The sequence below is a fragment of the Georgenia sp. G2120 genome, from assembly GCF_055326485.1.
The window spans coordinates 84861-136834 of the sequence record NZ_JBUZNL010000011.1; the positions used below are offsets into that span (position 1 = coordinate 84861).

General features: G+C 73.3%; 49 protein-coding genes and 2 tRNA genes (1 of these 51 only partly in view). 28 read left to right on the forward strand and 23 right to left on the reverse strand.

What is annotated here, in order from left to right:
- Both ACZLMO_RS12575 and ACZLMO_RS12580 read right to left on the reverse strand, forming a co-directional pair.
- Positions 1–422: the 5' portion of a response regulator gene (locus ACZLMO_RS12575; protein WP_463653942.1), read on the reverse strand. 289 nt of this gene lie to the left of the window's left edge; only the first 422 of its 711 coding nucleotides appear in the window; the start codon lies at positions 420–422; the stop codon falls past the left edge of the window.
- 29 nt (positions 423–451) lie between these two features.
- The gene (locus ACZLMO_RS12580) at positions 452–2062 is read right to left on the reverse strand and encodes an ATP-binding protein (RefSeq protein WP_463653943.1); all 1611 of its coding nucleotides are present in this window, start codon (positions 2060–2062) and stop codon (positions 452–454) included.
- A 164-nt stretch (positions 2063–2226) separates the two neighbouring features.
- Here ACZLMO_RS12580 and ACZLMO_RS12585 point away from each other — a divergent pair, with 164 nt between their 5' ends.
- The 7 genes from ACZLMO_RS12585 (at position 2227) to ACZLMO_RS12615 (ending at position 9320) form a co-directional block, all read left to right on the forward strand.
- Entirely contained in the window at positions 2227–3276 is a 1050-nt protein-coding gene (locus tag ACZLMO_RS12585; protein WP_425714244.1) for a Bug family tripartite tricarboxylate transporter substrate binding protein, read from the forward strand.
- Position 3277: 1 nt separating this feature from the next.
- Positions 3278–3898 carry a tripartite tricarboxylate transporter TctB family protein gene (locus ACZLMO_RS12590; protein WP_463653944.1) on the forward strand — a complete coding sequence of 207 codons (621 nt, stop codon included), beginning with the start codon at positions 3278–3280 and terminating at the stop codon, positions 3896–3898.
- Positions 3891–5552, forward strand: coding sequence for a tripartite tricarboxylate transporter permease (locus ACZLMO_RS12595; protein WP_463653945.1), 1662 nt, complete (start codon positions 3891–3893; stop codon positions 5550–5552). The genes ACZLMO_RS12590 and ACZLMO_RS12595 overlap by 8 nt, the downstream gene beginning before the upstream one ends.
- Positions 5549–5944 (forward strand): universal stress protein, encoded by a 396-nt coding sequence (locus ACZLMO_RS12600; protein WP_425714247.1) that lies wholly within the window; start codon positions 5549–5551, stop codon positions 5942–5944. The genes ACZLMO_RS12595 and ACZLMO_RS12600 overlap by 4 nt, the downstream gene beginning before the upstream one ends.
- A 102-nt stretch (positions 5945–6046) precedes the next feature.
- On the forward strand, positions 6047–7339 hold the full coding sequence (locus ACZLMO_RS12605) for a DUF418 domain-containing protein (protein ID WP_463653946.1): 1293 nt from the start codon (positions 6047–6049) through the stop codon (positions 7337–7339).
- Between the two features lie 5 nt (positions 7340–7344).
- On the forward strand, positions 7345–8700 hold the full coding sequence (locus ACZLMO_RS12610) for a sensor histidine kinase (protein ID WP_463653947.1): 1356 nt from the start codon (positions 7345–7347) through the stop codon (positions 8698–8700).
- A complete protein-coding gene (locus tag ACZLMO_RS12615) occupies positions 8697–9320 on the forward strand; it encodes a response regulator (RefSeq protein ID WP_463653948.1) in 624 nt (207 codons plus the stop codon). The genes ACZLMO_RS12610 and ACZLMO_RS12615 overlap by 4 nt, the downstream gene beginning before the upstream one ends.
- A gap of 13 nt (positions 9321–9333) precedes the next feature.
- Here ACZLMO_RS12615 and ACZLMO_RS12620 read toward each other — a convergent pair whose 3' ends face one another.
- The 6 genes from ACZLMO_RS12620 to ACZLMO_RS12645 all read right to left on the reverse strand — a co-directional run bounded on the left by ACZLMO_RS12620 (position 9334) and on the right by ACZLMO_RS12645 (position 15234).
- Positions 9334–10011, reverse strand: a complete 678-nt coding sequence (locus tag ACZLMO_RS12620) for an SIMPL domain-containing protein (protein ID WP_463653949.1) — start codon at positions 10009–10011, stop codon at positions 9334–9336.
- Positions 10012–10141: 130 nt separating this feature from the next.
- Positions 10142–11947 (reverse strand): glycerophosphodiester phosphodiesterase family protein, encoded by a 1806-nt coding sequence (locus tag ACZLMO_RS12625; RefSeq protein WP_463653950.1) that lies wholly within the window; start codon positions 11945–11947, stop codon positions 10142–10144.
- 114 nt (positions 11948–12061) lie between these two features.
- Positions 12062–12895 carry an NAD(P)H-binding protein gene (locus tag ACZLMO_RS12630; RefSeq protein WP_463653951.1) on the reverse strand — a complete coding sequence of 278 codons (834 nt, stop codon included), beginning with the start codon at positions 12893–12895 and terminating at the stop codon, positions 12062–12064.
- An 88-nt stretch (positions 12896–12983) separates the two neighbouring features.
- Complete coding sequence (locus ACZLMO_RS12635) at positions 12984–13412, reverse strand: methyltransferase domain-containing protein (RefSeq protein ID WP_463653952.1); 429 nt, start codon at positions 13410–13412, stop codon at positions 12984–12986.
- A gap of 71 nt (positions 13413–13483) precedes the next feature.
- Entirely contained in the window at positions 13484–14116 is a 633-nt protein-coding gene (locus tag ACZLMO_RS12640) for an MBL fold metallo-hydrolase (protein WP_463653953.1), read from the reverse strand.
- On the reverse strand, positions 14113–15234 hold the full coding sequence (locus ACZLMO_RS12645) for an S-(hydroxymethyl)mycothiol dehydrogenase (protein WP_425714257.1): 1122 nt from the start codon (positions 15232–15234) through the stop codon (positions 14113–14115). The genes ACZLMO_RS12640 and ACZLMO_RS12645 overlap by 4 nt, the downstream gene beginning before the upstream one ends.
- Before the next feature lie 137 nt (positions 15235–15371).
- Here ACZLMO_RS12645 and ACZLMO_RS12650 point away from each other — a divergent pair, with 137 nt between their 5' ends.
- Positions 15372–16001: a hypothetical protein gene (locus tag ACZLMO_RS12650; protein ID WP_425714258.1), complete on the forward strand. Its 630-nt coding sequence runs from the start codon at positions 15372–15374 to the stop codon at positions 15999–16001.
- A gap of 16 nt (positions 16002–16017) precedes the next feature.
- Here the strand turns inward: ACZLMO_RS12650 and ACZLMO_RS12655 are convergent, their stop codons facing one another.
- From ACZLMO_RS12655 to pgm, 8 genes are all read right to left on the reverse strand, one after another.
- Positions 16018–16314 (reverse strand): addiction module antidote protein, encoded by a 297-nt coding sequence (locus tag ACZLMO_RS12655; protein WP_425714259.1) that lies wholly within the window; start codon positions 16312–16314, stop codon positions 16018–16020.
- Positions 16304–16621: a type II toxin-antitoxin system RelE/ParE family toxin gene (locus ACZLMO_RS12660; protein ID WP_425714260.1), complete on the reverse strand. Its 318-nt coding sequence runs from the start codon at positions 16619–16621 to the stop codon at positions 16304–16306. The genes ACZLMO_RS12655 and ACZLMO_RS12660 overlap by 11 nt, the downstream gene beginning before the upstream one ends.
- An 83-nt stretch (positions 16622–16704) precedes the next feature.
- Positions 16705–17916: an L-2-hydroxyglutarate oxidase gene (gene lhgO / locus ACZLMO_RS12665; RefSeq protein WP_425714261.1), complete on the reverse strand. Its 1212-nt coding sequence runs from the start codon at positions 17914–17916 to the stop codon at positions 16705–16707.
- Between the two features lie 5 nt (positions 17917–17921).
- A complete protein-coding gene (locus ACZLMO_RS12670) occupies positions 17922–18407 on the reverse strand; it encodes a DUF1801 domain-containing protein (RefSeq protein WP_425714262.1) in 486 nt (161 codons plus the stop codon).
- Positions 18404–19579 (reverse strand): App1 family protein, encoded by a 1176-nt coding sequence (locus tag ACZLMO_RS12675; RefSeq protein WP_425714263.1) that lies wholly within the window; start codon positions 19577–19579, stop codon positions 18404–18406. Before ACZLMO_RS12675 ends, ACZLMO_RS12670 begins: the two co-directional genes overlap by 4 nt.
- A gap of 41 nt (positions 19580–19620) precedes the next feature.
- Positions 19621–19833 (reverse strand): TOBE domain-containing protein, encoded by a 213-nt coding sequence (locus ACZLMO_RS12680; protein ID WP_425714264.1) that lies wholly within the window; start codon positions 19831–19833, stop codon positions 19621–19623.
- Positions 19834–19931: 98 nt separating this feature from the next.
- A complete protein-coding gene (locus tag ACZLMO_RS12685; protein ID WP_425714265.1) occupies positions 19932–20174 on the reverse strand; it encodes a DUF6458 family protein in 243 nt (80 codons plus the stop codon).
- Between the two features lie 91 nt (positions 20175–20265).
- Positions 20266–21948 (reverse strand): phosphoglucomutase (alpha-D-glucose-1,6-bisphosphate-dependent), encoded by a 1683-nt coding sequence (pgm, locus tag ACZLMO_RS12690; RefSeq protein WP_463653954.1) that lies wholly within the window; start codon positions 21946–21948, stop codon positions 20266–20268.
- A gap of 489 nt (positions 21949–22437) precedes the next feature.
- Here pgm and ACZLMO_RS12695 point away from each other — a divergent pair, with 489 nt between their 5' ends.
- The 6 genes from ACZLMO_RS12695 to ACZLMO_RS12720 all read left to right on the forward strand — a co-directional run bounded on the left by ACZLMO_RS12695 (position 22438) and on the right by ACZLMO_RS12720 (position 27459).
- Positions 22438–23124: a hypothetical protein gene (locus ACZLMO_RS12695; RefSeq protein ID WP_463653955.1), complete on the forward strand. Its 687-nt coding sequence runs from the start codon at positions 22438–22440 to the stop codon at positions 23122–23124.
- A 97-nt stretch (positions 23125–23221) separates the two neighbouring features.
- Positions 23222–24025 carry a hypothetical protein gene (locus ACZLMO_RS12700; protein WP_463653956.1) on the forward strand — a complete coding sequence of 268 codons (804 nt, stop codon included), beginning with the start codon at positions 23222–23224 and terminating at the stop codon, positions 24023–24025.
- 86 nt (positions 24026–24111) lie between these two features.
- Complete coding sequence (locus ACZLMO_RS12705; protein WP_425714271.1) at positions 24112–24459, forward strand: rhodanese-like domain-containing protein; 348 nt, start codon at positions 24112–24114, stop codon at positions 24457–24459.
- Positions 24460–24524: 65 nt separating this feature from the next.
- Positions 24525–25400, forward strand: coding sequence for a DUF5926 family protein (locus tag ACZLMO_RS12710; protein WP_463653957.1), 876 nt, complete (start codon positions 24525–24527; stop codon positions 25398–25400).
- Between the two features lie 149 nt (positions 25401–25549).
- Positions 25550–26488, forward strand: coding sequence for a glycosyltransferase (locus tag ACZLMO_RS12715; protein WP_463653958.1), 939 nt, complete (start codon positions 25550–25552; stop codon positions 26486–26488).
- An 83-nt stretch (positions 26489–26571) separates the two neighbouring features.
- Positions 26572–27459, forward strand: coding sequence for a sulfite exporter TauE/SafE family protein (locus ACZLMO_RS12720; protein WP_463653959.1), 888 nt, complete (start codon positions 26572–26574; stop codon positions 27457–27459).
- On the opposite strand, the gene ACZLMO_RS12725 is transcribed toward ACZLMO_RS12720, so the two are convergent.
- Positions 27419–29839, reverse strand: coding sequence for a hypothetical protein (locus tag ACZLMO_RS12725; protein WP_463653960.1), 2421 nt, complete (start codon positions 29837–29839; stop codon positions 27419–27421). The genes ACZLMO_RS12720 and ACZLMO_RS12725 overlap by 41 nt on opposite strands.
- A gap of 125 nt (positions 29840–29964) precedes the next feature.
- Here ACZLMO_RS12725 and pheA point away from each other — a divergent pair, with 125 nt between their 5' ends.
- Complete coding sequence (gene pheA / locus ACZLMO_RS12730) at positions 29965–30897, forward strand: prephenate dehydratase (protein WP_425714276.1); 933 nt, start codon at positions 29965–29967, stop codon at positions 30895–30897.
- A 119-nt stretch (positions 30898–31016) separates the two neighbouring features.
- Here pheA and ACZLMO_RS12735 read toward each other — a convergent pair whose 3' ends face one another.
- Positions 31017–31862: a ParA family protein gene (locus tag ACZLMO_RS12735; protein ID WP_463653961.1), complete on the reverse strand. Its 846-nt coding sequence runs from the start codon at positions 31860–31862 to the stop codon at positions 31017–31019.
- Positions 31863–32010: 148 nt separating this feature from the next.
- On the opposite strand from ACZLMO_RS12735, the gene ACZLMO_RS12740 reads away from it, so the two are divergent.
- A complete protein-coding gene (locus tag ACZLMO_RS12740) occupies positions 32011–32418 on the forward strand; it encodes a TOBE domain-containing protein (protein ID WP_463653962.1) in 408 nt (135 codons plus the stop codon).
- 59 nt (positions 32419–32477) lie between these two features.
- On the opposite strand, the gene ACZLMO_RS12745 is transcribed toward ACZLMO_RS12740, so the two are convergent.
- Positions 32478–33752: a diacylglycerol/lipid kinase family protein gene (locus ACZLMO_RS12745; protein ID WP_463653963.1), complete on the reverse strand. Its 1275-nt coding sequence runs from the start codon at positions 33750–33752 to the stop codon at positions 32478–32480.
- 90 nt (positions 33753–33842) lie between these two features.
- The gene (locus tag ACZLMO_RS12750; RefSeq protein WP_425714280.1) at positions 33843–34157 is read right to left on the reverse strand and encodes a YbjQ family protein; all 315 of its coding nucleotides are present in this window, start codon (positions 34155–34157) and stop codon (positions 33843–33845) included.
- Between the two features lie 137 nt (positions 34158–34294).
- On the opposite strand from ACZLMO_RS12750, the gene serS reads away from it, so the two are divergent.
- The 6 genes from serS (at position 34295) to ACZLMO_RS12780 (ending at position 42437) form a co-directional block, all read left to right on the forward strand.
- Complete coding sequence (serS, locus tag ACZLMO_RS12755) at positions 34295–35569, forward strand: serine--tRNA ligase (protein ID WP_463653964.1); 1275 nt, start codon at positions 34295–34297, stop codon at positions 35567–35569.
- Complete coding sequence (locus ACZLMO_RS12760) at positions 35566–36912, forward strand: HAD hydrolase family protein (RefSeq protein ID WP_463653965.1); 1347 nt, start codon at positions 35566–35568, stop codon at positions 36910–36912. Before serS ends, ACZLMO_RS12760 begins: the two co-directional genes overlap by 4 nt.
- 215 nt (positions 36913–37127) lie before the next feature.
- Positions 37128–38540, forward strand: coding sequence for an ABC transporter substrate-binding protein (locus ACZLMO_RS12765; RefSeq protein WP_463653966.1), 1413 nt, complete (start codon positions 37128–37130; stop codon positions 38538–38540).
- 4 nt (positions 38541–38544) lie between these two features.
- Entirely contained in the window at positions 38545–39906 is a 1362-nt protein-coding gene (locus tag ACZLMO_RS12770) for an ABC transporter permease subunit (RefSeq protein WP_463653967.1), read from the forward strand.
- A complete protein-coding gene (locus ACZLMO_RS12775) occupies positions 39903–40877 on the forward strand; it encodes a carbohydrate ABC transporter permease (protein ID WP_463653968.1) in 975 nt (324 codons plus the stop codon). The genes ACZLMO_RS12770 and ACZLMO_RS12775 overlap by 4 nt, the downstream gene beginning before the upstream one ends.
- Before the next feature lie 78 nt (positions 40878–40955).
- Positions 40956–42437: an ABC transporter substrate-binding protein gene (locus ACZLMO_RS12780; protein WP_463653969.1), complete on the forward strand. Its 1482-nt coding sequence runs from the start codon at positions 40956–40958 to the stop codon at positions 42435–42437.
- Between the two features lie 72 nt (positions 42438–42509).
- Here ACZLMO_RS12780 and ACZLMO_RS12785 read toward each other — a convergent pair whose 3' ends face one another.
- Complete coding sequence (locus ACZLMO_RS12785; RefSeq protein WP_425714287.1) at positions 42510–43478, reverse strand: NAD(P)H-quinone oxidoreductase; 969 nt, start codon at positions 43476–43478, stop codon at positions 42510–42512.
- Positions 43479–43701: 223 nt separating this feature from the next.
- Here ACZLMO_RS12785 and ACZLMO_RS12790 point away from each other — a divergent pair.
- Both ACZLMO_RS12790 and ACZLMO_RS12795 read left to right on the forward strand, forming a co-directional pair.
- Positions 43702–43784: transfer RNA gene (locus tag ACZLMO_RS12790), tRNA-Ser, on the forward strand.
- A 135-nt stretch (positions 43785–43919) separates the two neighbouring features.
- Positions 43920–44008 (forward strand) — tRNA-Ser (locus tag ACZLMO_RS12795).
- 70 nt (positions 44009–44078) lie between these two features.
- Here the strand turns inward: ACZLMO_RS12795 and ACZLMO_RS12800 are convergent.
- Positions 44079–44774: a hypothetical protein gene (locus ACZLMO_RS12800; protein WP_463653970.1), complete on the reverse strand. Its 696-nt coding sequence runs from the start codon at positions 44772–44774 to the stop codon at positions 44079–44081.
- A 197-nt stretch (positions 44775–44971) separates the two neighbouring features.
- On the opposite strand from ACZLMO_RS12800, the gene ACZLMO_RS12805 reads away from it, so the two are divergent.
- Positions 44972–45691, forward strand: a complete 720-nt coding sequence (locus tag ACZLMO_RS12805) for a hypothetical protein (RefSeq protein WP_463653971.1) — start codon at positions 44972–44974, stop codon at positions 45689–45691.
- 72 nt (positions 45692–45763) lie between these two features.
- Here ACZLMO_RS12805 and ACZLMO_RS12810 read toward each other — a convergent pair whose 3' ends face one another.
- Positions 45764–47896, reverse strand: a complete 2133-nt coding sequence (locus ACZLMO_RS12810; RefSeq protein ID WP_463653972.1) for a DUF4352 domain-containing protein — start codon at positions 47894–47896, stop codon at positions 45764–45766.
- A gap of 362 nt (positions 47897–48258) precedes the next feature.
- Between ACZLMO_RS12810 and ACZLMO_RS12815 the strand changes: the two genes are divergently transcribed.
- The 3 genes from ACZLMO_RS12815 to ACZLMO_RS12825 all read left to right on the forward strand — a co-directional run bounded on the left by ACZLMO_RS12815 (position 48259) and on the right by ACZLMO_RS12825 (position 51919).
- A complete protein-coding gene (locus ACZLMO_RS12815; protein ID WP_463653973.1) occupies positions 48259–49158 on the forward strand; it encodes a sulfurtransferase in 900 nt (299 codons plus the stop codon).
- A 229-nt stretch (positions 49159–49387) separates the two neighbouring features.
- Positions 49388–50476 carry a hypothetical protein gene (locus tag ACZLMO_RS12820; protein ID WP_463653974.1) on the forward strand — a complete coding sequence of 363 codons (1089 nt, stop codon included), beginning with the start codon at positions 49388–49390 and terminating at the stop codon, positions 50474–50476.
- A gap of 303 nt (positions 50477–50779) precedes the next feature.
- Positions 50780–51919, forward strand: coding sequence for a hypothetical protein (locus ACZLMO_RS12825; protein ID WP_463653975.1), 1140 nt, complete (start codon positions 50780–50782; stop codon positions 51917–51919).
- Positions 51920–51974 lie beyond the last annotated feature (55 nt).

The following is a 51974-nucleotide window of genomic DNA, read 5'->3' on the forward strand; positions in this document are numbered from 1 at the left end:
CTCATCGGTTCGGTGGCTGCGTCCTGCACGAGGCGCCGGTGCCGGAGGTAGTCCTCGAGCCGCGCCTGGAGGTCCGCCCGCGTGAACGGCTTGACCAGGTAGTGCAGCACCCCGCCGGCCATCGCCGTACGCACCGTCTCGACCTCCCGGGCGGCGGAGATGACGACGACGTCGACCTCCCCGTCCTGCCGCAGCTGTCGCAGCACCTCGAGGCCCGAGATGTCCGGCAGGTAGATGTCGAGCAGCACGAGGTCCGGCCCCAGCTCGCGGGCCCGCGCCACGGCATCGGCCCCCGTGTGGACCACGTCGACCACCGTGAAGTGCTCCGTCGACTCCACGAAGCTGCGGTGGAGGGAGGCCACGTTGAAGTCGTCGTCGACCACGAGCACCCGCAGCGGCGTGCCGGTCTCCGTAGTACCCACCAGCGGTCCTCGCACCGTCGCCGCGCCCATCACCGCACCACCTCCACCCGTATGCCGGCCGGCTCCGAGCCACCGACCGCCGCGGCGAACCTCGGCGCCGGCAGCGTGACGACGAACCGCGCCCCGCCGTGCGCCGAGTCGCCCACCTCGATGCCGCCGCCGCGCCGGTCGACCACGTGCCGCACGAGTGCGAGCCCGATGCCGCGCGAGCTCGCCCCGCCCTTCGTCGTCACGCCGGGCTCGAAGACCCGCTCGCGCTCGCCCTCGTCGATGCCGGGCCCGTCGTCCTCCACGGTCAGCACGGCGACCCCGTCCTCCCGCCGCGCACCGACCATGACGAGTCCCCCGCTCCCGGCGGCGTGCACGGCGTTGTCGATGAGGTTGCCGAGGATCGTCACCACGTCGGTGGTGCCGTCCGGCTCCACCCGGACCCCGTCGTCGATCTGCACGCGGACGCCGCGCTCGTGCGCGATCGCGGTCTTGGCCAGCAGCAACGCCCCCACGGCGGGGTCGGTGACGCCCGGGAGCGCGCTGTACATCCCCACGGCGCCGGACCGGCCCGTCCGGGAGATGAACTCCATCGCCTCCTCGGTCCGGCCGAGCTCGATGAGCCCGGAGACCACGTGCATGTGGTTGGCGAACTCGTGGGCCTGCGCCCGCAGCGCCTGCGTGAGGTCCCGCGCGCCGTCGAGGTCCCGCACGAGCGCGTAGATCTCGGTCCGGTCCCGCAGCAGCAGCACCGAGCCCACCTCGCGGTCACCGACCTCCGCGCGGTCGACGCGGACGAACAGGATCTGCTCGCCGACGAGCACGAGGGTCTCCCGCTCCACGTCGGGCCCCGCGAGGATGTCGGTGATCGCCGGGTCGAGGACGGCGGCGGCCTCGGATCCGATGCAGTCCTCCGGCAGGTCGAGCATCTTCCGGGCCTGGTCGTTGGCCAGCGCGATGCGGTTGTGCTCGTCGACGGCGACCATCCCCTCGCCGAGCCCGTGCAGCATCGCGTCCCGCACCTCGCGCAGGGAGGCGATCTCCTCGGGCTCCATCCGGTAGATCCGCCGCCACACGAGCCGGGAGATGTAGACCGCCCCGAGGGTGCCGACGAGCCCCGCTCCGAGGAGCCAGACGAACAGCTGCGGCAGGTCGTCCATCAGCTCGGCGCGCAGCGTGGCCTCGAGCGTGCCCACGGAGACCGAGCCGATGATGACGCCGTCGTCGAAGATCGGGACCTTGACCCGCCAGGACTCGCCCATCGTGCCAGTCTGGGTGCCTACGTATACCCGGCCGGACAGCGGCTCGCTCGGGTCCGTGGAGACCATCTGCCCGATGTTCTCCTCGTTGGGGTGGGAGTACCGGATGCCCTGGTCGTCGGTGACGACCACGTAGGTGACGTCCGAGGCCTCCCGGATGAGCTCGGCGATCGGCTGGATGATCGCGGACGGGTCCGGGGTGTCGTAGGCGTCGATGACGGACGGCAGCGTGGCCACCGACTGGGCGACGCCGACCATCCGGTCCTCGTGCGAGTCGCGGATCTGGGCCTCCTGCATGCGCAGCGCGACGAGCCCCACGGTGCCGATCGTGAGCACCACGATCGCCGCCTGGAGCAGGAGGAGCTGTCGCCGCAGCGACATCGGCCGGCGCATGGTCTCAGCCTGCCACGCCGCCGGCGGCCCGCCCCCGAGAACGCCCGCGACCAGAACGACCGAAACGACCGGAACGGCCCTTACGACCACTACGGCCGCAGCCTTCTCCGGCCAGGGACCTTCGTCCTAACTTCGCCGCACCCGCATCGCTCAAGGAGGAGCTCATGTCCCTGCGCCGCACCGCCGCAGCCCAGCGCCGCAACACCCGCAGCACCACCCGCCGGACCACCACCGCCCTCGCCGTCGGGGCGGCCGCCGCACTCGCGCTCGCCGCCTGCTCCGACGCCGAGGGGGAGGACTCGGGCGACGGCGAGGTCGAGATCGACAGCGTCGAGATCATCGTCCCCGCCGACCCCGGCGGCGGCTGGGACCAGACCGGCCGCACCATGCAGTCTGAGATGCAGGACAACGACATCGTGGGCGACGCCCAGGTGGTCAACGTCGGCGGCGCGGGCGGCACCGTGGGCCTCGCCCAGCTCGCCACCGCCACGAACGAGAACACGCTCATGGTCATGGGCTACGTCATGGTCGGCGCGATCGAGACGAACCAGTCCGAGACCACCCTCGAGGACGTCACCCCGATCGCCCGGCTCACCGAGGAGCCCCTCGTCGTCGTGGTCCCCGCGGAGTCCGAGTACGAGACCATCCAGGACCTCACCGACGACATCATCGCCAACGGCCAGGACGTCTCCGTCACCGGCGGCTCGGCCGGCGGCGTCGACCACATCCTCGCCGCCCAGCTGCTCACCGAGGCCGGGATGGACCCCGCCGACGTGGCGGGCGCCCTCAACTACATCCCCTACTCCGGCGGCGGCGAGTCCCTCGCGGCGCTGCTCGGCAACAACGTCGACGCCGGCATCTCCGGCGTGGCCGAGTACGCCGAGCAGGTCAACGCCGGCACGCTGCGGGCGCTCGCCGTCTCGAGCGAGGAGCCCTCGCCCGCGCTGCCGGACACGCCCACGCTCATCGACCAGGACGTCGACCTCGTGCTCACCAACTGGCGCGGCGTGGTGGCCCCCGGCAACATCGACGACGCCCAGGCCGAGGCCCTCACCCAGCTCGTCACCGAGATGCACGACGCCGACTCGTGGGCGGATGCGCTCGAGGCCAACAACTGGGACGACGCCTTCCTGGCCGGCGACGAGTTCGCCACCTTCCTCGAGGAGGACATCGAGTCGGTCCGCCAGACGCTGACGGACATCGGGCTGGTCTGACGTGCCGGCCCCCAGCTCCGGCGCCGGCGCGAGCCCGCCGACCGCCACCACCAACCCCACCAACCCCACCACCGACCCCGCCACCACCGCGACCGCCGCCGGCACCACGCCGGCGGCGGCCCGGCGGCCGAGGCCTGTTGGCGAGATCGTCTTCGCCGTCGCCGTCGTGGCCCTCGGCGCCTACGTCCTGCTCGATGCCGGGAACATCAACGTCCCCCTGACCGCCGGGGCGATGGGCCCGCGGACGATGCCCTACCTCGTGGGCGGGCTGCTCGTCCTCAGCGGCCTCGGCGTCCTCGCCACGCTCGCGCGCGGCGGCCGCGGCGAGGCGGAGGAGAGCGAGGACACCGACTCGACCGCGGGCACCGACTGGTTGACGGTCGGCATCCTCGTGGCGGTCGTCGTCGCCCACATCCTGCTCATCGAGCCGATCGGCTGGCCCTTCGCGGCCACCGTGCTCTTCGCCGGCACCGCCGTCACGCTCGGCGCCCGGCCGGTCTGGCGCACCGTGCTTGTCGGCCTCGTCATGGCCCTCGTCATCCAGGTCGCGATGGCCGGCGGGCTGGGCATCTCACTGCCCGCAGGCCCGCTCCTCGAGGGGGTGGAGATCTTCCGTGGATAACCTCTCGCTGCTCATCGAGGGCTTCGGCGCCGCGCTGCAGCCGATGTTCCTCCTGTACGCCCTGCTCGGCGTGTTCATCGGCACCGCCGTCGGCGTCCTGCCCGGCATCGGCCCCGCCATGACGGTGGCCCTGCTGCTCCCGCTCACCTACACGCTCGAGCCCACCGCCGCGTTCATCATGTTCGCCGGCATCTACTACGGCGGCATGTACGGCGGCTCGACCACGTCGATCCTCCTCAACACACCGGGGGAGTCGGCGTCGATCGTCACCGCGCTCGAGGGCCACAAGATGGCCCGTGCGGGCCGGGGCGCCGCGGCGCTCGCGACCGCCGCGATCGGCTCGTTCGTCGCCGGCACGCTCGCCACCGTCGGGCTCACGTTCGTCGCCCCGATCGCCGCGCGGTTCGCCGTCAAGCTCTCCTCGGCGGACTACGTGGCGCTCATGGTCCTCGCCTTCCTCACCGTCGGCGCCCTGCTCGGGTCCTCGGTCACGCGCGGCATGGTCGCCCTCGGGCTCGGCCTGTTCATCGGGCTGGTCGGCGTCGACGCGATCTCCGCCCAGCAGCGCTTCACGCTCGGCATCCCCGAGCTCACGGACGGCATCGACGTCGTGCTCGTCGCCGTCGGGCTCTTCGCCGTCGGCGAGGCCTTCCACGTGGCGTCCCGGCTGCGGAAGGGACCCGTCGAGGTCATCCCCGTGACCGGAGGGTGGCGCAGCTGGATGACGAAGGACGACTGGCGCAGGTCCTGGAAGCCGTGGCTGCGCGGCACCGCCGTCGGCTTCCCCATCGGGACGATCCCCGCCGGCGGCGCCGACGTCGCGACCTTCCTCTCCTACGCGACCGAGCGGCGCCTCGCCAAGGGCGAGCGGAAGAGGAGCTTCGGCACGGGCGCCATCGAGGGTGTCGCCGGGCCGGAGGCGGCCAACAACGCGGCCGCGGCCGGCGTCCTCGTCCCGCTGCTCACCCTCGGGCTCCCGACGACGGCGACCGCCGCGATCATCCTCGCCGCCTTCCAGCGCTATCAGATCCAGCCGGGCCCGCTGCTGTTCGAGAACCAGTCGGCGCTCGTGTGGACGCTCATCGCGGCGCTGTACATCGGCAACGTCATGCTGCTCGTGCTCAACCTGCCGCTGGTGGGCATGTGGGTGAAGATCCTGCAGATCCCCAGGCCCTACCTGTACGCCGGGATCATCACGTTCGCCGGGCTCGGGGCCTTCGCCGTGAACTTCACGCCCGCCGACGTCGTCATGCTCCTCGTCATCGGCCTGCTCGGCTTCTTCATGCGCCGGTACGGCTACCCGGTGGCGCCGATGGTCGTCGGGCTCATCCTCGGCCCGATGTTCGAGGCGCACCTGCGTCGCGCGCTGTCGATCTCCCAGGGCGACCCGGTCGCGCTCGTCCAGTCCGGGTTCGCGCTGTTCGTGTACGTGGCGCTGCTGGTGATCTTCGCGCTGTCGTTCTGGCTCAAGCGACGCCAGCAGCGCCTCGACGCCGACGTGCTCGCCGAGTCCGGCGAGGGGGACGGGGAGGTCGGCGGGGGAGACGACACGACGGAGCCCGACGGCGAACGGCCCGACGACGACACCCCCGTCGTCGACTCCGCGCCGGCCGCCAGCGCGGGACCGGACCGCACCGACAGGGAGACGTCATGACGATCGTGCTCGGCTACATCCCGACGCCGGCGGGCACCGCCGCGCTCGAGGCGGCCCTCGAGGAGGCGCGGCTGCGGGGCGAGCGGCTCGTCGTCCTCAACACCACGAGGGCCGACCGGCTTGTCGACCCGCGATACGCCCAGGCGGGGGAGATGGCGGAGCTCGACGCCGCGCTCGCGGCCTCGGGCGTGGAGCACGAGGTGCGGCACGGCGAGTCAGACGGGCTGGCCGGCGACGACCTCGTCGCCCTGGCCACGGAGCTGGACGCGACGATGATCGTCATCGGCCTGCGCCCGCGCTCCCCGGTCGGCAAGCTCGTGCTCGGCTCCGCGGCGCACGCGATCCTCCACGACGCCCCGTGCCCGGTGCTGGCGGTGAAGGCGGCGGGCTGAGCCCTCCTCGGTGCGTCGGTCGGCGGGTGACTCGGCCCTCCGGCCGACCGATCCGCCGATCGGCTGATTCGCCCGTCCTCGTGCGTTTCTAGCGTCGAGGGCATGACCTCCCGACCAGCCACCACCGAGACCCCGTCCACGGACCCGCCGGCACCGGACCGGCCGCCCGCCTCCGGAACGCCCTCCTCCGGAGCGCCCTCCTCCAATCCGCCGCACCGCCCCCGCGCGCTGGCCCCCGACCTCGCCCGCGGGCTCATGCTCGCGCTCATCGCCGTCGCGAACGTGGCGATCTACCTCCACGACCGCCCCTACGGGCTGCGTCAGCACATCGTCGAGGACGGGGCGATCGACCGCGCCGTCACCTTCCTCGTCACCCTCACCGTCGACGCCCGCGCGTACCCGCTCTTCGCCGCCCTGTTCGGCTACGGGCTCGTCCGCATCGCCGACGGGCAGCGCCGTCGCGGCGCCTTCCCGCGCGACGCCCGCCGCATCACCCGCCGACGCTCCGTCTGGCTCATCGCCCTCGGCGGCGCGCACGCCCTGCTCGGCTTCTCCGGCGACATCCTCGGCTGGTACGGCCTCATCGGCCTCGTCCTCGCCTCCGCCCTCGGCGCCCGCGACCGCACCCTCCTGTGGGTCTCGGCCGCCTGGCTCGTCGTGGCGTCCGCCGTCCAGGGGCTGACGTACGCCGACCCCACGATCACGAACCAGCGCGGCCACCTGTGGTCCTTCGCCATCTCCGACCCGCTCGAGGCCCTCGCCTGGCGGCCGCTCGAGTGGGCGGCGGGCCCGGTCGGTCTGCTCGCCGTCGTCGCCCCGGTCCTCGTGGGAATGTGGGCCACCCGGCGCCGGATCCTCGAGCGCCCCACCGAGCACGCGCCGCTCCTGCGCCGCACCGCCGCGATCGGGATCCCCGTCGGGCTGATCGGCGGGGTCGGCACCGCGCTCGCCACGGCCCACGTGTGGGAGCCGTCGGGCGTCGTCGTCGCCCTGCTCTCCTGGCTGCACATCCTCACGGGCGTCCTCACCGGCCTCGGGTACGCCGCGGCCATCGCGCTCATCTCCGCCCGGCTCACGGCACCCCGCACGACGACGAACCCCCTGTCCGCACCCGTGACGCGCATCGTCGAGGCCCTGCGCGCCACCGGCGAGCGGTCGCTCAGCTGCTACCTCGCGCAGTCGGTCGTGTTCGTCGCCCTGCTGCCGGCCTGGACCCTCGGGCTCGGCGCCACGCTCGGCACGGCGGAGGCCACCGCACTCGCCCTGCTCACGTGGCTGCTCACCGTGTTCGGGGCGGACGCGCTCGCCCGCCGTGGCCGACGCGGGCCCGCCGAGTCGCTCCTGCGCCGGCTCACATATGGCCGAGCCCGTCGCGGCGACCGCCCTCTACGGTGAGACGCATGGCGGGCGGCCCAGCGGTGAGCCGGACCGAGCGGGTCTGGCTGCTGCTGCCGTACGCCCTCCTGCTCGTCTCCGCGCTGCTCACCGTCTTGCTCGGTGGGGTCGACCGCGACGAGCTCCCGGTCCTGCTCGGCGGGAGTCTCGTCGTCGTCGCCTGGCACTCGTGGTGGGCACTGCGCCACCGGGAGTGGCTCGAGACCCGCGTCGTCGCGGCGGTCGTCTACCTCGTCGGCCTCGTGGCGGTGTGCGCGCTGCTGCTGACCGTCTCGTTCAACTTCCTCCCGCTGTACGTCGTCTGCTTCCCGCTCGCGTTCGAGGTGCTCCCGGGCCGGTGGGCGTACGGCGGCGTCGCCCTCGTGGCGGGCGTCATCATCGCCGGCCCGGGCTGGTTCACGTGGTCCGTGGAGAACGTGGTCGTCACACTCTCCGCGGGGGCCGTGGCCGCGATCGCGGGCTGGTCGATCCGTCGCCTCGAGGAGGAGTCGGCCCGGCGCCGCGCCGCCGTCGAGGCGCTCGCCGCCGCGAACGCCGACCTCGCCCGGGCCGCCGAGGCGAACCGGGTGCTCCAGGACCGGCTCGTCTCGGAGGCCCGCACCTCGGGCGTCTCCGCCGAGCGGGCCCGCCTGGCCGGCGAGATCCACGACACCCTCGCTGCCGACCTCGCCGGCGTCGTCGCCCAGCTCGAGGCGCTCGACGCCGAGCTCGCCCCCGACCACCCCGCCCGCGACCGCGTGCGCACGAGCGTCTCCCTCGCCCGCGACGGCCTCGCCGAGGCGCGCCGCTCCGTCCATGCCATGCGCCCCGCGCCGCTGGCTGAGCACTCGCTGCCGGCCGCGATCGCCGAGACCGCGGCGCGCGTGCGGGGGACCCACGGGTTGCCGGTCGCCGTCACCGTCACGGGCGAGGAGCGCGAGGTCGACGCCGCCGCCGAGGACGTCCTCGTGCGCGCGGCCCGGGAGGCGCTGACCAACGTGGTGCGGCACGCCAGCGCTCGGGGTGCTCGCGTCACGCTGTCCTACCTCGACGACGCGGTCGCCCTCGACGTCGCCGACGACGGGGACGGGTTCGCTCCCGGCGCCGGCGGTGCTCCCGATGCATCCGCCGGTCCTGGAGATGGTGGTGCGTCCGGCATCTCGCATGCCCGGGGTGACGACGACCGGCACACTCAGACCGGCCACGGGCTCGCCATCATGCGCGAGCGTGCGGGAGAGGTCGGGGGGTTCGTCGTCGTCGACTCGACGCCGGGGGAGGGGGCCGTCGTCACCGTCACCGTGCCGACCCGAGCCGCGGCGCTTCCCATCGAGCCGCCACCGACCGAGCTACCTGCCACCGAGCCGACGGGCACCGCGACATGACCGCAGCGATCCGGCTCCTCCTCGTCGACGACCACCCCGTCGTCCGCGACGGCCTCAGCGCGCAGCTCGACGCCGAGGCGGACCTCGCCGTGGTCGGGGTCGCCGCGAGCGCGGAGGAGGCGCTCGCGGTGCTGGGGCGCGAGGCGGTCGACGTCGTCGTCACCGACCTGCGCATGCCCGGCCGCGGGGGCGTCGAGCTCGTGCGCGAGGTCCGCGCCCACCACCCGTCGGTCGAGATCCTCGTCCTCACCACCTACGACACCGACGACGACGTCGCCCCCGCGCTCGCCGCCGGCGCGACGGGCTACCTGCTCAAGGACGCGCCCCGGGCCACCGTCGTCGCCGCGGTGCACGACGTCGCCCGGGGCCGGACCGTGCTCGCCCCGTCCGTGGCCGGGCGCGCCGCGCGTGGGACGGAGGCGCCGGAGCCCGTCCTCAGCGACCGGGAGATCGAGGTGCTGGCGCTCGTCGCCGCCGGCCGGACGAACCGGGACATCGGGCGGGCGCTGTTCATCGGCGAGTCGACCGCGAAGACCCACGTCCAGCACATCCTCGCCAAGCTCGAGGTGCGCGACCGGGCGGCCGCCGTCGCCGCGGGCTACCGGCGCGGCCTGCTGTGACGGCGGCTCGTCGTCAGGCGCCGGACGCGACGAACCGCGCGTCGACGCTGGCCGTGATCTCGATGTCCTCAGGAAGCAGCGTGAGGTCCTGCTCGCCCGTGCCGGCGAGCGCGGCACCGCGGGCGTACGGGGCGGCGGCAGGCTTCTCCGCGCGGCGGTCGTGGCCCAGCATCCCGGAGTCCGCCACCTCGAGCGGCCGCACGTCCCCGAGCCCGAGCGCAGCGGCGTAGGCGACCGCCTTGTCGCGGGCGTTGACCACTGCGCCCGTCCGCGCCTCGCGCACGAGCTCCGCCTTGCGTACCTCGGTCAGTGACCACGCCACCTTGTCGACGACGAACCCCAGCACCGACGACATCTCCCGCAACCACGTGCTCAGCCGGGCGAAGTCTCTGAACTTCACCTCGAGGTCCGTCCGCGCGTGGTGGACCTGAGGCAGCTGCTTGCCGTCCTTGTTCCACGGGCGCGTGGTCCACGTCCGCACGTCCTGCGCCGACCACCACGTGACGGGCCCACGCTCAGGATCGTGCAGATCGGTGATGCTCGCGTGCGCGCGGCCGGCGGAGCGGACCACGGCGTCGTACACCGCCTTCGGATCGGCCCCTTCGAGCGCGATCCGCGCGTGGACGGTGCCCCGTTCGGCGGGGTGGAACCGGCGGTGGGACCCGCGGACGGTGATCTCGACGTCGCTCACCGCGCCCACGCTAGCGGGCCGTTCCTCCCGCCCCGGTCCGCCGGGGGCCGGTCACGTCGCCGGTCAGCCAGGGCCGGTCACGGCGATGGGTCTCCCGCAGCCCGTCACGCCCTCGGCCCACCGGTCACGCTCACGTCGCCCGGTCGACGGCGACGAGACCGCTCGCCAGCTCGAGATACAGCGCGACCGGCCCCCCGGCCAGGCGTTCACGGGTCTCGGCAGCCAGGCCCACGTCGTCCGTGATGACGGCATCCGCCCCGCCGGCGAGGCGCTCGCGGAGCGGACCGAGGTCGTTGACGGTCCACACGTAGAGCTCGCGCCCCTGTGCCCGCGCCTGCTCGAGCATCCGGTCGTCGAGCGACCAGTTCTCGATGACGACCGCGTCGGTGCTGGTGGCGGGCAGCTCGCCGACCTGGAAGCCGACCACGTAGGCCGTCCGGCGGTCCGGGTCGATCCGCGTGATCTCCTCGATGAGCTCGCGGTCGAGGGACTGGATCATGTGCGTGTGGTCGGGGTCGAGCCGGTCCATCTCCTCGGCCAGCCGCTGGGCGTGGCCCTCGCGCTCCTGTCCGTGGGGCTTGACCTCCACGAGCAGCCGGACCCCCCTGGCATCGGCAGCGCGGACGTACTCGGCCAGGGTCGGGACCTGCGCGGTGCGACCGTCCTGGCTGAGCGTGAGGTCGGTGACCTCCTCCTCGGTGAGCTCGTAGACGGCGCGATCGTCCCCCGTCATGCGCTCCAGCCCGACGTCGTGCATGACGACGAGCCCGCAGTCGCGGGTCTCCTGGATGTCCGTCTCGACCACGTCGGCCCCGGCGTCGGCGGCGGCGTGGAGACCCTCGATGCTGTTCTCGATCTCCCGGTCGGGGTACCCGCGGTGCCCGATGATCTCCGGCGAGGCCTCCGCGGCGACGTTCGCCGCCCCCGCGGACGCAACCACGCGAGGCGTCGCGATCAGCAGCGCGGCGACGACGAGCACGGCCGATGCCGCGCGGGTGCGACGACCGGCCGGAGCAGGAGCGGTGACCTCGACGGGCTGCCCGCCCGCCAGACGGAGGTAGGAGACGAGGAAGAAGGCGACGACGGCGGAGGCGCCGCCCGCGACGACGAACCGCGCCAGGTCCAGCAGCCCGACGACGACGCCACTCATGGTGACGGTCCGACCCGCCGCGACCGGCACGAGCCCGATCGCGCCGAGCACCACCATGACCAACGAGGCGGCCAGGAGCGTCGCCAGCAGGACGGCCCCGAAGCCGAGCAGCGGGCGCCAGGTCGTCATCCGCACGCTGCGACGCATGGCACCCAGGATCGAGACGTCGCCGCCGGCGAGGAGGGCGGGGAACAGCAGCAGCCGCAGCACCCCGTAGACGATCGCGCCCATCACCGCCGTGTAGAGGACGGTGCCGGAGGTGGTCTTCAGCAGCTCGCCGCTGATGAACCGCGGAAGTGCGACATGCTCGGTGAGGACCGAGGAGAACCCCACCTGCGAGATCGGCAGCAGCACCGTCAGGTACGGGACGAGCAGGAGCCCCTGCCATCCGATGGCCCTGCTCGCGATCGACCGCGCACGGCGCAGCACGTTGCCGAAGGTCACCGGTTCGCCCGTGAGTGCCAGGTGGGCGATCACCGCGAACAGCGTGATCTCGGCGAGGACGAAGAGCGTCGCCACCACCGCGATCGCCACGAGCACGAGCAGGGCGAGCGGCGAGGTGAGCACCGTGTCCAGCGTGTAGAGGTTGGCGCCGTCGATCCCGAGCTGCCGCAGCGTCCATCGCATGAGCGAGACGAGCAGCGGCATCGTCCACAGGAGCGCGCCCTGCACACACAGCATCGCCACGAGCACCGCGGCCCACCGGGCGCGGATCAGCCGCGCGGTGGTGCGCAGCGCGCCCGCGATCGTCGCGCGGGTCGTCGGCATCGAGGTCTCAGGTGCCATCGGTGCCATGGAGAGGGAAGTTCGAGCGGGCGGACATCGCAGTCCGGGCAGCCGACCGTACTCCTCGTCGCGGACCGGGTCCACGGAGATGAACGGACAGGCCCCGCGCCCGCGCTATCGAGCCGGCCCCGACCAGACCCCGCGCCGCGCGGCCTCCTCGGCGTACACCTCGAACGGTCGCGCCGGCCGCCCGAGCACCCGCTCGACCGTCCCGGTCGGCGTCGTGTCCCCCGCGGCCCGCAGGGGAGCGAACTGCGCGACGATGCCCTCGACCACCGGCTCCGGCAGGCCCGCCACCGCCATCGCCTCGCGGTACTCGGCCGGCTCCCCGACGTACGTCACGTTCCGACCGGTCGCGCGCCCGATCGCCGCCGCGGCCTCGCCGAACGAGAGCGCCTCCGGCCCGGTCAGCTCGAGCACCTCGCCGAGGTGGACGTCGGTGACCAGCGCGCGGACCGCGACCGCCGCGATGTCCTCCGCGTCGACGAAGCCCTGCCGGCCGGCACCGACCGGGAGCGCCACCCGGCCCGCGAGCACGTCGTCCCGGAGGAACGTCTCGAAGTTCTGGTCGAACCAGTCCGGACGCAGGATCGTCCATTCCAGGCCCGAGCCCCGCACCGCGGCCTCCGCGCGCTGCAGCCGCTCGACGGACATCACGTCGATGCCGCGGTCGGAGTGCAGGACCGCCCGCCGCACGCCGGCTACCGATGCGCGCTCGAGGAACCCGCCGGGGAGCTCGCCGTCGTCGGGCAGGAGGAGATAGAGCCGGTGCACCCCGTCCAGCGCCGCGTCCCACGTCTCCGGGTCGCCCCAGTCGAACGGCGGGTCGGTCCCGCGCGCCACCTGTCGCACCACCACGCCCGCGGCACGCAGCTGCTCGACGACCTGTGAACCGACCGTGCCGGTGCCGCCGAGGACGAGGATCGGGTGGTCGCTGGTCGAAGCCATGCCGCATGCTCCCGCGCACCACCGACACGGGACGACCGCGACCGCCGATGATCGTCGCCGGGCGGGAGTGGCGCCGCCCGGCCGTGCCTCACAGCCGGACCTCGGTCAGCGGCGAGCCGGTATCGACGTACAGGGAGCCGCCCGGCACCACCGCCTTGCGCAGACACCGGATCGCCGCCTCGTAGAGATGCGGGTGCCGCCCGTCGAGCGCGCCGACCCGGCAGGCGAACGCGAGGTCGAACGGCGCGACGCCGTCGGGAAGTGCGACGTTCTCGACCGGCGCGCACAGCGTGGAGAGCGCGCCCGACGCCACGAGCTCGGCGCACGCCTCCTCGGTCCTGCGCACGCCGGTCGCCGACCGGTCGACGACGAGCACGTGCCCGTCCGGCCCGACGCGCGCGGCGACCTCCCGGGCCGCGGCCCCCGGCGCCCCGCCGATCTCGAGGACCCGGAGCCCCGGCCGCAGCGGGAGCGCGTCCACCACGCGCAGGAGCCGAGGCGACAGTCCGTCGACCATGACCGGAAGCGTGCCATGGCCGACCGTCCTGCGCAGCCCGCCCCGGCGTCACGCCGCCGACGACCACACCGTCAGTGCCCGCGGGCGATCCACTCGTCCAGGTGCGGGGCCTCGGCGTCGATCGTCGTCGTGCCCCCGTGTCCGGTGAGCACCCGGGTCTCGCCCGGGAGCGTGAGGAGCCGGTCCCGGATCGACCCGATGATCGTCGGGAAGTCCGAGAAGCTGCGACCCGTCGCACCCGGGCCGCCCTGGAAGAGGGTGTCCCCGGTGAGGACCACGCCGAGATCGGGCACGTGGACGCAGCACGAGCCGGGGGAGTGGCCGGGCGTGTGGAGCACGCGGAGCACGGAGCCCCCGACCGTCAGCTCGAGCCCGTCCGCCAGCTCCCGGTCCGGCGGAAGGTCCGGGTTCGTCACGTCCCACAGCATCCGGTCGTCCGGGTGCAGGTAGGTGGGCGCCGCCGTCGCCTCGCGCAGGGCCGCGACCGCGTGCAGATGGTCGTCGTGCCCGTGGGTGAGCACGATCGCCGTCACCTTCCGGCCCGCGACCGCCGCGATCACCGGGGCGGCGTCGTGGGCGGCGTCGACGATGACGCACTCGTCCGCGTCGCCGATCACGTACACGTTGTTGTCGACGTCGAACGTCTCGCCGTCGAGGGTGAACGTCCCCGACGTCACCACCGTCTCGACCTGCAGCGCGCTCATGCCGGCACCTCCTCGTTCTCGCGACCCGTGCCCGGCAGGACGACCACCGAGCGCAGCACCGACCCGTCCACCATCTTCCCGAACGCCGCCTCGACGTCCACGATCCCGATCGTCTCCGTGACGAACGCGTCGAGGTCGAACCTGCCCTGCAGGTAGAGGTCGATGAGCATCGGGAAGTCCCGCTCCGGCAGGCAGTCGCCGTACCAGGCGGACTTCAGCGACCCGCCGCGGCCGAAGACCTCGTCCAGCGGCAGGGTGATCTCGGTGCCCGGCGACGGGACGCCGACGAGCACCACGCGGCCCGCGAGGTCCCGGGCCTCGAACGCCTGCCGGTACGTGGCAGCCACCCCCGCGGCGTCGACGACGAGGTCCGCGCCGAACCCGCCGGTGAGCTCGCGGATCCGGGCGACGACGTCCTCGCTGCCGGCGTCGATCGTGTGCGTGGCGCCGAGGTCCCGCGCCCAGGCGAGCTTCCGCTCCTGCAGGTCGACGGCGATGATCGTCGTGGCCCCCGCGAGGCGTGCGGCGGCCACGGACGCGGCTCCGACCCCGCCGCACCCGATGACGGCGACCGACTCGCCCCGGCGCAGCTCGCCCGTGTTGAGCACGGCGCCCGCCCCGGCCATGACGCCGCAGCCGACGAGGCCGGCGGCCTCGGGCCGGGCGGCCGGGTCGACCTTCGTGCACTGGCCCTGGGCCACCAGGGTCTTCTCGGCGAACGCCCCGATGCCGAGCGAGGGGGTCAGCTCCGTGCCGTCCTCGAGGGTCATCCGCGTGGTGGCGTTGTGGGTGGCGAAGCAGTAGTGCGGCTCGCCCCGGTAGCAGGCCCGGCACTCCCCGCACACGGCCCGCCAGTTGAGGACCACGTAGTCCCCGACCTCGACGTGCGTGACGCCCTCGCCGACCTGGCTCACCGTGCCCGCGGCCTCGTGGCCGAGCAGGAACGGGAAGTCGTCGGAGACGCCGCCGGCCACGTAGTGGTGGTCGGTCTGGCACACGCCGCACGCCGCGACGTCGACGACCACCTCGCCCGGACCCGGGTCCGGCACGACGATCGTCACCACCTCGACGGGCGCGTCCTTCGCGCGGGAGACGACGGCCTGGACCTTGTGCGGCATGGGGGCACCCTTCGGCAGCGCTGGCGGGAACCCGTCCAGCCTGGCCCACCGTCGTCGCGGCGGCAACGCGTGCCCACGACGACGAACGACGCGCCCGGACCTCCGTAGACTGGAGCCCCCGAGCCTGAGGTGGTCCTGTGCCCACGACCGGCGTCCAGCCAGCCGTCACGTCCGACGCCCCCGAATGGTTCGGCTCCGCCGCCCGGGGCAACGCGTCCTTCCCGCTCCTCATGGGCGTCTACGTCATCGTCTACTCGGTGTGGTGGGCCCTCGCCTGGGGATGGGTCGGCATCGTGGCCTTCGCCCTGGCGGCGGCCTACGCCGGCTGGTTCGTCGCGCGCGGCATCCGCCAGATCCGGCACGCCGCGCGCTTCCCCGCGGAACCGACCGCCGAGGACCGGCGCATCGGTCGTGCGATGGGTCTGCTCAACTCCGTCACGCACCCGATCTGGATGCTCGGCGGCGTCGTGCTCGTCCTCGTCGGCCAGGCCCGGTTCGTGCTGCCGCTCATGGTCATCGTCATCGGCGCGCACTTCCTGCCGATGGCCCGCATCCTCGGGCGCCGGATCGACTACCTGCTCGGGCCGATCGCCATCGCGTTCGGTGCGGTCGCCGTGGTCCTCGGGCTCGACGACTCGTACGGCTGGCTCGAGGTCTTCGCCGTCGCCGGTGTGGGTGGTGCGCTCTCCACCGGCGCCTACGCGGCCTACATGGCGCGGGCGTACACGCGGCTGTGCGAGCGGGCGGGGATACCTGGCCCGCGGTGACCGAGCGGGGGAGCGACTATGCGACCGCGTGGAAGGTGAGCTTGAGGCCGAGGGCGTCGGAGACCTTGAGAACGGTCGACCAGGTCGGATTGCCCTGGTCGGACAGCGCCTTGTAGAGGCCGTCACGGCTCATCCCGACACGGCGAGCAAGCTCGCTCATGTTGCCGGAACGAGCGATGACTCCCAGGGCGCGGGGTACGGCGGTGGGATCCTCGGCAGACTCCTCCAGAGCGATCTGCAGGTAGGAGGCGACGTCGTGGATGTCGTCGAGGTAGTCGGCCGGGTCGAAACGCGTGTACTTCTCAGTGCTCATGATCGTCCTCCGTCGAATGCCACTCCGAGGCGAGCTGGTGCGCCTTTGCGATGTCGCTCTGTTGTGTCGACTTGTCGCCACCGCAGAGCAGGAGCACCACACGGGTGCCGCGTTGTGCGTAATAGACCCGATAGCCCGGCCCGTAGGTCAGCCGGAGTTCCAGGACACCCCCGCCGACTGCCTTGGCATCACCAGGATTGCCGTGGGCGAGTCGGTCGATCCTCGAGAGGATCCGTAGCCGTCCCTGCCGGTCCTTCAGTTTCCGAAGCCAACGATCGAAGTCTGGGGTGCTGAGGACCTCGATCATATGTCGAGTATAGTCGACAGATCGTTCCGGCTTCAAGACCTTGCTGATCGATCAGCCTTGGCGCACGCGGGCTCCGCTCCCGCCTACCCCCACACGCGGGAGACGAGCTCCTCGCCGATCGGGATCGCCGACGTCGCGGCCGGCGAGGGGGCGTTGAGCAGGTGCACCTGGCGCGGCGTCGAGGCGATCTCGAAGTCCTCGACCAGCGACCCGTCCGGCCGCACCGCCTGCGCGCGCACGCCCGCGCGGTAGCCGACGAGGTCGGTGGAGTTGAGCGACGGGCAGTACTTCGCCACCTCGGACAGGTAGCCGTCCGGCACGAACGAGTTCCACAGCTCCTTGACGCCGGTGCGCCAGTGCTTCTGCCCCATCTTCCACAGGCCGCCGAAGCTGACGGCGTCGCGGGCGTCGTCAGCATCGAACCCGAACCGTCCGGTCTTCTCCCGCGACAGCGCGAGCACCGCGTTGGGGCCGAGGAGGATCTTCCCGTCCACGGTCGGGGTGATGTGGACGCCGAGGAACGGCAGTCCCTCGCCGGGCACGGGGTAGATGAGCCGCTCGACGAGCCCGGACCGGTGGCCGGGCAGCGTGTAGTACTCGCCCTTGAACGGCACGATCTTGATCTCCGTGGGGACGTGAGCCTTCGACGCCACGCGGTCGGCCTGCAGCCCGGCGCACGCGACGAGCCGGCGCGCCCGCACGGCCTCCCCGTGCTCGAGCGAGACGTCCACCCCGGTCTCGGACTCGGAGATCCACGCGACCTCCGAGCGCACCCGCACCTCCCCTCCGAGGTCGGTGACCTCGTCCGCCAGCGCGCGGGCGACCTCACCGAAGTCGACGACGGCGGACCGCGGCGAGTGCAGCGCCGCCAGCCCGGTCACGTTCGGCTCCATCTCGCGCAGCTCGGTGGCGTCGACCTCGCGGACCTCGATGCCGTTCTCCCGGGCGTTGGCCGCGAGGGTCGCGAGCCGCGCCTTCTCCTCGTGATCGGTGGCCACGACCAGCTTGCCGATCTCGCGCACCTCGATGCCGTGCTCGGCGCAGAACTCCTTCGTCGCCCGCTCGCCGGCCTTGCACAGCCGTGCCTTGAGCGAGCCGGGCGCGTAGTAGATCCCCGCGTGGATCACCCCGGAGTTGTTCCCGGTCTGCCCGGTCCCGACCTCCTCGGCCTTCTCGAGCACGAGCACGCGGGAGTCGGGCCGGGCACGCAGCAGCGCCCGCGCGGTCGCGAGCCCGACGATCCCACCTCCCACGACGACGACGTCGTACGTGACCTGACCTGTGGCGTCGGGCATTGTTCTTACCCCTTGATCCGTTCGTACGTCTCGATGAACGTCCGCGGCGGGGTCGCCGCGACGGTGGTGGCGAGCAGCTCGGCGTCCACCTGCTCGTCCTTCTTCAGACGCAGGCACGACTTGCCCATGTCCAGGTGCCCGGTCGAGGCGGCCCACGCCTGCCGGAACGCCTCCGCCTCCTCGGCCTGGGAGTACACGCCCATGAGGTAGACGGACACGTAGCCCTTCTGCCCCTTGAGCGCGACGTACTGGAGCGGCTGCCCGTTGTAGGTGTCCGGGTAGTCGGCCAGCGGGATCGCCCAGGTGACGAACCCGCGGTCGACGCTGCGCTCGTACCCGGCCGGCATCGCGCCGTCGACGATCCGGTAGAGCCGCTCGGCGAGCGCCCGGAAGCGCTCGGGGGCGGCGTCGATCGCGTCCGCCACGTCCGGGGGCAGGGCCCCGTCGACGGCGGGGCCGACCTCGACGTCGGGGCCGTTCGTGCCGGTCATGACGCGGGCACCTCCTCGCCGCGCTCGCGCTGCTCGCGTCGCTGCCGCTGGGCGGCCAGGACGGCGGGGAGCTCGTCCGCCAGCGCGTAGCCGTCCTTGCCGTGCACGGTGGGCACGCCGTGCTCGGTGGCGGCCGAGCGGCCGCGGATCGGCATCTCGGCGGACTCGAGCGTGCCGTGCGCGAGCACCTGCTCGGCGGGGGAGAGCTGGCGGATCCCGATCGCCCACACGTTGCGGGGGTGCTCGCGGGCCACGTCGTCGTAGATCATCGGGTCGTGCTGGCCGTCGTCGCCGACGAGCAGCCAGGAGATGTGCGGGAACGTGATCATGAGGTTCCGCAGCTGGACCCGCTTGTGCTCCTTGCCGGAACGGAACAGGCCGGTCGTCGTCGGCCCCCAGTCCGTCATGAGCATCGGTCCCACCGGCAGGCCGTGCCGGAGCATGAAGCGCTTGAGCGTGGGCACCACGTTCCATGCGCCCGTGGACAGGTAGAAGATCGGCGCGTCCGGGTGGATGTCGAGCACCTTGGCGTACAGCTCGGCCATCCCGGGCACGGCCTTGCGGGTGTTCGTGTGCCGGACGAACGAGTTCCACGCGGCCAGCGCCGCGCGCGGCAGCATCGTCACCATCACCGTGTCGTCGATGTCGGAGATGATCCCCACCCGGGTCGTCGGCGCCACCACCAGGGCGTCCGTGACCGTGGGTTCCGCGGCCTTGGCCTCCAGCGTGACCGGGTGCCACCCGGGCTCCAGACCGTGGTTGGAGACCATGACGTCGATGTAGCCGGAGCGGTCGGTGGTGGTGGCGACCTCGCGGCCGTTGACGCGGACCGTCACGGGCAGGTGGCCCACCTGCGCCGTGAAGAACTGCCGCCAGCCGCGCCGGGCCTCCTGCGCGGTCTTCGCCAGGAACTCGCCAGCGTTGTCGCTCAGCGCGGGGTAGCGCGCGGGGCGGGTGGCCTCGCCGTCGCCGTGCACGTCGACCCAGGGGTCGGACTCGGGGGTCGCGTCCGGGTCGCCCATGATGACGCGGCCCATGACGTGCAGCGACTGCACCGACCCGTAGCCGGTGAGACCGATGATCCGGGGCCGCCAGCCCCGCCGCTTGAGCATGTCGACCGAACGCTTGTTGATGCCGTCCTCGAACGCCATGCCGAGGTTCGCGAGGGACATGGGGCCAGCCTAGGTGCTGCCGGCGGGGCGGCACGCAGTGGTTACTCCTCGACGCCGACCATGACGCTCGACGCCTTGATCACCGCCACGGCCGGCGAGCCCTCGGTGAGGCCGAGCTCGTCGATCGAGCCGTTCGTGATGTCGGACGTGATGACGATGCCCGGCGCGATCTCGATCTGGACGATGCCGTTGACGGCGCCGCGCTCGACCGCGACGACGGTGCCGGGGAACTGGTTGCGTGCGGACAGCTTCATGGCCTGCTCCGTGCCTGTCGGGAATGGTGCTGGGGGTTCGGGGTCCGACGTCGGGCTCCGGCCCTCGGGCCCGGACGCGCGAGGTGACGCCGGGGTGGTCAGACGCGCGGGTCCCGGGGGTCGTGCACCTCGACGTCCGGGGGCCCCGTGCGCTCGACCCGGGTCACGTGCTTCGTGCGCCGTCGGGACACGATCTGGATGATCCCGATGATGACGGCGACGACGCCGACCCCCATGAGGATGTAGCCGACCATCGTGAGGTCGACCTCCGCGATCGAGTCCTGGACCGCGAACGACAGGATCGCTCCCGCCGCGATGAGGATGATGCCGAGGGCAGCCATGCTCGCCTCCTCGTTCGGTTCGGGACCCGTGGGCCGGGTCCTCGGAGCCCCAGGATGGCAGGTGGGCCGTGCGCGTGCGCGCCGAGAGCGGCTACGCGCCGAGGGCGTTCCCGACGACGGCGCGCGCCTCCTCCTGGACCTGCGCCAGGTGCTCCTCGCCCTTGAACGACTCGGCGTAGATCTTGTAGACGTCCTCGGTGCCGGACGGCCGCGCGGCGAACCACGCGTTCTCGGTGGTCACCTTGAGGCCGCCGATCGCCTCGCCGTTGCCGGGGGCGTCGACGAGTCGGGCCGTGATCGGCTCGCCCGCGAGCGACGTGGCGGCGACGTCGTCGGGGGAGAGCTTCTTCAGGCGGTCCTTCTGGTCCGGGGTCGCGGGCGCGTCGATGCGGGCGTAGGCGCTCGCGCCGAACCGCTCGACGAGACCGGCGTGCCGCGCGCTCGGCGAGGTCCCGGTGACGGCCGTGATCTCCGAGGCGAGCAGGGCGAGGAGGATGCCGTCCTTGTCCGTGGTCCACACGGTCCCGTCGGTGCGCAGGAACGAGGCGCCCGCGGACTCCTCGCCGCCGAACCCGACCGTGCCGTCGAGCAGGCCCGGCACGAAGTGCTTGAACCCGACCGGCACCTCGATGAGCCGGCGGCCGAGCGAGTCCGCCACGCGGTCGATGAGCGACGAGGACACGAGGGTCTTGCCGATGGCGGCCTCGGGGCGCCAGTCCGGTCGGTGCGCGAACAGGTAGTCGATCGCCACGGCGAGGAAGTGGTTGGGGTTCATCAGCCCGCCGTCGGGGGTGACGATGCCGTGCCGGTCGGCGTCGGCGTCGTTCCCGGTGGCGATGTCGTAGGGGGCCGCCTGGCCGTCCGTGGCCGACATGATCTCGCGCAGGGACGCCATCGCCGACGGCGACGAGCAGTCCATCCGGATCTTGCCGTCCCAGTCGAGCGTCATGAACCGCCAGGTCGGGTCGACCTCCGGGTTGACCACCGTGAGGTCGAGGCCGTACCGCTCGCCGATCTCGCCCCAGTACGCCACCGCGGCGCCGCCGAGCGGGTCCGCGCCGATCCGCACGCCGGCGGAGCGGATCGCGTCGAGGTCGAGGACGTTGGACAGGTCGTCGACGTAGGCGGACATGAAGTCGTGCGTGCGGGTCGACTCGAGCGCGAGCGCCTTGTCCACCGGCATCCGCTCCACCTGCCCGACGCCTGACGCCAGCAGCTCGTTCGCCCGCGCCGCGATCGCGGAGGTGGCCGCCGAGTCAGCCGGTCCGCCGTGGGGCGGGTTGTACTTGAAGCCGCCGTCGCGGGGCGGGTTGTGGCTCGGCGTGATGACGATGCCGTCCGCGAGACCGGGGCCGTCGAGGCGGAGGCCGCCCGTGGTGCCGGCGCCGTTCGCCCTCAGGATCGCGTGCGAGAGGGCCGGGGTCGGGGTGTAGCCGTCGCGGGCGTCGACGCGGAGCTCGACGCCGGCCGCGCCGAGGACCTCGACCGCCGTGGTCCACGCCGGGTCCGACAGCGCGTGCGTGTCCTTGGCCAGGTAGAGCGGGCCGTCGACGCCGGCTCCGCGGCGGTGCTCGACGATCGCCTGCGTGATCGCGACGATGTGCGCCTCGTTGAACGCCGTGTCGAGGCTCGAGCCGCGGTGGCCCGACGTCCCGAACACCACGCGCTGGGCGGGGTCCTCGGGATTCGGGGTGCGGTCGTAGTAGGCGCCGCGGACCTCGTCGACGTCGATGAGGTCGGAGGGCTGGGCGGCTGTGCCGGCGCGCGGGTCCATGAGGTGATCCTGCCAGCAGCCGCGCCGATGTTCGAGGGGGGAACGCGCCCGACGACGAACTTCCGGCGGAGCCGCCGCGTTGCCCGTGACGCCGGCTCCCCTTTCCTGGTCGAGAGTGCGGCTCAGCGGTCGAGCGTTGCGGTGGGAGTGGTCGCGAGTGCGGGTCAGCGGTCGAGCGTTGCTGTGGCAGTGGTCGAGAGTGCGGCTCAGTCGTGGGACGCGGGTCGTCGTCGAGGCGGTCCTGTCACCGCCCCGGCGACCTATCGCCGCCCCCAGTGGTTGTGTGTCGAGACAGGTACTGATCGCCGACCCCAGTCGTTGTGTGCCGACCCAGTCGACGGCGTGGGTGGGGTCGGCAGGTAGTTACTTGGCTCAGTGCACAGCTACATGGGTCGGCGCACAACTACCTGGGTCGGCGGGAACTGTCGGTCTCGGCGTGGGGGAGCGGTGCCGATGGGCAGCCGGCCCGGCGCCTGTCACTATCTGTCGGTGACCGACCCCTATGCGAACGGCCCTGCCGCCGGGCCGAACAGCTACTCCCCGGTGCCCGGCGGTGCTGTGCCCGGGCCGAACAGTTATTCCCCGGTACCCGGCGGTGCTGTGCCGGGGCCGAGCAACCAGGTCCCCCGGCCGAACGGCTACGTCCCAGGTGCGAGCGGCAACGCCTTCGCAGCCGGCCCGGGCATCAACGCCTACGGCCGACCCGACCACGGCAACCCGTACGCTGCGCCGCCGCACGGCGCGAACGACCGCGTGCGCCGCCCCGGTTGGATCACGGCCTCGGCGATCATCGTGTGGTTCTTCGCCCCGTGGACGCTGCTCGCCGGACTGTTCGCCATGTTCTTCGGGGGGATCACCCAGATGTGGGGCGCGGCCGACGGCACCGTGCCGGGTGACCTGCAGCCGGGCGCCGCGCTGACGCTGATCGGGCTCGGGATCGTCGTCGTGTCGGTCCTCGCGATCGTGCTCGGGGTGCAGCTGTGGCAGGGCAAGCAGGTCGGTCGGATCGGGCTCACCGTGATCGTGGCGGGGGCGTTGGTCTGGCTCGTCGTGCACACGTGGGGTGGCGAGGGCAGCCCGTGGCTGGGTGTGGTGCTGGGGGTGTTCGTCGTCGTCGCGATGTGGCTGCCGGCCAGCACCCGATACGTCCGCGAGCGCACGGCCCGACGCCGCTGATCCGATCGAGCTCGACCGATACGCACGGGGGAGGACTACCCGACGGTCGCTCGTCACACTTAGGTTCTCGCACCGCTGAGACTGCAACAATCGAGGCATGTCGAACAGCTACGGGCAGGACGGGTGGGGCCAGACCCCGCAGCAGGGCGACCCCTCCTGGGGCCAGAGCCAGCAGGGCGGGTACGGCGCGCAGACCCCGTACGGGCAGAGCCCCGCTGACCCGGGTGTTCCGGCGGCCCCGCAGTACGGCGCGTACGCCGACCCGGGACAGCAGGGCCAGCCGCAGTACGGCGCGTACGCCGACCCGGGGCAGCAGGGCCAGCCGCAGTACGGCGCCTACGCCCCGCATGGGCAGAACGCCCAGTTCGGCCAGCCGCAGTACGGCCAGCAGGGTGGCGCTCAGTACGGCCAGCAGGCCGGTCTCCCGACCTACCCCAACCAGGACGACAACCCCTTCGCCGCGCCGCCGGCCTACGGCATGGGCGGCCACGGCAGGCCCGTCGAGCGGCCCGGCATGCTCAAGGCCGCCTGCATCATCCTGTGGGTCATCTCGGGCCTGGCTCTCCTGGGCGGGTTCGCCTACCTCGCGCTGGACCCGTCCGACGTTGCTCCCGCGGGCACCTACATCCGGGAGGACGACCTGCGGGCCATCGGCGTCGGGGTCCTGATCGGGGCGGTGCTCTACGCCTTCCTCACGGTGCTCGTGTGGCGCGGGAGCAACGTGGGGCGGATCATCCTCACCGTGCTGCTCGGCTTGTCGACCCTGGGGGCGCTCGCGAACATCGCCAACGGCGCGGCGGCCGGGGTCGTGACCCTCCTCCTCGTCGTCCTCGTCCTTGTCTTCCTGTGGCAGAAGACCAGCAGCGAGTACATCGCCTACCGGAAGAGCACCAAGGTCTGAGGTCTGTCGTCGTCGGGCCCCTGCGCGAGCCCCGGCGCCACCCCACCCCACTGGACGGACGGCCCGCCGCCAGGGAGGCTGGAGCCATGCCCATCCCCGACGCACCTGCCGACGTGACCATCGCCGACCTCCCCGGCGAGACCATCCCCGAGGGATACACGCTCCTCGACGTCCGTGAGGACGACGAGTGGGAGGCCGGCCACGCCCCCGGCGCCGTCCACATCCCGCTCGGCGAGCTGACCGAGCGCGCCGACGAGCTCGGTGACGCCGACCTGCTCGTCATCTGCCGCACCGGCGGCCGATCCGCCCGCGCCGCGCAGTGGCTCAACCAGTCCGGGTACGACGCCTGGAACGTCGACGGCGGGATGGCCGGCTGGGCCGCCGCCGGCCGCGAGATCGTCTCCTCCGACGGATCCGTGCCCGAGATCATGTGACCGACCGCCGCGGCCCGGGCGCTCCCGGCGCCCCCAGGGCCGCGGCGCAACTAGGCTTGCGCGTCATGGGTAAGGCATCGAGGCGCCGCGCGCGCCAGCAGGAGCGTCCGACGCGGGTGCGCCCGCCGAAGGTGGAGTACGTCGAGCGTCCCTTCGAGGGGCTCGCGGCGGAGACCGACCTCGTAGCCATGCGCGAGATCGTCCCGGCGGCGACGATCCCCGTCCGCACCACGGCCGAGCACGGCGGCGCGGACGTCCTCATCGCCAGCCTGCTGCCGGACCTCGCCCCGGCGCTGCGTCGCGAGGACGGCACGATCCTCGTCGGCATGCAGACGGCGAGCAGCTCCGGCGACGCGTCCCGCGACGTCGCCCACGCGCTCCTGCGCGCCCTCGAGCTCGAGCCCGGCCAGCCGCTGCCTGTCGGCGCGCTGCCCGAGCCCGGCCCGCGCCTGCAGGACATCCTCGACCCCGCGGTCGAGCCGACCATCGACGTCCACGCCGACTTCGGCTACTGGGTCTCCGCCGACCAGCAGGACGAGGCCGAGGTGGCCCAGGCCGTCAAGGACAGCGCCGACCAGATCGTCCCCACGGTCCGCATCGACTCCGCCGGCTCCGCCTACTGGTGCCGGATGGGCCGCGAGTTCGTCCGCTGGGTCCGCCCCGAGGACCCCGAGACCGTGTTCGACGCCCTCGCCCGCCTGCACGCCGCGCGCGAGTCCGCCATCGAGGAGGGCACCCGGTTCGTCGGCGCCTTCCGCACGTGCGGACTGCTCGTCCCGGTCTGGGAGCTCGCGCCGGGCACCGAGGCCGACGACGTCGAGGGCCCCCTCGGCGAGCTCGGCGCGCGCCTCGACGCCGCCCTCGCGGTCACCGAGCCCCTGACCGCCGACGAGCGTCGCGCCCGCGCCGGACTCGTCAGCCGCCAGGTCTCCCTCCGATAGGTCGCCCTCCGGCAGGTCTCGGTTCGTCAGATCTCCCTTCGCCAGGTCTCCCTCCGTCAGGTCTCGCGACGCCGGCACCGCGCGCCACGCCGGGTCCCACGAACGCGGACAGGTGGGTCGCCCCGCGCCAACCTGGTTAGGGTGGGACTGTGGCGCAGGACTCCAGGCGGGTGGCGGTGGTCGTCCCGGCCAAGGACGAGGGCACGCACATCGCTGCGACCATCCGGGCCTGCCGGGCGATCCCGCACGTCGACCTCGTCCTTGTCGTGGACGACGGCTCGACCGACGACACCCAGCACGTGGCCCGCGCGGCCGGTGCCGTCGTGGTCCGCCACTCGGTCAACCGGGGCAAGGCGTCCGCGATGGAGACCGGCGCGTCCGTCGTCTCGATGCGCGACCTGCCCGACGCCCCGCCGCGCGCGCTCCTGTTCGTCGACGCGGACCTCCAGGACTCCGCCGTCGGGCTCGCCCCGCTCGTCGAGGCCGTGCTCGCCGGGGACACGGACCTCGCGATCGCCGTCCTCCCGCCGCAGAAGGGCTCCGGCGGCCGCGGCCGCGTGGTGCGCATGGCCCGCGCCGCGATCGAGTCCGCCACCGGGTTCGTCAGCGCGCAGCCCCTGTCCGGCCAGCGCTGCCTCACGCGGCGCGCCTACGAGAGCGTGCTGCCGCTCGCGCGCGGGTGGGGTGTCGAGGTCGGCATGACGATCGACCTCCTCGTCGCCGGCCTCACCGTCCAGGAGATCCCCTGCGACGTCAGCCACCGCGCCACGGGCCGTGACATGGCCGGCCGGATGCATCGCGCGCGCCAGTACCGCGACGTGGCCATGGCGGTCGCCGGACGCGCCTCCCGCCGCCACAACGTGCCGATGAGCCGCCGCGGCCCCGAGGCCGACGACCAGCAGCCCGGCGAGCCCTACCGCGCCTGGGCGCCGCGCAGGCCGGAGGACGGCGACACCCCGTCCGACGACGATACCCCCGCCGGGGACCCCACGGTCGACGGGGCCGCCCCGGCCGAGCCGCAGGGCCAGCCGACGGCGGAGACCCCCGCGACCCCTGATCCCCCGCGCTCGGCAGACTCGCCGGCGTGATGCGCGCCCGACCCGCCGTCGTGAGTCGGGTCCGTCCCGACGGCGTGACCCGCCCGCGCACCACCTCCAGGTAGGGGAGGCGCGTGGAGGCCATCGCCCTCGCGACCGCGATCGGCGTGGTCGTCGGCGTCGTCGTCGGCACGCTCGGCGCCGGCGGCGGCGTGCTCACGGTCCCCGCGCTCGTCTACCTGCTCGGCATGACCCCGCACGCGGCGGCGACGGCCTCGCTCGTCATCGTCGGCGTCACCTCGCTCGTCACGCTCGTGCCGCACGCCCGTCGGGGCAACGTCCGGCTGCGCGGCGGCCTCGTCTTCGGCGCGGTGGGCGCGGTGGCCTCGGCCGGAGGGGCGTGGCTCGCCCACCTGGTCGACGGCCCCGCCCTCATGGCCGCGTTCTCCGTGCTCCTCCTCGGCGTCGCCGTGCTCATGGCCAGGCGCGCGTCCGCGGACCGACGCGACGCCCGCGAGGCGGAGCTGAGGGCACTCGCGGACGCCGGCGAGAACGAGAACGAGATGCCCGACGACGACGCCGCCACCGGTGCGCCGCCGGAGCTGCCACCGGCGGATCCCGCTCCCGCGGGACGGCGGTGGCGCGATGCCCTCCGCCTCTTCGAGCTCGCGGCGGTGGTCGGGCTGCTCACGGGGTTGTTCGGCGTCGGGGGAGGTTTTGCGGCGGTCCCCGCGCTCGTGCTCGCGCTCGGCTACCCGATGCGCGCGGCCGTGGGCACCTCGCTGCTCGTCATCACGATCAACTCCGCGGCGGGGCTGCTCGCCCGCGTGCCGCAGGGCATCGACCTCGACGTGCCCGTCGTCCTCGCCTTCGCGCTGGCCTCGACGCTCGCCGGCCAGCTCGGTGCCCGACTCTCGACCCGCACGCCGCCGGCCACGCTGACGACCGTCTTCGCCGTGCTCCTCGTGGTGGTCTCGGTGCTCACGGCGTCGCAGGCGCTGCCGGACCTGTTCGTCGGCTGACCTGGTCGGCCTGCTCGTCCGCCTCGTGCAGGGGCCCGTGGCGGGGGCGCTCGAGCAGCCACGACGCGAGCAGCGCGAGGGTGAGCGGAACGGCGAGCGCCACGCCGAGGGCCGGGATGACGATCCCCGAGTCGTTGACGGCGAACCCGATGATCCACAGGATCAGCAGGGCGACCGCCGCGGGCCGCAGGACCTGGGCGGCCTCGGGGAGGGCGAGCGTCGCCGTCGCACCCGGCGAGGAGGTGTTCGCCGCGTCGTTCGCCGTCGTGCCGTTCGTCGTCGTGCCGGTCTCCGGGCGGCGGACGAGCCAGCCGTAGTCCGAGGTGGCGGCGGTATACGGACGGCGCAGCGGCCGGGCCACGAGGACGACGACGACGATCGCGCCGACCGCCGCGAGCACCGTGAGCGGGGAGGACACGAGGATCTCGAGGTTGCGGCCGAGCTTGCGCCAGATGACATCGAACGCGCCGCCGTCGAGGACCGTGCCGACGAATCGGCCGAGGTGGGTGCGCTCGTCGGGCGGGCGGAGCCAGTCGGCCAGCGAGACGGCCGCGACCACGGCGACCGTGACGGCACCGATGAGCAGCACGCGCGGCCACGTCACGCGGACCCCCGCCACGAGCAGGGCGAGCACGACGAACGCGGGGATCATCGCTGGGGGCCCGCCGAAGTCGGCGCCGAACGCGGGCCAGCCGTCGATGGCCGTGGCCACCGCGCCGATGGCGAGCGCTGCCGCGGCGGCCGCACGCCCCCGCCCGCGGGCGACGAGGGCCTGCGCCGCGGTCGCCGCGAGCAGCAGGGACGCCGTGGCGAACAGCGCGAAGTAGTGGTTCGACATCCCGAAGTACCGGGCGCCGATCTGGGGCTGCGTGCCGAGCACGGACCCGAGGAAGAGGTGGGAGCCGAGCATGACGTCGGCGGCGATGACGACCGCCGTCACGCCGGAGACCACCGCGGTGGGGCCGACCAGCGAGTGCCGCCACGGCCCGCCGACGGCGACGAGGGCCAGCAACAGCGCCCCGGCGACGGTGACGCCGGCGAGCGCGAGGCCGGCCGGCTCGAACCGCCACCACGGCAGCAGCGAGGACGCGATGAGCGCCACCGGCAGGGAGGCGACGACGAGGGCCGCCGCGCGCAGCACCCGCAGGACCCGGTGGCGCGCCCGCTCGGTGCCGCCGAGCGCGGCGAGGACGCGCCGGTTGAGGCCCACGAGCGCCGCCGCGCCGAGCCCGATGTTGAGCCCGACCAGCCACAGGACGGCCGGCGAGACGAGCGGGGCCACGGCGAGCGCCCGCACGCCGACGTCGCGCAGGCCCGCCGCGCGGTCCGCCGGGTCGTCGTCGCCGGGCCGGGTGACGAGCGCGGAGCCCACGAGCCCGGTCGGCTGGTCGACGTCGAGCAGGGAGAGCACGGTGGGCAGGAGGTCGGGCGCCTGGACCATGCCGTCCGTGCGGGTGGCCGGGGAGGTGGCGAGCCCGGAGCCCTCGCCCGCGCCGGTGAGCGCGAGCGCCTGGAGGGTCGAGGTGCGGGTGCCGTCGTAGAGGGAGGTGAGCAGGATCGTCGGCTCGCTGCCGGTCTCGGCCAGGGCGTCGACGACGGCGCCGACCCGGGCGTCGAGCTCGGCGGGCGTGCGGGCGCCGGGGGGCTGCTCCCCCGGGGATTCCTCGCCCGGTGCGGCCTCGTCCGGTGCCTCCTCGCCGTCCGGGGCGCGTCCGGTGGCGTCCGCCGGGTCGAGGTCGACGACGACAAGGTCCGCTCCGTCCTCGATCGCGGAGGCGGTCAGCGCCCCGAGCTCGGCGTCGTCGTCCGTGGTGGGGCGTGCGTCGGCGACCGTGCCGTCCGGCTCGGCGAGCGCGACCGCGGCGCCGCCGCCGATCGCCACCGCGCTGCGACCCGCCTCGGCGAGCGACCCGCCGAGGGTGCCGGGCACGGCGTCGAACCGGTCGGTACGGGCGCCCTCGACGTACTCCGACCAGCCGGGGACCTGCCACTCGCCGCCGGTCTCGGTGCCGGTCTCGGTGCCGACGGGCGCGGGTGGGAGGCAGTCGCCGCCGTCGCGCTCGCCGGCCGCCCGCTGACCCGCCGAGAGGGCGAGCCAGCCGTCGGTGCGGCACGTGGTCGAGCCGACGGAGCGGACGACGAGGTTGGCGGAGTACCCCTCGGCTGCCAGCTCCGCGATCCGGGGCGTCTCTCCGTCGTCGATGTCCTCCCAGGTCAGACCGCCGGTGCCGAGGACGACGACGGGGGTGTCGTCGTCGGACGTGTCTGCAGGGGTGGACCCGTTCGCGAGGAGCGGGAGGATGAACGGGCTGATCATCGCGATGAGCACGAGCACGCCGAGGACCAGCACGACCCTGCGCCGGCGGTCGTCGCGCCTCACGCGAGGACCCGGATCGGGCGGTGCGGGCCGAGATTCATGCGTCCGAGGGTACGTCGCGGGCGGTGGCGGGCCGGGGGCGGGTCGGTGCGGGACCGGTCACGGCCCCGCGTGGTTAGGCTCGGCCGGTGCGCTACACCTACCTGGGCCCCGCGGGCACGTTCACCGATGCCGCGCTGCGGCAGATCCTCGACGACGACGCCGACGTGGCCGAGCCGAGCACCGACGTCCCCGGGGCGCTTGCCGGCGTGCGCGAGGGGCGGTTCGACCGGGCCGTCGTCCCGATCGAGAACTCGGTCGAGGGCGGGGTCAACGCCACGATCGACTCGCTCGTGGCCGGCGACGAGCCCCTCGTGGTGGTCGCCGAGATGCTCGTGCCCATCGAGTTCGAGCTCGTCGCGCGGCCCGGCACCGAGCTGGCCGACGTCCGCCGCATCGCCACCCATCCGCACGCGTGGGCGCAGTGCCGCGGCTGGGTCGCCGAGCACCTGCCGGGCGCGGTCCACGTCCCCGCGACCTCGACCGCCGCGGCCGCGGACATCCTCGCCGGCGAGGGTGATCCCGGGTTCGACGCCGGGATCGTCTCCCCGCTGGCCGGCGCCCGGTACGAGCTCCCGGTACTCGCCCACGACGTCGGCGACAACCGCCGCGCCGTCACCCGCTTCATCGCGGTCTCCCGGCTCGTGCCGCCGCCCCCGCCGACCGGCGCCGACAAGACGACGCTGCTCGTCCACCTGCCCGACGACGAGGCCGGCGCCCTGCTGACGATGCTCGAGCAGTTCGCGGCCCGCGGGGTCAACCTCTCCCGCATCGAGTCGCGGCCGATCCGGGACGCCATCGGCCGGTACGCCTTCTCGATCGACGCCGAGGGGCACGTGGCGGACGAGCGCGTCAAGGCCGCCCTCCTCGGGCTCAGGCGGGTGTGCCCGTTCGTCCGGTTCCTCGGCTCCTACCCGCGCGCCGACCAGCGCAGGCCGGTGCTCGCCCGCGGCACCTCCGACCAGGAGTTCCACGAAGCCCGCGCCTGGGTGACGGCGCTCGCCGACGGAAGCGCGTACTGACCCCGCCTCCCCTTCCTGGCGAGTGAGCGGGCTCCTGCCCGGCGAGTGAGCGGGCTTCTGCCCGGTCCGACCAACCGCAATCTCGACGGCTACCAACCGCAATCTCGACGAGCTGGTCCTCAGTCGTCGGTGGATGCGTCCGACATGGCGTCGACGAGCTGGGCCGCCAGCTGCCCGTAGTGCTGCGACAAGGTGCTGCCGGGCGTCCAGATCTCGAAGGGGCGCTTCCGGGTGGCGGGCTCACCGTGCTCGGCCGGCACCACCGGGACGTACGGGCTGAGCACGAGGGGCGACCACGCCTTGTCCGTCGGAACCTCCGCGAGCTCGGGCTCCTCGGTCGACGACGCATTCTCAGCCGCCCCGCCCGCCGGGTCGCCGACCACCACGCCGCGGAGCCGGACGAGATCGGACCGGTTGCCGCCCTCGTCGTGGATGAGCCGGCGGTAGGCCTCGACGCTCGCCACGATGTTCGACACCTCGGCGAGGTCCTTCGGCGACCGGGTGGTGGTGACGACGAGGTCGGACGCGGCGTTGAGGGCCGTCACCAGGCGGGCGCCCGAGCGGATCCGACCGCAGTCGATGACGACGAGGTCGTAGTCGTCGGCGGTGGTCAGCGCGTGGTGGAGCTGCGGACCCGCGCCGGCGCGCGGCTCACGGGCCGGGCCGGACGACGCCGGGACGAGCCGGAGCCGCTCGTGGTCCGTGGTGGGGACGGCGAGGGACCGGGCCCACCCGAGGGGGTAGTCGTCGTCGAGGATCGCGCCCACGTCCTGGCCCTCCTCCCAGGGCTCGGCCTGCAGCCAGCGGGTGGCCTCGCCGTCGGGGGAGAGGTCGACGAGCAGGACCTCCATGTCGGCGCGTGCGGACTCGAGCGCGAGCGCCACCGCCGTCGTCGTGCCGAAAGCGGTCGTGCCCGCGTGAGACAGCGCGAGCACCTGGCGGTCGGGGCCGGAGGTCGAGGTCATGACTGCACGCTATCGACCGGGCGTCCGGGGCGCGTCAGCCCTCGGGGCACACCTGCTCGGTCGCGAGTCGGACGTCCGCTCACTGGCCGGGAGGACGTCTGCTCACTCGCCGGGCGGGAGGCGCAGGTGCGGGTGCTAGCCTCCAGGAATGCCGCACATTCGGATCCGCACCGTCGCCGACCTGCTCGGAGTCTCCGACGACACCGTCCGCCGCTGGGTCGACCAGGGGCGGCTCGAGGCGGGTGGCGACGGCGGCCGGCTCTCCGTCGACGGCGCCTCCGTCGCCGCGCTCGCCCAGGAGCTCGCGAGCGAGAAGCACGTCGACTCCCTCGACGACGGCATCGAGCGTCGCTCGTCGCGCAACCACCTCACGGGCATCGTCACGCGCATCGTCTCCGACACCGTGATGAGCCAGGTCGAGCTCCAGTGCGGCGCCTACCGCGTGGTCTCGCTCATCTCGACCGAGGCCGTCGAGCAGCTCGGCCTCGAGGTGGGCTCCCCGGCGACCGCCGTCATCAAGGCGACCAACGTCTCGATCGAGGGCACCGGGACCTGACCGAGCCCGTCGCCGGGCGGTCGGTGAGCGACCTCGGCGTGGGCGGGCGGTCCCCGGGATCAGTCCTCGAGCTTCTCCGGGTGGCGCTCCGCCGGCTCGCCGGGCACGTGCTCGCCGGTACGGGCCTGGAGCCGGTCGGGAGGCACGGGGTAGCGCATCTGCAGCGCCCCCTTCTCGACCCGGACCTCGACGGCGCCGGACGTGCTCAGCAGGTCGCCGTCGAGCTGGACGTGGGCCGCGTCCTCGGCCACGACGCGCACGCGCCGCGCCGGCTTGAACAGCAGCTCGCTGCCCGGGAGCTCGCCGGTACGGCGCCGGCCGGCGCGCTGGGCGAGAACGGAGATCCCGAGGTTGGCCCAGCCCACGATCCCGAAGCGCGTGTCGACGGTGACGACCTCGAGCACGCCGTCGTCGAACCGTGAGTCGGGGGACAGGACGAGGTTGCCGGGCAGCAGGCCGCAGTTGGCGAGCATGACGGTGCGGATCTTGAGGTGCTCGGGCTCGGCGTCGTCGACCGCCACCGAGACCTTGAGGCGCGACTTGACCATGTTCTTCACGCCGCCCACGAAGTAGGCGACCCAGCCGATCCGCGACTTCAGGTCGTCGTCGGTCTCATGGACCATGTCGGCGTCGAAGCCGAGCCCGGCGATGACGGTGAACGCGTGCCACCCGTCGCGGCCGGCGCCGGACTCCTCGACGAGGATCCCGTCCTCGTCCTGCGGCACCTCACCCTGGTCACGGACACGGAGCCATCCGACGTCGACCGGACCCGTCGGCTCGGTGGTCGCGATCCGGACGAGCTCGTCGGTGCGCTCGAGCGGCAGGCCGAGGTTGCGGGCGAGCAGGTTGCCGGTGCCCAGCGGGATGACGCCCATCGGGGTGCCGGTCCCGGCGAGGACCTCCGCCACGGCGCGCACCGTCCCGTCGCCACCCGCGGCGACCACCGTGCTGGCCCCGGCGCGCAGAGCCTTCTCGGCCTGGCCGCGACCCGGGTCGTCGGCGGTCGTCTCGAACCACAGCGGCTCCTGGCGGCCCTCGCGGACGGCGGCGGCCCGGAAGAGGGTGCGCAGCTCGTCGACGTCGACGTTCTTCGACGGGTTGACGACCACGGCGACCGGCGGGGGAGCGGGCCGGGCCGCCTCCTCGGCGGCCCTCGCGGCGGCCTCCTTCCGGGCCGCGCGCTCCTCCTCGAGCACGCGTGCCGCCTCGGCGTTCGCGGCGGCCGACTCACGCTCGAGCTGGCCCCGCCTGCGGGCGACGGAGATCGTGACGAGAAGGACGGGCAGCGCGATCACGATCGCGACGACGAGGACGATCAACCATTCCGTGGGCACGCCTCACGGTAGCCCGGGCCGCGCCGACGCCGCGCGCCACGGCTGGTGACGCGCGGCGTCGTGGACCGCGGCGGGAAGGAGGGGCGGGCGTCAGGCGATGCGGACGGCGGTGCCCGAGGCGGTCACCATCATCATTCCCTGGCCGACCGACTCGTAGTCGATGTCGACGCCGACGACCCCGTTGGCACCGAGCTCGATCGCCCGCTGCACCATCTCGCCGAGCGCGGACTCACGGGCGCCGCCGATCTCGCGCTCGTAGCCCTCGGAGCGACCGCCCACGAGGTTGCGGAAGCCCGCACCGATGTCCTTGAACATGTTGATGCCGACGACCGTCTCGCCGGCGACGACGCGGAGGTACTCGGCGATGTTCGCGTTCTGGATGGTGGACGTGGTGGTGACGATCATGGGGGCACCCCTCGGGTCTGGGTCGGGCGGTTGACAGGTGGGCCGTACGCGGTCCGGCGCACATCCTGGCACCACCGGGGGCACGCGGGGGCGAGAACGGACGGGGACCGGTTCCCCCGGCGGCATAGGCTCAGGTCATGATCGATGTGCGTGCCCTGCGCGAGGACCCCCAGCCCGCGCGCGACAGCCAGGTGGCCCGGGGTGCCGACCCCGCCCTCGTCGACCGGATCCTCGAGGCGGACGCGCGGCGCCGCACCGCCCTCGGCGAGTTCGAGTCGCTGCGGGCCGGGCACAAGGAGTTCTCCCGGAGCGTCGGCAAGGCCTCGCCCGAGGAGCGGCCCGCGATCCTCGCGCGCGCCAAGGAGATGGCCGGCGAGGTGAGCGCGGCGCAGGAGCGGGCCGACGCCGCCGGGGCCGAGGCCGACGAGCTCCTGTGGCAGATGCCCAACATCATCGCCCCGGGCATCCCCGCGGGCGGCGAGGACGACTACGAGGTGCTCGAGCACGTGGGCACCCCCCGCGACCTTGCCGCAGAGGGCGTCACAGTGCGCGACCACCTCGACATCGCGGAGTCGCTGCGCGCGATCGACATGAAGCGCGGCACCAAGGTCTCCGGCGCGCGGTTCTACTACCTCACCGGCATCGGCGCCCGCCTCGAGCTCGCCCTGCTCATGCGCGCGGCGGACCGGGCGGAGGCCGCCGGCTTCACGCTCATGACGACGCCGACCCTCGTGGGCCCCCAGATCATGGCCGGCACCGGCTTCCTCGGCGCCCATGCGGACGAGATCTACCACCTCCCGGCGGACGACCTGTACCTCACCGGCACGTCCGAGGTGGCGCTCGCCGGCTACCACGCCGACGAGATCGTCGACGTCAGCGGCGGCCCGCTGCGCTACGCCGGCTGGTCGACCTGCTACCGCCGCGAGGCCGGCTCGTACGGCAAGGACACCCGCGGCATCATCCGGGTCCACCAGTTCAACAAGCTCGAGATGTTCTCCTACGTCCACGCCGAGGACGCGGCCGACGAGCACGCCGCGCTGCTCGAGCTCGAGCGGGAGATGCTCGACGCCGTCGAGCTGCCCTACCGGATCATCGACACCGCCGCCGGCGACCTCGGATCCTCGGCCGCGCGCAAGTTCGACTGCGAGGCGTGGCTGCCCAGCCAGGAGCGCTGGATGGAGGTCACGTCCACCTCGAACTGCACGACCTTCCAGGCCCGCCGCCTCGGCACGCGCGAGCGCACCGAGAAGGGCACGACCCCGGTCGCGACCCTCAACGGGACGCTCGCCACCACGCGGTGGATCGTCGCGCTCCTCGAGAACCACCAGCAGGCCGACGGCTCGGTCCACGTGCCCGAGGCGCTACGGCCCTACCTCGGCGGCCGCGAGGTCCTCGCCCCGGTGGCCGCGTGACGCGGCACGAGGACGAGGCCCTCGTCGCCACCCCCGCCGGGGACCAGGCGATCCTCGACGCCCAGACGGACCTGCCCCCCGAGGCCGACCAGCCGGTCCACGCGCGGGACCACGGCGGGAACGTGCCCGACGACGACGGGGCCGCGCCGTCGGTCGACCCGTCTGCCGAGGGGCGGGCGACCGTTGCCGACGCCGACGCCGACGCCGACGCCGACGCCGACGCCGACGCCGACGCCGACGCCGACGCCGACCCGGACCTCGGGCCCGCCGGGGCCGACGTCGTCGACGACGAGGCGGACGCCGCCGTCGTCGAGGGTGACGAGGCCGAGGTCGACGGGGCGGAGGTCGAGGCCGAGGCGGACGTCGAGCTCTGGGACGACGGGGAGCCCGACGACGAGACGGATGGTCGGCGGAACGTGCGGCGCACGGCCCCCGCCGTCGGGCTCGCGCTCACCCGGGCCGCCTCGTGGGCGCGCAACGTCGTGCGGCGCCGCCCGCGGACCCACCCGCTCGTCGAGGCCGTCGCCGCGCTGCCGGAGGCGGGGCCGGACCTGCTCGTGGCGCTCGACATCGACGGGACGATCCTCCACCACGACACGACGCTGTCGCCGCGGGTGGCCGAGTCCGTCGCCGCGCTGCGCGACACGGGTGCCCACGTCATGCTCGCGACCGGCCGCTCGGTGTTCGCCACCGTGCCCGTGGCCCGCCAGCTCGGCCTGACCAGCCGGTACGCGATCTCCTCCAACGGAGCCGTCACCGTGCGCCTGGACGAGGAGGCCGAGGGCGGGTTCGAGCTCGACCACGTCGTGACGTTCGACCCCGAGCCGGCGCTGCGCGCGCTGCACCAGGCGATCCCGGACGGGGTGTTCGCCGTCGAGGACGTGGGCACCGGGTTCCGGCTGTCCTCGCCGTTCCCGCCCGGCGAGCTCGGCGGCGAATGGGAGCTCGTCGACCTCGAGGACCTGTGCTCGCGGGAGGTCACCCGGCTCACCGTGCGGGCGGCGCACCTGGACGCGCACACCTTCCAGGAGGCGGTCCACTCGGCCGGAATGCAGTCGGTGACCTACGCGATCGGGTGGTCGTCCTGGGTCGACGTCGCGCCCGAGGGGATCTCCAAGGCGACCGCGCTCGAGCGTGTGCGGGACCTGCTCGGCGTGGACCGGGCGGCGACGGTCGGCGCCGGCGACGGCTCGAACGATGTCGAGATGCTGTCCTGGGCCGGGCTCGGCGTGGCGATGGGCGGGGCGCGGCCGGAGGTCAAGTCCTACGCCCGCACCGAGGTCGCCCCCGTCGAGGCGGACGGCCTGGCCGACCTCCTCGACCTGCTCGCCGCGCCCCGCTGACGTCCTAGGCGCCCCTCCGACGACGCCCTGGGCGCCCGTCCGACGACGCCCCCGGCCGGCCCCGACGGTGGCCCGGCCGACGCCGACGACGACGCCGCCCGTCCCCGCCTCGGCGTGACCCGTTCGAGACCTCGATCGTGGCGCTGTGGCGGGTCGCCCGGCCTACGCTGACCTCGTTCACGATGTGGAGAACGGTTGGCCGAGGAGGGCGAACGATGGCACGACTCATGACGCGACGACGCAGCATGACGGTGGTTGCGGGACTCACGGCGGCAGCGATGCTCGCCGCCTGCGGCGGCGGTGGTGACGACGAGTCCGACGACGGCGGCGACACCTCCGAGGAGGGCGGCTCCGACGGCGCCGCGGGCGGCGGCGAGGACGGCGGCGACGGCGGTGGCGAGGTCGAGCTGCCCGAGCTCGAGGGCTACGCGGAGCTCGACGGCGAGTCGATCGTCGTGGCCTCGGACTGGTCCGGCGCCGAGCAGGAGAACTTCGAGATCGTCATGGACGCCTTCGAGGAGGCCACCGGCGCCGAGGTCACCTACGAGTCCTACGGGAACAACGTGGCCACGACGATCGGCACGCGGGTCGAGGGCGGCAACCCCCCGAGCATCGCGCTCATCCCGCAGCCCGGCCTCATGGACCAGCTCGCGGCCGACGGCAGCATCGTGCCCCTGTCCGAGGACACCCTCGCGGCGGTCGAGGAGAACTACGCGGAGACGTGGATCGACCTCGGCTCGGTCGAGGGCGAGGTCTACGGCGTGTGGTTCAAGGCCGCCAACAAGTCGACCATCTGGTACAACACGCAGGTCTACGAGGACGCGGGCGCCGAGGTGCCCGAGACCTGGGAGGACTTCGTCTCCACCCTCCAGCTCGTCTCCGACTCCGGCGTGCCCGGCCTCTCGGTCGGCGCCGACGTCGGCTGGCCCCTGACCGACTGGTTCGAGAACGTCTACCTCCGCACGGCGGGGCCGGACATGTACGACCAGCTCGCCGACCACGAGATCCCGTGGACCGACCCCAGCGTCATCGAGGCGCTCGAGGCGCTCGCCGAGGTGTGGAGCAACGACGCGCTCCTGCTCGAGGGCGGTGGGCAGCGCTCGTTCCCGGACTCGGTGACGTCGGTGTTCTCCGACCCGCCCGAGGCCGGCACCGTGTTCGAGGGCGACTTCGTGGCCGGCAACATCGCCGACCAGACCGAGGCCGTCGTCGGTGAGGACGCCCTGTTCTACCCCTGGCCCACGATGAACGACTCCGCCCCGTCCGTCATGGGCGCCGGCAACGTCGCGGTCGCGTTCGACGACAACGAGGCCACCGCCGAGCTCATGCGCTACCTCGCCTCGCCCGAGGCGGCGAACATCTGGATCGAGCTGGGCGGCTTCACCTCGCCCAACCAGAACGCGGACCTCGAGCTGTACCCGGACGAGATCTCGCTCGAGATCGCCCAGCAGCTCGTCGACGCCGAGGTCTTCCGGTTCGACCTGTCCGACCTCGCGCCGTCGGCCTTCGGCGGCACCGAGGGCGAGGGCATGTGGCAGATCCTCATCGAGTTCTACGAGGACCCCTCCGACCCGGAGGCCACGGCCCAGGCTCTCGAGGACGCTGCGGCCGCCGCGTACGGCGACTGACGACGTGACCACGGCCGAGACCACCACGGCCGCACCGGGCGGGGGGCGCGGACGTCGCGCCCCCCGCTCGGGGACCAGCACGTGGGTGGTCCTCGTCATCCTGCTCGGTCCCGCGGTCCTGATCCTCGGGGCGCTCGTCGCCTACCCGATCGTCTTCTCGCTCGTCCGCGGCCTGTTCGACCAGTCCGGCGAGAACTTCGTCGGCCTCGGGAACTACGTCGACATGTTCACGGACGCCCAGACGTTCCGGGCCCTGCGCAACAACGCGATCTGGGTGCTCGTCGCGCCCGCGGTGTGCACGGTGCTCGGGCTGATCTTCGCCGTGCTCATGGAGCGGATCCGCTGGCAGACGGCCTTCAAGCTCATCATCTTCATGCCGATGGCGATCTCGATGCTCGCCGCCGGCGTCATCTTCCGGTCCGTCTTCCAGCAGAACCCGGACATCGGCCTCGCCAACGCGGTCATCGTCTCCGTGCAGGAGATGGTCGGCGCCGAGTCCACGAGCTACCCAGACGCGCGGCCGCGGCCCGAGGGTGCCGTCGAGCTCCAGGAGACCGGCGAGATGACGTCGACCGAGGAGGTCGCGGCCGGCTCCGTCGTCGAGATCCCGCTCGTCGGCATCGCCGAGGAGAGCAGGCCCGCCGACGCCGTCGACGCCGTGGAACCGCCCGCGGCCGGCGACGACCAGGTGACCGGCGCCGTGTGGTTCGACTTCATCGTGGGCGGCGGCGGCACGAACGGTGAGGTCGGGGACGGCAAGCCCGGCCTCGGCGGGATCGACGTGGTGCTCACCGACGCCTCCGGGGCCGAGGTCGCCACCGCGGTGACGCAGGACGACGGGACCTTCGTCGTCGAGGGGCTCGACCCGGGAGGCGAGTACACGCTCACGCTCCCGGCGAGCAGCTTCGCCCCCGGCGCCTCGGGCATCGACTGGCTCGGCCCGGGACTCATCACGCCGGTGACGATCCTCGCCTACGTGTGGATCTGGGCCGGGTTCGCCATGGTGATGATCGCGTCCGGCCTGTCCTCGGTCGACCGCTCCCTTCTCGAGGCCGCCCGGACCGACGGCGCCAACGAGTGGCAGGTCTTCCGGCGGATCACGGTGCCCCAGCTCGCGCCCGTGCTCATGGTCGTCATGGTCACGCTCGTCATCAACGTGCTGAAGATCTTCGACCTCGTCTACGTCATCCCGCCCGGGGTGTCGAAGCCGGCCGCCGACGTCATCGCCACCCGCATGTGGACCGTGTCGTTCGGCGGAGGCAACGACCAGGGCCTCGGCTCGGCGCTCGCGATCTTCCTCCTGCTGCTCGTGCTGCCGGCGATCCTCCTCAACATCCGCAACTTCCGACGAGGAGGTCAGGCATGACCGCCGTCGTCGGCACCACGCCGCCCGTGGACGACCCAGAGGCCGGCGGTCCCGGAGGGACGGGGGGACCCGGAGGCTCCGGCCCGGGCGCCACGCCCCGCGCCACCCCACCCGGCTCCCGCCCCGGCGGCGGCTCGAGGATCGCGCGGTTCCTCGGCCGCGGCGTCGTCAACGTCGTGCTCGTCGTCGTCGCGCTCGTGTGGCTCGTCCCGACGGTCGGACTGTTCTTCTCCTCGCTGCGCAGCTCGCAGGCCAACGCCCAGTCGGGCTGGTGGACGGGGTTCCTCGACCTCTCGCAGTTCTCGGTGGACAACTACCGGAACCTGCTCGAGGCGGACTGGATCATGTCCTCCCTGTGGAACACGGTGCTCATCGTGGTCCCGTCCACGCTGCTCGTCGTGGGCCTCGGCGCGATGGCCGGCTACGCGCTCGCCTGGGTGCGGTTCCCGGGGCGCGACTGGCTGCTCATCGTCATCATCGCGTTCATGGCGGTGCCGCTCCAGGTGGCGTTCATCCCGCTCGCGCGCCTGTTCGGGGACATCGGGATCTTCGGCTCGATCACGGCCGTCGTCCTGTTCCACACCGCGTTCGGCCTGCCGTTCGCCGTGTTCCTGCTGCGGAACTTCTTCATGCAGATCCCCGCGGAGATGCTCGAGGCCGCGCGCATCGACGGCGCGAGCGAGCTGCGGATCTTCGTCCGCATCGCCCTCCCGCTGGCGATGCCCTCGATCGCCTCGCTCGCGATCTTCCAGTTCCTGTGGTCGTGGAACGACATGCTCGTCGCCCTGCTGTTCTCCTCCCCGGAGAGCCAGCCGATCACGGTGGCGCTGCAGTCCCAGCTGCGGCAGTTCTCGTCGAACATGGACGTGCTCTCCGCGGGCGCGTTCCTCTCGATGATCGTCCCGCTCATCGTGTTCTTCGCGTTCCAGCGGTACTTCGTCAGCGCGCTGATGGCGGGATCGCAGAAGTAGGTGGGGGACCGCGCCCGTCCGCCCACGACCTACGATGGCGGGGTTCACCCGTCGCGGTGGGTCGAGGAAGGGCGGACGATGGCACGGAGCACGAGGCGAGGTCGGGGCGCGGCCCTCGGGGCGGCACTGGTCACGGTGGCGCTGCTCGCGGCCTGCGGCGGCGGGGCCGAGGACGAGAACGACGACGCCGACAGCTCCGCCGACCCCGGCTCCGCACCGGACGGCACGGCCCCCGACGGCGCCGAGGACCCGACGGCACCGCCCGAGTCCTCCTCGGAGGGCACCGCAGGGTCGCCCGAGACCCCCACCGACGGGGAGGCGGTGCCCGAGGAGGTCCTCGCCCCCGAGCTCGAGGGCTACGCCGACCTGTCCGGGCAGACCATCGAGATCGCCACCCGCTGGACCGGGAGCGAGCGCGACCGGTTCGACCAGGTGCTCGACGCGTTCGAGCAGGCCACCGGTGCCCGCGTCGACCAGCTGGGCCTCGGCGGCAACCCCGTCCTCGCCATCACCGAGAGCCTGGACAACGGCCGGCCCCCGAACGTCGCCGTCGTCGGGAGCCCCACGCTCGTCCGCTCGCTCGCGGAGGACGGCGCCATCGTCCCGTTGGCCGAGGAGGTCCGGGCGACCATCGAGGACAGCTACGCGCCGACCTGGACCGACCTCGGCTCGGTGGACGGGGACGTCTACGCCGTCTGGATGGAGGCGACCTCGAAGTCCCTGCTCTGGTACGACACGGCGGCCTACGCGGAGGCCGGCGTCGAGGAGCCCGCCACCTGGGACGACCTCCTCGCCGGGCTGCGCGAGCTCTCCGGCACCGATGTGGCGCCCGTGACCGTGGGCGTCGACTACGGCTGGCCGCTGACGGACTGGTTCGAGAACGCCTACCTGCGCCTCGCCGGGCCCGAGGCCTACGACCAGCTCGTCGACCGGGAGATCCCCTGGACGGACCCGAGCGTGGTCGAGACCCTCGAGGTCCTCGCCGAGGTGTGGGGCGACCCCGAGCTCGTGCTGTCCGGCGGCCTCGACCGCTCCTACCCGGACACGGTCGAGAACGTCTTCAGCGACGACCCGAGCGCCGCCACCCTCGTGGGCGGCGAGTACGTGGCCGGCTCGATCGAGGGACAGACCGACGCGGTGGTCGGCGAGGACGCGATGTTCTTCCCGTGGCCCGAGATGGACGGCTCGGCGCCGACCGTGGTGGGGGAGGCCGGCGGGGCCGTCGCGTTCGACTCGGAGCCCGGCACGGCCGAGCTCATGCGGTACCTCGCCTCGCCCGAGGCGGCGAACATCTGGATCGCCCTGGGCGGCACGACGTCACCGAACCAGCGGGCGGACCTCGACCTCTACGAGGACGACCTCTCGCGCGAGATCGCGCAGCAGATCGTCGGCGCCGAGGTCTTCCGCCTCGACCTGTCCGACCTCGTCCCGCCGGACTTCGGCGCGAGCCAGCTGGAGGGCCTGTGGCCCGTCCTCATCGACTTCTACGAGGACCCCTCCGACCCGGCTGCCACCGCCCAGGCGCTGGAGGACGCGGCCGCCGACGTCTACGGCGACTGAGCACACCCCGCACGACGACGAACCGCCGGGCCCGGTGCGGACCCGGATCGGAGCGCCCGGGGCGCGGCGTCGTCAGACGGTGAGCAGGATCTTCCCGAACGACCCGCCGGCGGCCATCGTCTCGTGGGCGCGGGCGGCCTCGGCGAGCGGGATCCGCTCGGCGACGACCGGGACCACCGTGCCGTCCTCGACCCACGGCCACACGCGCTCGCGGATGTCGTCGATGAGCGCGGCCTTCGACGCCCGGGAGCGGGTCCGCAGCTTGGCCGCGGTGATCGTGCCCGAGCGGGCGAGGAGGGCGCCCAGGTCGAGCGTGCCCTTCGCGCCGTCGAGGAGGCCGATGACCATGATCCGGCCGCGCTCGGCGAGCACCGAGACGTTGAGGGCGAGCCCGCCGGCCCCCAGGATGTCGAGGACGACGTCGACACCCCGGCCGTCGGTCGCGGCGAGGACCTGGTCGGCGACGTCGTCGGACGTGTGGTCGATCGCCACGTCGGCGCCGAGCTCGAGGCACCGGGCCGTGCGCTCCGCACCGCCCGCCGTGGTGATCACGCGCGAGCCGTAGGCGTGCGCGAGCTGGATCGCGATCGTCCCGATGCCGCCGGACCCGCCGTGCACGAGCACGGTCTGGGACGGGGCGAGGTGGCCGAGCTCGACCATGTTGGCCCACGCGGTGCAGATCGACTCGGGCAGGGAGGCGGCGTCGACGAGGTCGAGGGAGTCGGGGACCCGCAGGAGCTGGCCCACCGGGACGACCGCGCGCGTGCCGTAGCCGCCGCCGGCGACGAGCGCGCACACCCGATCGCCGACCGCCCAGCCCTCGACGTGGTCGCCGAGCGCGGAGATCGTGCCGGACAGCTCGAGGCCGAGCACCTCCGACTCGCCCTCCGGCGGCAGGTGGCCTCCGGTGACCTGGAGGAGGTCGGCCCGGTTGACGCCGGCGGCGACGACGTCGACGAGGACCTCGCCCATGCCGGGGACGGGGTCGGGGGCGGTGGCCAGCTCGAGGCGGCCGCCGTCGGAGATCGAGATCGCGTCCATCCGCTCATCGTGCCCCAGGAGGGAGCGCGGGGAGCGGAGGTGAGAACAGGACCAGGTCAGGACGAGGTCCGGGCGAGGTGCTGGCGAAGTGCTGCGGCCGGACCGTGCACCTCGGGGCGGACCCGAGCCTGTCGGGCGGGATCGTGCCGGATCGTAGGATGGTCGCCGGTCCGTCCCGGTACTCCTGCCGGTGCGCGGGCCGGCGCCCGGCCCGGCCGGGCGAGGAGGGTTGACAGAGCGGCCGAATGTGACGGTCTTGAAAACCGTTGTGGGAAACCACCAAGGGTTCGAATCCCTTACCCTCCGCCGGTTCGGCCGCGAGCGGCGGTCGGCGGCTCGACGTGGGGCGTCGTCGTGCGAGTTCGTGACGAGTGTTGCCCGCGCCTCACGCTCCCGCGTTGGAACGCCGGTCGCCGTCCGGGTACGGTGGACGCTGCATCTGGAGACGTCGCATAGTCAGGCCTAGTGCGCATCCCTGCTAAGGATGTAACGGGGTAACCCGTTCGTGGGTTCAAATCCCACCGTCTCCGCCGCGTGCCGAAGGGCCCGGGAACCGCGCGATCGTGCGGTTCCCGGGCCCTTCGGCCGTCGTGGCTGCGCTCAGGAGGCGGCGATGAAGCGCTCCGAGTTCCCCTCGAAGTCGTAGGTGTCCGCGACCCGCCACACGCCACCCTCGATGGCGTCGACACGGACCATGGCGCACTCGTTGCCCGTCGCCGTCCCGCCCTCGTAGAGCTCGCCGGAGTCCATGAGCGAGTCGGGGACCACGCCGCAGTACCCGCTGTAGGTCACGGCGTCGGTCCCGACGAACTCGATGTTGAGGTCGAGCCACGCGGTGCCGTTCTCGTTGCCGAGATAGGTCGCCGTCACCGGCACCACCACGTAGTTGTGGCCGTCGTCCGGCGGCTCGTTGAACATGTTCTCGTTGGCGATGGTCTGGTTCGCGTCCTGGACGGTCGAGCCGAACTGGACCTCCCAGTCGCCGACGCGCACCACCGTGTCGATCGGGGCGGGGTTGTCGCGGGAGGTGCCGAGGTCGCCGTCGGGCGCAGGCTCGGTCGACGGCGCCGGCTCGGTCGTGGGGGCCGGCTCGGTCGACGGCGCGGGCTCGGTGGTCGGGGCCGGCTCCGTGGTGGGCGCGGGGGTCGGTGCCGGCTCGGTCGACGGCGCGGTCGGTGCCTGGGGAGTCTGGGGTGCCTGCGGCGCGAGCGCGGTCGGGACGTCCGGACCGCCGCATGCGGCGAGGCTCGCCGCGGCGAGGACGGGAAGGGCGAGGGCGGCGAGTCGACGGCGCACGGGGGCTCCTTGGTGGGGGATCCGGATCTGCGCACATGATCGCACCGTTGTCCCGCCGTCATGCCCGCTCCGGCCGACGCCTGCGACACGGTTGTGTCACAGCCGGGTGCGCTCCCTGGTGCTAGCGTCGCAGCCGATGCCGGGTGCGCCACCCGCGACCGGCCGACGACGCCCCCAGGACCAGGACGGACACGACGATGAGCAGCTACGGCGGCGGGAGCAACCCGGGTCAGGGCGGCCGGCCCGGTGGGTACGAGGACCAGTTCAACCAGGCCTACGGGAACCAGCAGCAGGGGGGCTACGGCAACCAGGCCTACGGCAACCAGCCCCAGGGCGGCTACGGCAACCCCGGCGGGTACGGCGCGGCGGCGGCGAACCCGTACGGCGCGGGCGACGGGGTGATGCCGGGCAAGACGCAGAAGAGCACCACGGGCCCGAAGATCGTCACCTTCATCGGGCTCGGTCTCATCGTGCTGGCGATCGCCGCGATCATCTTCGCCGTCGGCCGCATCGGCGGGCTCGTCTCCGACGCCGACTTCACCACAGTCGGTCCCGGCGGCGCACAGATCGAGGCCGAGGCCGGCGAGGAGTGGGCCCTCTACGCCACGAACAGCGAGAACCCCGAGGCGCAGACGCAGACGTGCCAGGTCACCGGACCGGACGGCGCGCAGGTCTCGCTCGACGACCCGAGCACCGACATCACGGTCAACGACTACTCCCTCGGTCACCGGTTCACGACCGACCAGGCCGGTACCTACTCGGTCTCCTGCAACGAGAGCGCGTTCGTCGGCCACAACGTCAGCGGCGGTGAGATCGCCGCACCGATCGTCGGCATCATCGGCGGGATCCTCGGGGGGATCCTCGGCGTCATCATGCTGATCATCGGCGTGATCTGGTGGATCGCCCGCCGCAACTGACGGGACGAGGGACGCAGCCCCGGCCGGGCCCGCATCCTCGGCAGACCGGCCGCGCCGGCTGACGCCCCAGCCTCACTCGGCCGCGACGTACCTGACGATCTCCTCCTCGACCAGCTCCTCGGTGTCCGGGTCCTGCGACCACCCGGTGGTGCGGACCTCCCAGTGCCCGGACTCGGCATCGCCCCGGGTCATCTCCATGCACACGTCGTGGGTGATCGTGCCGCCGGGGACGGAGTCGACCCGGTCGATGTACTCCCAGCTGCACTGCGCGGACTCGTCGCCGTAGGACCGCTCGGTGCCGTCCTCGGCGATCCACACGAGCGACACGTCGTCGAACGGTGAGGCGGGGACGGAGGCCGTGTTCGTCACGATGACGGTCGTGTCGATCCGACGAGCGCTGCTCGAGAGCGGGTCCTCGTCGTCCTCCGCGCGGTCCCGGACCGTGACCGGGTCGATGCTGACGACCCACAGGCCCGCGCGCACGGGCGTGCCGGCCGGTGCGGGGGCGGCGGGGTCGGTCCCCGCGCCCGCCTCGACGACCGGGGCCTCGAACGCCTCGAGCGGGGTCGCGGCGGTGTCCGTCGCGACGTGCCGGACCGGGACGGAGCGGTCGGGGCCGTAGCTCGTCACGCGCCACGCCCCGCCCTCGACCAGGTCCTCGTCGACCTCGGCGCACAGCTCGCCCTCAGCCTCACCGCGGGGGGTGGCGCCCGCGCGGTCGAGGTCGTCGATCTCGAAGCCCTCGCCGCCCGAGCACGAGTACCGGGTGTCGTGGAGCTGCCCCGCGGCGTCGACGAACTCGACGTCGAACTCGTACCGGCGCGAGGAGTCCGTCCCGGCCGAGCCGTCCTCGGTCACGGCGATGTCGGCGAGGACGAACACGTTCCCGTCCTCGGGCTCGTCGGTGTAGGAGTAGCCGTCGACCTCGAGCTCGTCCTCGGTGCGGGCCTCGTCGATCGTCACGCTCGTGTACCCGACCTCGTGGGACTCACCCGCCGGCAGCGGCTCGCGGGAGTCGATCCCCTCGAGGTTCCCGGGCTCGGGGGCAGTCGACGCCGCGAGGAGCTCGGGGGTCGGGTCCACGCCCAGCTCGACGTACCGGTAGGAGGCGCCCCAGCCCACCGCGCCCTCGGTCAGCTGCCAGCGGGCGCCGGCCACGGCCTCGACCGGCGCCGCCTGGCACAGCGAGATCTCGGCGGTCCCGCCGGGCTGGATCGGTCCGAGGGGGTCCGTCGGCCGGCTCGCCGGGTCGCACTCGCCGATCGCGAAGAGGGACCCGCCTGCCCAGTCGACGAGCTCGAGCCCGCCGAGCGCCGGCTGGACCGGCTCGGTGCCGAGGTTCGTCACCGCCACGGTGGTGCCCACGAACATCTCATCGGGATACGGCTCCGGCTCCTCCCCGTCCTCGTCCGGCAGCAGCTCGGGGTCGAGGTCGCTCGGGCCGATCGCCACCGCGAGGTCGCCGACGCGGATCGGGGTGCTCGACGCCGCCGGGAGCTCGATGTGCCGACCCGCGGCGGGGTCCGTCACCGGGAGGGGCGGGAGCTGGGCGGGCGCCTCGTCGCCGACGAGCACGTAGCGCCGCTCGGCGGCCTCCTTGCCCGAGCCGGAGCCCACGGTGCCGCCGTCGTCCTCGTCGCCCGTCCCGTCGTCGCCCGTCCCGCCCGAGACCCCGGAGCCGACCGACGGCCCGGCACCCTCCGAACCGTCGACCACGGCCCAGACGGCGCCTACGAGCGCGTCGGCGGGGATGACCGTGCACCAGCGGGCGCTCAGGCTCTCGCCGGGCGCGACCTCCGGTGCGTCGGCGACGGTGGCCTCGCCCTCGCACGCGTTGCCCGGGTAGGAGGCGCCGGAGGTGGTGACGAGCTCGAGCCCGAGGTGGTCGGCCGGCGTGAGCGGGGCGGTGGAGTCGTTGGTCGCCTCGACGAGCACCGACACGATCCGCTGGTCGTCCGCCGGGGCCGCGAGGAGGTCGACCCCCGCCACGGGCCGCGCGGTCGCGTCCTGCTCCGTGTCGCCGAGCGTGACCGTCCATGCACCGGTCCTGACGGTCGACCCCTGCGGGGCGGCGGCCTGCCAGGACGGTCCCGCGTCCGACGGGATCGGTTGCAGGGCGAGCCCGGGCCCCGATCCCGAGCACGCGGTCAGTGTCGCGGCGCCGGTCAGCACGAGGGCGACGAGGGCGGGGCGGGTCCTGGGCATGGTCTCCACTGTCCTGCGGGGGTCGGATATCGCCATTGTGGCGGGGCCCGGAAGAGCCCGGGCCGTTCCCGACGGGGAGGGGGACCCGGCGGCCGCCGTTCGTCGTCGGAGGAGGTCCCCGGGCACGTGCCCGGGGGAGCGGGAGCCCGACGACGAGACCCCCGCCGGGTGGCCGGTCCGGATGGCGGGACCCGGCCCGGGGCGACCCCACCGCGCCGGGGCGCGCGCCTAGCGTCGTGGGCATGGACCTGCTGCTCGTGCGCCGGCTCTGGCTCGACCAGGGCCGGGCGCGCTCGACCCGATGTCACCGGCCGCCCGTGCGCCGCGCCCCCTGACCACTCGGACCACTACCTGGAGCACCCATGACCACCAGCAGCACCGACCCGACCTCGATCGCCCGCCTCGTCACCGCCACCGAGCTCGCCGAGCTCAAGGACCGGCCCGGGGTCGTCGTCCTCGACGCCACCTCGATCATCCGCCAGCCCGACGGCGACGGCTTCTACGACGCCGCCACCGGCCGTGACGTCCACGAGCAGGGCCACGTCCCCGGCGCCGTGTTCGCCGACCTGCTCGAGGACCTCGCCGACCGTTCGAACCCCGACTTCTGGACCGCGCTGCCGCCCGAGGAGTTCGCCGAGAAGATCGGCGCCCTGGGGGTCGGCAACGACACCACCGTGGTCGTCTACGACCAGGGCCAGACCATGTGGGCCACGCGCCTGTGGTGGAACCTGCGCTACGCGGGTCACGACGACGTCCTCGTCCTCGACGGCGGGCTGCCGGCCTGGCGGGCCGCGGGCCTCGAGGTCGCCACCGGCGCCTCGCCGGCACCCGAGCCGCGGACCTTCGTCGCGCACCCGCGCCCGGAGCTCTACGCCGACGTCGACTCGGTCGCCGCCGCGATCGACGACCCGCGCACCGTCCTCGTCAACAGCCTCGACCGCGCCACCTTCACCGGCGAGCGCGTGACCTACGCCCGGGCCGGGCGCATCCCGGGTTCGAAGCACATCTTCTTCGGGGACCTCCTCGACGCCGACGGGCTGGCCGCCGAGGTGGACCAGGTGCGTGAGACCGGTGACGCGGCGGAGGTCATCGACGGCGAGCCGTCGGTCATCACCTACTGCGGGGGCGGGATCGCGGCCACGTACGTCGCCTTCCAGCTCGCGCGTGCGGGGCGTGGGGACGTCGCCGTCTACGACGGGTCGATGACCGAGTGGGCGAACAACCCGGCGCTCCCGCTCGAGACCGGTGAGCCCGTCGCCTGACCGGCGCGCCACCCGTCACGACGAACGACGACGCCCGGCCCCTTGTCCTTGGGCCGGGCGTCGTCGCGCGACCGTGCATCGTGTCGCGCGATGCCGCCCAACCGTGACCGCCGGGCCATGTACCGCACGATCCTGCGGGAGTAGCGTCCTCGCATCGGACCGGCACGAGCCGGCCCGACCGCCCACCGGGGTCCGGTGACGTGCCCCGCGGATCACGCAGGAGTGAGCCATGGGGACGAACCGCACGACCGCCCGCCTCGTCGCAGCCTCGACGCTCGCCCTCGGCCTGCTGGCCGGCGCGTCGCCCCCGGCCCTCGCGGCGGGCGAGGGCAACGACGACTTCGGGGAGGTCTACTTCCTCAACGACGAGTGGACCGGCCGGGCCAACCACGAGGTGGTGTTCAGCCTCCCGGTCGAGATGGTGTTCATGGGGGACTGGGACGGCAACGGGACGGACACCTTCGCCCGGCAGCGCGGCAACGTCATCGACGTCGTCAACCTGCTCGGGCCCACCGAGTTCGACCTCGCGTTCCGGTTCGGCCGGATGTTCGACACCCTCTACACGGGGGACTGGGACGGCAACGGGACCGAGACGTTCGCCGTGCGCCGGGGCAACCAGTACCTCATGCGCAACACCCTGACCGACGGCCCGGCGGACCGCGTGGTCCACTTCGGGCGGGCGAGTGACACCGTGCTCGTGGGGGACTGGGACGGGGACGGCGTGGACACGTTCGCTGTGCGCCGGGGCAACACGTACTTCCTGCGGAACTCGCAGAACTCGGGTCCGGCCGACCTGGTCGTGGACTACGGGCGCGCGGCCGACCAGGTGGTCGTGGGGGACTGGGACGGGGACGGCCGCGACTCGCTCGGCGTGCGCCGCGGCAACACCTACTACCTCAGCGACGCGATCGCGGACGGCCCCGCGGAGATCGTCCTCGACTACGGGCGACCGACCGACAGCGTGCTCGTGGGCGACTGGGACGGCGACGGCGACGACACCCTCGGGGTACGCCGTCCGTCGCCCGTCGAGGACGTCGTGCTCCGGGCGGTCCGCGCCGCGTCCGACGGCGACCGTCCCCTGCTCGACCACCTGAGCAGCAACCACGCGGAGCAGCAGCTCTGGTACGCGTTCCAGAGCTTCTACGACCCGCCCCAGTGGCCGACGCGCGTGACGGGCTGCGGGCCCGTTCCGGGCGGGATCGTCATGTGCCACGTCCGGTCCGACGACTATCCCGTGGCGATCGGCTACGCCTACGCGGCGCCGGACGGCGTCACTACCTGGCAGGTCGTCGACTACGAGATCGTCGCCGACTGGTGAGTCCCCCGGGTGCCGGGTGGCTGGTGCCCGGGGAGTGACCTCCTGCCGGGCTTCGGCAGGTGGCGGTGACGCCCCTGTGACCAGGTCACGAATGGGTCACGGAACAATCAAAGCAGTGTACTCCTTCCGTGGGACCGACGCACCCCACCCCTGTGGCCAGGTCTGATGTCCCCTCCGTGCGGTGTTGCCCACGCCTCGGCGAGTTCGGGACGGTCGTGCCGTGCGACCGGCGGACGCCGGTCGTGACACACGACCCGGGGGCCGGTCGGTGCTCGGGGAACCGATACCAGGGGGACATCCACCATGAGCACCTACCGCACACCAGCCAACGCCCGACCATCGCTCGCCCGCTGCATGAGCATCCTCGGCGCCGGCCTCGCGACGACCGGACTCGTCGCCGCCGGCGCCACCGCCGCGAGCGCCACCGGCAGCCCGAACAACGACATCGGCGAGGGCTACTACGCGAGCAACTCCTGGGACTCGACGACCGGGACGCACTTCGCCTTCGGCGACACCCTCTCCTCGGTCTTCGTCGGCGACTGGGACGGCGACGGCGTCGACACCTTCGCCGTGCGCGAGGGCAACGTCATCAGCTACACCAACACGTTCGGCCATGTCGACCACTTCGACGCCGTGTTCGAGTACGGCCGCGAGGGCGACCAGCTCGTGGTCGGCGACTGGGACGGCGACGGCGCCGACTCGTTCGGCGTGCGGCGCGGGAACGCGTACCACCTGCGCGACGAGATGTCCGGCGGGCCGGCGGACACGATCGTCAACTACGGGCGCGCGGACGACACGGTGCTGGTCGGCGACTGGGACGGCGACGGCTCGGACACGCTCGCCGTGCGCCGTGGCGCCGAGTACTTCCTGCACAACTCCCTCGAGTCCGGCCCGGCGGACGAGCACGCCGTCTACGGCCGCGCGGACGACACGGTGCTGGTGGGCGACTGGGACGGCGACGGTGCGGACTCGCTCGGCGTGCGCCGCGGCATCACCGTCTACCTGCACAACTCGATCACCACCGGCGCCGCGGAGACCGTCCTCGACTACGGGCGCTCCGACGACGGCCTGATCGTCGGCGACTGGGACGGCGACGGCGTCGACACGCCGATGGTGCGCCGCGCCGACGCCGTCGAGGATGCCGTCCTCGCGGCGGCGACCGCCGCGGCCGAGGGCCGTTCCGCGGACCTCGACGAGGTGACGAACGTCGACGGGTACGACGAGCTCTGGTACGCGTTCCAGGGCTTCTACGACCCGCCCCTGACGCCGTCGAGCATCCAGGGCTGCGGCCAGGACTTCAACACGGGCGTCATCTACTGCGACGTCTACGCGGACGGCCACGAGCGGCCCGTCGGCCGCGCCGAGGTCGCCCCGCTGGGGGCCAACGAGTTCGAGATCATCGGTTACGAGATCTTCGCCGACTGGGAGGGCACTCCGCAGTAAAGAGCGGGATGGACCTGCCCGGGTGATGCCACGGGCGGTGACGACCCCGCCGGTG

Coding starts and splice junctions, on each gene's coding strand:
- ACZLMO_RS12580 (WP_463653943.1), bottom strand. CDS start 2,062: ATGCGCCGGCCGATGTCGCTGCGGCGACAGCTCCTCCTGCTCCAGGCG.
- ACZLMO_RS12585 (WP_425714244.1), top strand. CDS start 2,227: ATGTCCCTGCGCCGCACCGCCGCAGCCCAGCGCCGCAACACCCGCAGC.
- ACZLMO_RS12600 (WP_425714247.1), top strand. CDS start 5,549: ATGACGATCGTGCTCGGCTACATCCCGACGCCGGCGGGCACCGCCGCG.
- ACZLMO_RS12605 (WP_463653946.1), top strand. CDS start 6,047: ATGACCTCCCGACCAGCCACCACCGAGACCCCGTCCACGGACCCGCCG.
- ACZLMO_RS12610 (WP_463653947.1), top strand. CDS start 7,345: ATGGCGGGCGGCCCAGCGGTGAGCCGGACCGAGCGGGTCTGGCTGCTG.
- ACZLMO_RS12615 (WP_463653948.1), top strand. CDS start 8,697: ATGACCGCAGCGATCCGGCTCCTCCTCGTCGACGACCACCCCGTCGTC.
- ACZLMO_RS12625 (WP_463653950.1), bottom strand. CDS start 11,947: ATGGCACCTGAGACCTCGATGCCGACGACCCGCGCGACGATCGCGGGC.
- ACZLMO_RS12630 (WP_463653951.1), bottom strand. CDS start 12,895: ATGGCTTCGACCAGCGACCACCCGATCCTCGTCCTCGGCGGCACCGGC.
- ACZLMO_RS12635 (WP_463653952.1), bottom strand. CDS start 13,412: ATGGTCGACGGACTGTCGCCTCGGCTCCTGCGCGTGGTGGACGCGCTC.
- ACZLMO_RS12640 (WP_463653953.1), bottom strand. CDS start 14,116: ATGAGCGCGCTGCAGGTCGAGACGGTGGTGACGTCGGGGACGTTCACC.
- ACZLMO_RS12645 (WP_425714257.1), bottom strand. CDS start 15,234: ATGCCGCACAAGGTCCAGGCCGTCGTCTCCCGCGCGAAGGACGCGCCC.
- ACZLMO_RS12655 (WP_425714259.1), bottom strand. CDS start 16,314: ATGAGCACTGAGAAGTACACGCGTTTCGACCCGGCCGACTACCTCGAC.
- ACZLMO_RS12660 (WP_425714260.1), bottom strand. CDS start 16,621: ATGATCGAGGTCCTCAGCACCCCAGACTTCGATCGTTGGCTTCGGAAA.
- lhgO (WP_425714261.1), bottom strand. CDS start 17,916: ATGCCCGACGCCACAGGTCAGGTCACGTACGACGTCGTCGTCGTGGGA.
- ACZLMO_RS12670 (WP_425714262.1), bottom strand. CDS start 18,407: ATGACCGGCACGAACGGCCCCGACGTCGAGGTCGGCCCCGCCGTCGAC.
- ACZLMO_RS12675 (WP_425714263.1), bottom strand. CDS start 19,579: ATGTCCCTCGCGAACCTCGGCATGGCGTTCGAGGACGGCATCAACAAG.
- ACZLMO_RS12680 (WP_425714264.1), bottom strand. CDS start 19,833: ATGAAGCTGTCCGCACGCAACCAGTTCCCCGGCACCGTCGTCGCGGTC.
- ACZLMO_RS12685 (WP_425714265.1), bottom strand. CDS start 20,174: ATGGCTGCCCTCGGCATCATCCTCATCGCGGCGGGAGCGATCCTGTCG.
- pgm (WP_463653954.1), bottom strand. CDS start 21,948: ATGGACCCGCGCGCCGGCACAGCCGCCCAGCCCTCCGACCTCATCGAC.
- ACZLMO_RS12700 (WP_463653956.1), top strand. CDS start 23,222: ATGTCGAACAGCTACGGGCAGGACGGGTGGGGCCAGACCCCGCAGCAG.
- ACZLMO_RS12705 (WP_425714271.1), top strand. CDS start 24,112: ATGCCCATCCCCGACGCACCTGCCGACGTGACCATCGCCGACCTCCCC.
- ACZLMO_RS12710 (WP_463653957.1), top strand. CDS start 24,525: ATGGGTAAGGCATCGAGGCGCCGCGCGCGCCAGCAGGAGCGTCCGACG.
- ACZLMO_RS12735 (WP_463653961.1), bottom strand. CDS start 31,862: ATGACCTCGACCTCCGGCCCCGACCGCCAGGTGCTCGCGCTGTCTCAC.
- ACZLMO_RS12740 (WP_463653962.1), top strand. CDS start 32,011: ATGCCGCACATTCGGATCCGCACCGTCGCCGACCTGCTCGGAGTCTCC.
- ACZLMO_RS12750 (WP_425714280.1), bottom strand. CDS start 34,157: ATGATCGTCACCACCACGTCCACCATCCAGAACGCGAACATCGCCGAG.
- serS (WP_463653964.1), top strand. CDS start 34,295: ATGATCGATGTGCGTGCCCTGCGCGAGGACCCCCAGCCCGCGCGCGAC.
- ACZLMO_RS12765 (WP_463653966.1), top strand. CDS start 37,128: ATGGCACGACTCATGACGCGACGACGCAGCATGACGGTGGTTGCGGGA.
- ACZLMO_RS12775 (WP_463653968.1), top strand. CDS start 39,903: ATGACCGCCGTCGTCGGCACCACGCCGCCCGTGGACGACCCAGAGGCC.
- ACZLMO_RS12780 (WP_463653969.1), top strand. CDS start 40,956: ATGGCACGGAGCACGAGGCGAGGTCGGGGCGCGGCCCTCGGGGCGGCA.
- ACZLMO_RS12785 (WP_425714287.1), bottom strand. CDS start 43,478: ATGGACGCGATCTCGATCTCCGACGGCGGCCGCCTCGAGCTGGCCACC.
- ACZLMO_RS12805 (WP_463653971.1), top strand. CDS start 44,972: ATGAGCAGCTACGGCGGCGGGAGCAACCCGGGTCAGGGCGGCCGGCCC.
- ACZLMO_RS12810 (WP_463653972.1), bottom strand. CDS start 47,896: ATGCCCAGGACCCGCCCCGCCCTCGTCGCCCTCGTGCTGACCGGCGCC.
- ACZLMO_RS12815 (WP_463653973.1), top strand. CDS start 48,259: ATGACCACCAGCAGCACCGACCCGACCTCGATCGCCCGCCTCGTCACC.
- ACZLMO_RS12820 (WP_463653974.1), top strand. CDS start 49,388: ATGGGGACGAACCGCACGACCGCCCGCCTCGTCGCAGCCTCGACGCTC.
- ACZLMO_RS12825 (WP_463653975.1), top strand. CDS start 50,780: ATGAGCACCTACCGCACACCAGCCAACGCCCGACCATCGCTCGCCCGC.